Annotated in this window: 59 protein-coding genes (2 of these 59 running past the window's edge); 25 read left to right on the top strand and 34 right to left on the bottom strand. The window is 52.0% G+C overall.

Going from position 1 to position 56,599, the window contains the following annotated elements; all coding sequences use genetic code 11:
- From PSE_RS05100 to PSE_RS05055, 10 genes are all read right to left on the bottom strand, one after another.
- Positions 1-1,212: the 5' portion of a phosphopentomutase gene (locus tag PSE_RS05100; RefSeq protein WP_014283872.1), read on the bottom strand. The gene continues 9 nt to the left of window position 1, outside the view; only the first 1,212 of its 1,221 coding nucleotides appear in the window; its start codon is at positions 1,210-1,212; its stop codon lies beyond the left edge, outside the window.
- Between the two features lie 99 nt (positions 1,213-1,311).
- On the bottom strand, positions 1,312-2,628 hold the full coding sequence (deoA, locus tag PSE_RS05095) for a thymidine phosphorylase (protein ID WP_008552418.1): 1,317 nt from the start codon (positions 2,626-2,628) through the stop codon (positions 1,312-1,314).
- Position 2,629: 1 nt separating this feature from the next.
- Positions 2,630-3,409, bottom strand: coding sequence for a deoxyribose-phosphate aldolase (deoC, locus tag PSE_RS05090; RefSeq protein ID WP_008552310.1), 780 nt, complete (start codon positions 3,407-3,409; stop codon positions 2,630-2,632).
- A 14-nt stretch (positions 3,410-3,423) separates the two neighbouring features.
- Complete coding sequence (locus tag PSE_RS05085; RefSeq protein WP_014283870.1) at positions 3,424-4,230, bottom strand: purine-nucleoside phosphorylase; 807 nt, start codon at positions 4,228-4,230, stop codon at positions 3,424-3,426.
- 2 nt (positions 4,231-4,232) lie between these two features.
- A complete protein-coding gene (cdd, locus tag PSE_RS05080) occupies positions 4,233-4,637 on the bottom strand; it encodes a cytidine deaminase (protein ID WP_008552457.1) in 405 nt (134 codons plus the stop codon).
- Positions 4,638-4,648: 11 nt separating this feature from the next.
- A complete protein-coding gene (locus PSE_RS05075) occupies positions 4,649-5,617 on the bottom strand; it encodes an ABC transporter permease (protein ID WP_008552286.1) in 969 nt (322 codons plus the stop codon).
- A gap of 10 nt (positions 5,618-5,627) precedes the next feature.
- Complete coding sequence (locus tag PSE_RS05070) at positions 5,628-6,731, bottom strand: ABC transporter permease (RefSeq protein ID WP_008552481.1); 1,104 nt, start codon at positions 6,729-6,731, stop codon at positions 5,628-5,630.
- 61 nt (positions 6,732-6,792) lie between these two features.
- Positions 6,793-8,331, bottom strand: coding sequence for an ABC transporter ATP-binding protein (locus PSE_RS05065; RefSeq protein WP_008552295.1), 1,539 nt, complete (start codon positions 8,329-8,331; stop codon positions 6,793-6,795).
- 306 nt (positions 8,332-8,637) lie between these two features.
- Positions 8,638-9,636 (bottom strand): BMP family protein, encoded by a 999-nt coding sequence (locus tag PSE_RS05060; protein WP_008552342.1) that lies wholly within the window; start codon positions 9,634-9,636, stop codon positions 8,638-8,640.
- A gap of 69 nt (positions 9,637-9,705) precedes the next feature.
- Positions 9,706-10,638, bottom strand: a complete 933-nt coding sequence (locus tag PSE_RS05055; RefSeq protein ID WP_014283869.1) for a sugar-binding transcriptional regulator — start codon at positions 10,636-10,638, stop codon at positions 9,706-9,708.
- A 726-nt stretch (positions 10,639-11,364) separates the two neighbouring features.
- On the opposite strand from PSE_RS05055, the gene PSE_RS05050 reads away from it, so the two are divergent.
- The 4 genes from PSE_RS05050 (at position 11,365) to hrpB (ending at position 16,490) form a co-directional block, all read left to right on the top strand.
- On the top strand, positions 11,365-12,189 hold the full coding sequence (locus PSE_RS05050) for a DUF1194 domain-containing protein (RefSeq protein ID WP_208998090.1): 825 nt from the start codon (positions 11,365-11,367) through the stop codon (positions 12,187-12,189).
- A 261-nt stretch (positions 12,190-12,450) separates the two neighbouring features.
- Positions 12,451-12,876: a methylglyoxal synthase gene (locus PSE_RS05045; RefSeq protein ID WP_008552320.1), complete on the top strand. Its 426-nt coding sequence runs from the start codon at positions 12,451-12,453 to the stop codon at positions 12,874-12,876.
- A gap of 17 nt (positions 12,877-12,893) precedes the next feature.
- A complete protein-coding gene (glk, locus tag PSE_RS05040; RefSeq protein ID WP_014283867.1) occupies positions 12,894-13,937 on the top strand; it encodes a glucokinase in 1,044 nt (347 codons plus the stop codon).
- A gap of 99 nt (positions 13,938-14,036) precedes the next feature.
- Positions 14,037-16,490 carry an ATP-dependent helicase HrpB gene (hrpB, locus tag PSE_RS05035; RefSeq protein WP_014283866.1) on the top strand — a complete coding sequence of 818 codons (2,454 nt, stop codon included), beginning with the start codon at positions 14,037-14,039 and terminating at the stop codon, positions 16,488-16,490.
- Positions 16,491-16,603: 113 nt separating this feature from the next.
- Here hrpB and bfr read toward each other — a convergent pair whose 3' ends face one another.
- The gene (bfr, locus tag PSE_RS05030; protein ID WP_008552486.1) at positions 16,604-17,089 is read right to left on the bottom strand and encodes a bacterioferritin; all 486 of its coding nucleotides are present in this window, start codon (positions 17,087-17,089) and stop codon (positions 16,604-16,606) included.
- Between the two features lie 54 nt (positions 17,090-17,143).
- Positions 17,144-17,353, bottom strand: a complete 210-nt coding sequence (locus PSE_RS26905) for a bacterioferritin-associated ferredoxin (protein WP_063286750.1) — start codon at positions 17,351-17,353, stop codon at positions 17,144-17,146.
- A gap of 117 nt (positions 17,354-17,470) precedes the next feature.
- On the opposite strand from PSE_RS26905, the gene PSE_RS05025 reads away from it, so the two are divergent.
- Together PSE_RS05025 and PSE_RS05020 are read left to right on the top strand one after the other, a co-directional pair.
- Entirely contained in the window at positions 17,471-18,232 is a 762-nt protein-coding gene (locus PSE_RS05025) for an SDR family NAD(P)-dependent oxidoreductase (RefSeq protein WP_014283865.1), read from the top strand.
- 166 nt (positions 18,233-18,398) lie between these two features.
- Positions 18,399-19,124 (top strand): hypothetical protein, encoded by a 726-nt coding sequence (locus tag PSE_RS05020; protein ID WP_208998089.1) that lies wholly within the window; start codon positions 18,399-18,401, stop codon positions 19,122-19,124.
- Positions 19,125-19,157: 33 nt separating this feature from the next.
- On the opposite strand, the gene PSE_RS05015 is transcribed toward PSE_RS05020, so the two are convergent.
- The 5 genes from PSE_RS05015 to PSE_RS04995 all read right to left on the bottom strand — a co-directional run bounded on the left by PSE_RS05015 (position 19,158) and on the right by PSE_RS04995 (position 24,353).
- The gene (locus PSE_RS05015; protein WP_041768003.1) at positions 19,158-19,958 is read right to left on the bottom strand and encodes a xanthine dehydrogenase family protein subunit M; all 801 of its coding nucleotides are present in this window, start codon (positions 19,956-19,958) and stop codon (positions 19,158-19,160) included.
- Positions 19,959-19,999: 41 nt separating this feature from the next.
- Positions 20,000-20,497, bottom strand: coding sequence for a hypothetical protein (locus PSE_RS05010; protein WP_014283862.1), 498 nt, complete (start codon positions 20,495-20,497; stop codon positions 20,000-20,002).
- A gap of 4 nt (positions 20,498-20,501) precedes the next feature.
- Complete coding sequence (locus PSE_RS05005) at positions 20,502-22,865, bottom strand: xanthine dehydrogenase family protein molybdopterin-binding subunit (RefSeq protein ID WP_041768001.1); 2,364 nt, start codon at positions 22,863-22,865, stop codon at positions 20,502-20,504.
- Positions 22,866-22,970: 105 nt separating this feature from the next.
- On the bottom strand, positions 22,971-23,459 hold the full coding sequence (locus tag PSE_RS05000) for a (2Fe-2S)-binding protein (protein ID WP_008552435.1): 489 nt from the start codon (positions 23,457-23,459) through the stop codon (positions 22,971-22,973).
- A 186-nt stretch (positions 23,460-23,645) separates the two neighbouring features.
- Positions 23,646-24,353 carry a carbon monoxide dehydrogenase subunit G gene (locus PSE_RS04995; RefSeq protein ID WP_014283859.1) on the bottom strand — a complete coding sequence of 236 codons (708 nt, stop codon included), beginning with the start codon at positions 24,351-24,353 and terminating at the stop codon, positions 23,646-23,648.
- Positions 24,354-24,709: 356 nt separating this feature from the next.
- Here PSE_RS04995 and PSE_RS27155 point away from each other — a divergent pair, with 356 nt between their 5' ends.
- The 3 genes from PSE_RS27155 to PSE_RS04980 are packed head-to-tail and all read left to right on the top strand — an operon-like array spanning position 24,710 to position 27,631.
- Positions 24,710-25,906, top strand: coding sequence for a class I SAM-dependent methyltransferase (locus PSE_RS27155; RefSeq protein WP_371260845.1), 1,197 nt, complete (start codon positions 24,710-24,712; stop codon positions 25,904-25,906).
- Positions 25,907-25,909: 3 nt separating this feature from the next.
- Positions 25,910-26,746 carry an RNA methyltransferase gene (locus PSE_RS27150; protein WP_014283857.1) on the top strand — a complete coding sequence of 279 codons (837 nt, stop codon included), beginning with the start codon at positions 25,910-25,912 and terminating at the stop codon, positions 26,744-26,746.
- 21 nt (positions 26,747-26,767) lie between these two features.
- Complete coding sequence (locus PSE_RS04980) at positions 26,768-27,631, top strand: SDR family oxidoreductase (RefSeq protein ID WP_014283856.1); 864 nt, start codon at positions 26,768-26,770, stop codon at positions 27,629-27,631.
- Between the two features lie 51 nt (positions 27,632-27,682).
- On the opposite strand, the gene PSE_RS04975 is transcribed toward PSE_RS04980, so the two are convergent.
- The gene (locus PSE_RS04975; RefSeq protein WP_014283855.1) at positions 27,683-28,096 is read right to left on the bottom strand and encodes a GFA family protein; all 414 of its coding nucleotides are present in this window, start codon (positions 28,094-28,096) and stop codon (positions 27,683-27,685) included.
- A gap of 63 nt (positions 28,097-28,159) precedes the next feature.
- A complete protein-coding gene (locus PSE_RS04970) occupies positions 28,160-28,576 on the bottom strand; it encodes a GFA family protein (RefSeq protein ID WP_014283854.1) in 417 nt (138 codons plus the stop codon).
- 205 nt (positions 28,577-28,781) lie between these two features.
- Here PSE_RS04970 and PSE_RS04965 point away from each other — a divergent pair, with 205 nt between their 5' ends.
- The 3 genes from PSE_RS04965 (at position 28,782) to PSE_RS04955 (ending at position 31,124) form a co-directional block, all read left to right on the top strand.
- Positions 28,782-29,414 carry a DUF2799 domain-containing protein gene (locus tag PSE_RS04965; RefSeq protein WP_041768884.1) on the top strand — a complete coding sequence of 211 codons (633 nt, stop codon included), beginning with the start codon at positions 28,782-28,784 and terminating at the stop codon, positions 29,412-29,414.
- A gap of 41 nt (positions 29,415-29,455) precedes the next feature.
- Positions 29,456-29,908 (top strand): YtoQ family protein, encoded by a 453-nt coding sequence (locus PSE_RS04960; RefSeq protein ID WP_008553094.1) that lies wholly within the window; start codon positions 29,456-29,458, stop codon positions 29,906-29,908.
- Between the two features lie 70 nt (positions 29,909-29,978).
- The gene (locus tag PSE_RS04955; RefSeq protein ID WP_014283852.1) at positions 29,979-31,124 is read left to right on the top strand and encodes a glycosyltransferase family 2 protein; all 1,146 of its coding nucleotides are present in this window, start codon (positions 29,979-29,981) and stop codon (positions 31,122-31,124) included.
- A 212-nt stretch (positions 31,125-31,336) separates the two neighbouring features.
- Here the strand turns inward: PSE_RS04955 and PSE_RS04950 are convergent, their stop codons facing one another.
- On the bottom strand, positions 31,337-32,812 hold the full coding sequence (locus tag PSE_RS04950; RefSeq protein ID WP_041767998.1) for a methyl-accepting chemotaxis protein: 1,476 nt from the start codon (positions 32,810-32,812) through the stop codon (positions 31,337-31,339).
- Positions 32,813-32,975: 163 nt separating this feature from the next.
- On the opposite strand from PSE_RS04950, the gene PSE_RS04945 reads away from it, so the two are divergent.
- Positions 32,976-33,389, top strand: coding sequence for a GNAT family acetyltransferase (locus PSE_RS04945; protein ID WP_041767996.1), 414 nt, complete (start codon positions 32,976-32,978; stop codon positions 33,387-33,389).
- Positions 33,390-33,779: 390 nt separating this feature from the next.
- Entirely contained in the window at positions 33,780-35,681 is a 1,902-nt protein-coding gene (locus PSE_RS04940; protein WP_014283849.1) for a PhoX family phosphatase, read from the top strand.
- A gap of 92 nt (positions 35,682-35,773) precedes the next feature.
- On the opposite strand, the gene PSE_RS04935 is transcribed toward PSE_RS04940, so the two are convergent.
- The 9 genes from PSE_RS04935 to PSE_RS04895 all read right to left on the bottom strand — a co-directional run bounded on the left by PSE_RS04935 (position 35,774) and on the right by PSE_RS04895 (position 41,789).
- A complete protein-coding gene (locus tag PSE_RS04935; protein WP_014283848.1) occupies positions 35,774-36,322 on the bottom strand; it encodes a YbhB/YbcL family Raf kinase inhibitor-like protein in 549 nt (182 codons plus the stop codon).
- Positions 36,323-36,420: 98 nt separating this feature from the next.
- Positions 36,421-37,212, bottom strand: a complete 792-nt coding sequence (locus tag PSE_RS04930) for an AraC family transcriptional regulator (protein WP_041767994.1) — start codon at positions 37,210-37,212, stop codon at positions 36,421-36,423.
- A 109-nt stretch (positions 37,213-37,321) separates the two neighbouring features.
- Entirely contained in the window at positions 37,322-37,705 is a 384-nt protein-coding gene (locus tag PSE_RS04925) for a GFA family protein (protein WP_041767993.1), read from the bottom strand.
- A 122-nt stretch (positions 37,706-37,827) separates the two neighbouring features.
- Positions 37,828-38,184, bottom strand: a complete 357-nt coding sequence (gene rplT, locus PSE_RS04920) for a 50S ribosomal protein L20 (RefSeq protein ID WP_008553032.1) — start codon at positions 38,182-38,184, stop codon at positions 37,828-37,830.
- Between the two features lie 28 nt (positions 38,185-38,212).
- Complete coding sequence (gene rpmI / locus PSE_RS04915) at positions 38,213-38,410, bottom strand: 50S ribosomal protein L35 (protein ID WP_008553139.1); 198 nt, start codon at positions 38,408-38,410, stop codon at positions 38,213-38,215.
- Between the two features lie 282 nt (positions 38,411-38,692).
- Entirely contained in the window at positions 38,693-39,202 is a 510-nt protein-coding gene (locus PSE_RS26630) for a nucleoside deaminase (protein WP_051125879.1), read from the bottom strand.
- 40 nt (positions 39,203-39,242) lie between these two features.
- Positions 39,243-39,794 carry a nucleoside deaminase gene (locus PSE_RS04905; RefSeq protein ID WP_014283843.1) on the bottom strand — a complete coding sequence of 184 codons (552 nt, stop codon included), beginning with the start codon at positions 39,792-39,794 and terminating at the stop codon, positions 39,243-39,245.
- Positions 39,795-39,880: 86 nt separating this feature from the next.
- Complete coding sequence (gene infC / locus PSE_RS04900) at positions 39,881-40,423, bottom strand: translation initiation factor IF-3 (protein WP_083417159.1); 543 nt, start codon at positions 40,421-40,423, stop codon at positions 39,881-39,883.
- A gap of 190 nt (positions 40,424-40,613) precedes the next feature.
- Entirely contained in the window at positions 40,614-41,789 is a 1,176-nt protein-coding gene (locus tag PSE_RS04895; RefSeq protein WP_244421350.1) for a glycosyltransferase family 4 protein, read from the bottom strand.
- Between the two features lie 131 nt (positions 41,790-41,920).
- Here PSE_RS04895 and PSE_RS04890 point away from each other — a divergent pair, with 131 nt between their 5' ends.
- Positions 41,921-42,709, top strand: coding sequence for a carboxylesterase (locus PSE_RS04890; protein WP_014283841.1), 789 nt, complete (start codon positions 41,921-41,923; stop codon positions 42,707-42,709).
- 34 nt (positions 42,710-42,743) lie between these two features.
- On the opposite strand, the gene PSE_RS04885 is transcribed toward PSE_RS04890, so the two are convergent.
- Positions 42,744-43,640 (bottom strand): LysR family transcriptional regulator, encoded by an 897-nt coding sequence (locus PSE_RS04885; RefSeq protein WP_208998088.1) that lies wholly within the window; start codon positions 43,638-43,640, stop codon positions 42,744-42,746.
- A 130-nt stretch (positions 43,641-43,770) separates the two neighbouring features.
- Here PSE_RS04885 and PSE_RS04880 point away from each other — a divergent pair, with 130 nt between their 5' ends.
- From PSE_RS04880 to PSE_RS04870, 3 genes are all read left to right on the top strand, one after another.
- Positions 43,771-44,280: a lactoylglutathione lyase family protein gene (locus PSE_RS04880; protein WP_008553135.1), complete on the top strand. Its 510-nt coding sequence runs from the start codon at positions 43,771-43,773 to the stop codon at positions 44,278-44,280.
- Positions 44,281-44,410: 130 nt separating this feature from the next.
- The gene (locus PSE_RS04875; RefSeq protein ID WP_014283839.1) at positions 44,411-45,034 is read left to right on the top strand and encodes a flavodoxin family protein; all 624 of its coding nucleotides are present in this window, start codon (positions 44,411-44,413) and stop codon (positions 45,032-45,034) included.
- A 73-nt stretch (positions 45,035-45,107) separates the two neighbouring features.
- Complete coding sequence (locus PSE_RS04870; protein ID WP_014283838.1) at positions 45,108-45,428, top strand: multidrug efflux SMR transporter; 321 nt, start codon at positions 45,108-45,110, stop codon at positions 45,426-45,428.
- Positions 45,429-45,431: 3 nt separating this feature from the next.
- Here the strand turns inward: PSE_RS04870 and PSE_RS04865 are convergent, their stop codons facing one another.
- The 3 genes from PSE_RS04865 to PSE_RS04855 all read right to left on the bottom strand — a co-directional run bounded on the left by PSE_RS04865 (position 45,432) and on the right by PSE_RS04855 (position 48,121).
- Positions 45,432-46,307, bottom strand: a complete 876-nt coding sequence (locus tag PSE_RS04865; protein ID WP_014283837.1) for a nucleoside-diphosphate kinase — start codon at positions 46,305-46,307, stop codon at positions 45,432-45,434.
- Between the two features lie 8 nt (positions 46,308-46,315).
- A complete protein-coding gene (locus PSE_RS04860; RefSeq protein WP_014283836.1) occupies positions 46,316-47,038 on the bottom strand; it encodes an SDR family oxidoreductase in 723 nt (240 codons plus the stop codon).
- Positions 47,039-47,197: 159 nt separating this feature from the next.
- Positions 47,198-48,121 carry a LysR family transcriptional regulator gene (locus PSE_RS04855; protein ID WP_014283835.1) on the bottom strand — a complete coding sequence of 308 codons (924 nt, stop codon included), beginning with the start codon at positions 48,119-48,121 and terminating at the stop codon, positions 47,198-47,200.
- Positions 48,122-48,209: 88 nt separating this feature from the next.
- Between PSE_RS04855 and PSE_RS04850 the strand changes: the two genes are divergently transcribed.
- The 4 genes from PSE_RS04850 (at position 48,210) to PSE_RS04835 (ending at position 52,028) form a co-directional block, all read left to right on the top strand.
- Positions 48,210-48,791, top strand: a complete 582-nt coding sequence (locus tag PSE_RS04850) for a flavodoxin family protein (RefSeq protein WP_014283834.1) — start codon at positions 48,210-48,212, stop codon at positions 48,789-48,791.
- Between the two features lie 132 nt (positions 48,792-48,923).
- The gene (locus PSE_RS04845; protein ID WP_008553026.1) at positions 48,924-49,967 is read left to right on the top strand and encodes a patatin-like phospholipase family protein; all 1,044 of its coding nucleotides are present in this window, start codon (positions 48,924-48,926) and stop codon (positions 49,965-49,967) included.
- An 88-nt stretch (positions 49,968-50,055) separates the two neighbouring features.
- Positions 50,056-51,048, top strand: coding sequence for a penicillin-insensitive murein endopeptidase (mepA, locus tag PSE_RS04840; RefSeq protein WP_014283833.1), 993 nt, complete (start codon positions 50,056-50,058; stop codon positions 51,046-51,048).
- A gap of 257 nt (positions 51,049-51,305) precedes the next feature.
- Positions 51,306-52,028: a hypothetical protein gene (locus PSE_RS04835; RefSeq protein ID WP_014283832.1), complete on the top strand. Its 723-nt coding sequence runs from the start codon at positions 51,306-51,308 to the stop codon at positions 52,026-52,028.
- Positions 52,029-52,094: 66 nt separating this feature from the next.
- Here the strand turns inward: PSE_RS04835 and PSE_RS04830 are convergent, their stop codons facing one another.
- A complete protein-coding gene (locus PSE_RS04830; protein ID WP_014283831.1) occupies positions 52,095-52,622 on the bottom strand; it encodes a GNAT family N-acetyltransferase in 528 nt (175 codons plus the stop codon).
- Positions 52,623-53,070: 448 nt separating this feature from the next.
- Here PSE_RS04830 and PSE_RS26625 point away from each other — a divergent pair, with 448 nt between their 5' ends.
- From PSE_RS26625 to lepA, 3 genes are all read left to right on the top strand, one after another.
- A complete protein-coding gene (locus PSE_RS26625) occupies positions 53,071-53,766 on the top strand; it encodes an outer membrane protein (protein ID WP_014283830.1) in 696 nt (231 codons plus the stop codon).
- A 239-nt stretch (positions 53,767-54,005) separates the two neighbouring features.
- Positions 54,006-54,749 (top strand): hypothetical protein, encoded by a 744-nt coding sequence (locus tag PSE_RS04820; protein ID WP_014283829.1) that lies wholly within the window; start codon positions 54,006-54,008, stop codon positions 54,747-54,749.
- A 129-nt stretch (positions 54,750-54,878) separates the two neighbouring features.
- Positions 54,879-56,599 carry the 5' portion of a translation elongation factor 4 gene (lepA, locus tag PSE_RS04815; protein ID WP_014283828.1) on the top strand. It continues 85 nt past the right edge of the window, so only the first 1,721 of its 1,806 coding nucleotides appear in the window; the start codon lies at positions 54,879-54,881; its stop codon lies off the right edge, out of view.

Raw genomic sequence — 56,599 nt, 5'->3', positions numbered from 1 at the left:
ACTCCTTCCGTTTTCGCCAGCTGAAATGCCAAGATGCTTGGCAACAGACTCACCGATATCAGCAAAAGTCGGGCGTTTTCCGATGTCGGAACCCTGCTCGCCTTTCACCAGAGCCAGCACAGGCACGTGCTCGCGGGTGTGGTCTGTGCCTTTCCAGGTTGGGTCACAACCGTGGTCAGCAGTCAGGATCAACAGGTCGCCGTCGTTCATCTTTTCGATCATCTCTGGCAGACGCTTGTCGAAGTGTTCCAGAGCTGCGGCATAACCCGGTACGTCACGGCGGTGGCCGTACAGCATGTCGAAGTCGACGAAGTTAGAGAACACAAGGTCTCCGTCTTTCGCCAAGTCCATTGCTTCCAAAGTGCGGTCAAAGAGCTGATCGTTGCCAGCGCCTTTCAGCAGTTTGGTGATGCCTTGAGCCGCATAGATGTCGGAGATCTTGCCGACTGCAATCACCTGACGACCAGCGTCTTCCAGACGGTCCAGAACAGTTGGAGCCGGAGGAAGAACAGAGTAGTCACGACGGTTTGCAGTACGCTCGAAGCCAGCTTCCTTAGATCCAACAAACGGACGAGCAATCACACGACCGATGTTGTAATCGTCCACCAGCGTGCGGCACTTCACGCAGAGGTCCAGCAGGCGCTCAAGGCCAAAGCTCTCTTCGTGTGCTGCAATCTGCAGAACGCTGTCCGCAGAGGTGTAGATGATTGGCTTGCCGGTTTTGACGTGCTCTTCACCGAACTCTTCAATAACGACAGTACCGGAACCATGTGTCAGGCACAGAACGCCTGGCAGCTCGCCCACTTCGATGATCTTTTCGACCAACTCAGCAGGGAAAGATGGTTTTTCATCCGGGAAGTAGCCCCAGTCGAAAGTGACTGGTACGCCAGCGATTTCCCAGTGACCGGATGGTGTGTCTTTGCCGTTGGAAACTTCAGCAGCAAAACCCCAATGGGATTCTGGTGTGCCGGAGAAATCCAGGCCTTTAACGTCTTTGCCAGTGGATGCACGAGCGGCAGCGCCCAGTCCAAGACGATCCATGTTAGGCAGAGACAGAGGACCGCTGCGCAGACCTTCTTTATCGCCTTTACCTTCTGCACATGCATCGGCAATGTGACCGAGGGTGTCGGAGCCGACATCGCCAAACTTGTCAGCGTCGTCGGCTGCGCCGATACCGAAGCTGTCGAGTACACACATAATTGCGCGTGGCATTCGCGTTTCCTTAAGTCTTTGGAGGACAGCTCTCAGTCAGATAATGTCTGCTCTAATGAGGTGAGAGGCTGTCCTGCCAGTTAATTATAGCTGCGCTGATTAAGGCGCAATACGGTCACGGATAGTGTCGAACTCTTTGACGTCCGCTGCAGAACCGAAGGTGTAAGCGTCACGCAGAACTTTCTCTGCACGCTCTACCTGATCTTCGGTGTGTGCATGGATAATAGCGATTGGAGTTTCGCTATCTACAGATGTGCCAACACCAGCGATGTCTGTGAGGCCAACAGCAGGATCGATTTCGTCCGCTGCTGCACGACGACCACCGCCGAGTTCAACAACTGCAAGACCAACTGCACGTGCATCAACACCAGTAACCAGAGACGCTTCCGGCATGTAAACTGGACGCTGGATAGGAGCCTTCGCAAGGTATGCTTCTGGCTTCTCCATGAAGTCGTTAGGACCGCCGAGTTCACCGACCATCTTGCCGAAGAGTTCAGCTGCCTTACCAGAGGTGAAGGCTTCTTCCATCTTCTTCTTACCGTCATCAACGGAGTCAGCAAGACCTGAGTTGGCTAGACCTTCTGCACCAATTGCAACGGTCACATCCCACAGACGGTTGTCGACGTGAGTGCCTTTCAGGAAGTCTACAGCGTTCTGAACTTCGATCGCGTTACCAGCTGCAGATGCCAGAGACTCGTTCATATCTGTCAGCAATGCGGTGGTTTTAAGACCAGCGCCGTTTGCAACAAGAACAAGGCTTTCAGCCAAAGCTTTTGCGTCTTCGTAGTTCGCCATGAATGCGCCGGTGCCCCACTTAACGTCGAGAACCAGAGTTTCAAGGCCAGCTGCCAGCTTCTTGGAGAGGATGGATGCGGTGATGAGATCAATGCTCTCAACAGTCGCGGTCACATCACGGATACCGTAGAAGCGCTTGTCAGCAGGTGCTAGGTCACCAGTCTGGCCGATGATTGCACAACCAACTTCGCGAACAACCTTGCGGAACAGTTCGTTAGATGGTTTTGCGGAGTAGCCAGGAATGGTTTCCAGCTTGTCCAGAGTACCGCCGGTGTGGCCGAGGCCACGACCGGAGATCATTGGAACTGCAGCACCGTTTGCAGCCAGTGCAGGTGCCAGCATCAGAGACACGTTGTCGCCAACACCACCAGTGGAGTGCTTGTCAACGATTGGTGCTTCGATGTCGGACCAGTCGAGAACGTCACCGCTGTCACGCATGCCGAGGGTCAGAGCGACGCGCTCGTCAACGCTAAGACCTTTGAAGAACACAGCCATTGCCAGAGCAGCAACCTGTCCTTCAGTTACGCTGTTATCGGTGATGCCCTTTACGAAGAACTGGATTTCTTCTGCAGTCAGGACTTCGCCTTCACGTTTCTTACGAACGATTTCTTGAGGAAGCATATCAGTAGGTCTCTTTAGTGTCGTTATCACGGCCTTCGATGCCAGCAAGCACTGCGTCGAGCAGGCCACTTGCGCCGAAACGGAACGTTGCTGAAGATACCCAGTTGCTGCCCATCAGTTCGTCAGCCAGTTTCAGGTATTCAGCTGCTTCTTCTACAGTGCGCACACCACCAGCTGGTTTGAAGCCAACAACGCGGTGATCTTCCTTGGAAGTTTCACGCAGAACATTGAGCATGATTTCTGCAGCTTCGAGAGTTGCGTTGACTTTCACCTTGCCTGTGGAGGTTTTGATGAAGTCTGCACCCTGCGCAATAGAAATTTCAGAAGCCAGGTGGATCAGACGAGGATCCTTCAGCTCACCGGTTTCAAGGATAACCTTGAGCTGTGCTGGAGCAGGAATTGCGTCACGAACCTGTTTAATCTGATCTTCAGCGAAACCGCGACGGCCTTCTGCGAATGCGCGATATGGCATGACGAGGTCAATTTCGTCCGCGCCGTCAGCGAGAGCCTGTTTGGTTTCTTCGATCACTGCTGCTGTGTCTTCACCGCCAGCCGGGAAGTTTACAACGGTTGCGATGCGAACCGGAGAGTTCTTCAGCAGTTCAGCTGCCTGCTTAATAAAGCGAGGCCAGATGCAGATGGCTGCAGTGTGCCCGTAAGGTGTAGAGGAGCGCTCAATAAGTGCTGCTACATCTTCTGCGGTGCAGTCATCGTTCAGGTTGGTAAGATCGATAAGTCCTAGAGCACGCTTTGCTATTTCTTTTGTTGATGCTTCGGTCATTTTGCCAGTTTCCTTCAAGCCATGTTTTTGAGGAAGGCACGCAAAATCTTTTTGATCTTGGCCGCTCCAAGCGGGGCCATTTCCTTGGTTTCATCATGAGAGAGGCCGTGGGCTTGTAGGCCAGCTCCCATATTGGTGATGGTGGAGATTGCTGCGACGCGCATGCCGAGGAAGCGAGACATAATCACTTCCGGTACGGTGGACATGCCAACGGCATCAGCACCGAGCACCTGAGACATGCGAATTTCTGCCGGGGTCTCGAAAGACGGACCGGAGAACCACATGTAGACGCCCTCTTCGAGATCTTCACCAACTTCAGCAGCTGCTTTTTTGAGCTGCTCACGAAGCTCTGGGTCGTATGCGGCGGAAAGGTCGAGGAAACGACTCTCGTCTTCTTCGCCGATGAGCGGGTTCAGACCAGACCAGTTGATGTGGTCGTTGATCAGCATTGGAGAACCCGGTTTGATGTTTTCACGCAGGGAACCCGCAGCATTGGTTGCAACGATTGTTTCACAGCCAAGTGCTTTGAGGGTCTCAAGCGGAGTGCGCATTACGGATGGGTTGCCGCTCTCATAGTAGTGTGCACGACCGGACAGAATAACGACCGGAACACCTTCCAGAGTGCCTGCAACCAGCTCACTTGCGTGCGCGGTAACAGAAGAGACAGGGAAACCGGTGAGGCGGTTGTATGGAACGCGTACTGCGTCTTCCACTTCCTCAGCCAGGGAACCCAGACCAGAACCGAGGATCATCCCAACTTTGTAATCACCTGGGCGAGCAGCGCGTACAATTTCCGCTGATTCCTTACCAAATCCGCTCATAATCAATCCTCAATCTGTTCATTCAATTCAAAGCCAGCAGGCAGCAGTTCTTCCATGGTGAAGGTTTTACGCAGACCTTCTAGATTGGCTACATGGATCTTGATCTGCTTGTTGCTCGCAAATTCCGAAAGTTTTTGACGACAACCACCACATGGTGTGCACAGCGCGGCGTCTGCCAGAACTACAACTTCATCAATCTTGGAAGAGCCGCCGCGGATCATGGCCGCGATTGCTCCGCCTTCAGCACAGGTGCCTTCCGGGTAGGCGCCGTTTTCGACGTTACACCCGGAGACCACTTTGCCATCAGAGGTGAGCAATGCAGCGCCCACCTTGAAGTTGGAGTATGGCGCATAGGCGGTTTCTCGCGCCGCCTTTGCTTCTTCGAAAAGCTTGTCAAATGCGCTCATTATTATTGTCCTTATGTACGCTCTTTAACGTAAGGGATACCAGATGCCTTCGGTGGGATTGCGCGACCAATGAAGCCGGCAAGAAGAACCACAGTCAGCACGTACGGCAGAGCCTGGAAGACCTGAACAGGTACTTCACCAATTCCAGGAATTTCCTGGCCCTGAAGACGGATTGCCAATGCATCAAGGAAGCCGAAGAGGAGACAGGTGAACATGGCGTTCACTGGCTTCCACTTAGCGAAGATAAGAGCTGCCAGAGCAATAAAGCCCTTACCCGCACTCATGTCCTTAATAAAACCAGCGCCCTGCGCAACAGACAGATAAGCACCGGAGAACCCGCAGAGAATACCACAGATGATTGTCGCACGGTAACGTAGCAGTGTTACTGATAGACCCGCAGTATCAGCAGCGGAAGGGTTCTCGCCTACTGCGCGAAGACGCAGGCCAAAACGTGTTCTGAACACGATCCACCAGGTCAACGGTACGGCAGCAAAGGATGCATAAACCAGAATGTTGTGACCGGAGATCAGATCTGCATAGATCGGGCCGAGCACAGGGACGTTCGCCAGAGTATCAGCGAATGGCAATGTAATGCTTTCAAAGCGTGTTGCTGGAGACAGCGCCGGAGTCCGACCACCTTGAGAGAACCATGCCTGACCAAGCAATACGGTCAGACCAGCTGCAAGGAAGTTGATCGCCACGCCAGACACCACCTGGTTACCGCGCTGGCTGATGGATGCATAACCGTGCACCAGAGCTAGAAGAACGGAAACGATGATGCCCGCAAGCAGGCCGATCCATGGGCTCTGGAAAACGTAGGCCGCTGCAGCTGCTGCGAATGCAGCGCCGAGGATCTTACCTTCCAGACCAATGTCGACGATACCGGAACGCTCTGAGAACAGGCCAGCAAGGCACGCAAACAGAAGAGGAGTTGACAGGCGGAATGTACTGTCGAGAACAAGAATGATTGTGTCTAACATGTCCGTCTCCTTAAGCTTCTGCTGTGTTTGAAGAGAAGCGATCGAAGAACGCTACGACTGCTGGGCGGAACATATGCTCAAGTGCACCAGCAAAGAGAATAACCAGGGCCTGAATGACCACGATCATGTCGCGTGAGATTGTTGGGATTTCGAACGCCAGTTCTGCGCCACCCTGATAGAGCAGACCGAAGAGCATGGATGCGAGAATAATCCCGATCGGATGTCCTCGTCCCATCAGCGCAACTGCGATACCAACGAAGCCAGCACCACCAGCGAAGTCGAGAAGCAGGCGTGTCTGCTCACCCATCACAACGTTGATGCCCATCAGACCAGCAAGAGCACCGGAAATCAGCATGGTTACAACGGTGATGCGAACCGGAGAGATACCAGCGTAAGACGCTGCATCAGGGTTCTTACCAAAGCTGCGGATTTCGTAGCCGAGCTTGGTGTGCCAGATGAGAAGCCAGACAACCACACAAACTGCGAGAGCCAGGAAGAACGCCAGGTTCACAGGAGACTGACCGAAGTCGAAGCTTGTGAAGACGTTTCTGAGCAGCGGAAGCTGACCACCAGCCTCGAAGTTACGGGAGGAAGGAGACATGGTGCCCTGAGGGATCAGGACGTTAGACAGCAGGTACACCATCAGCGCGGATGCGATGAAGTTGAACATGATTGTCGTAATAACGATGTGGGATCCGCGCTTAGCCTGCAGATACGCTGGGATGAATGCCCATGCTGCACCGAAGAGCGCGCCGCCTGCGATCGCAAACGGGAATGTGATCCACCATGGAACGAAGCGGTCCATAGCAAGACAGACCAGAGCGATACCCAGACCACCTACGTAGGCCTGACCTTCACCACCAATGTTAAACAGACCAGCATGGAAAGCGACTGCCACAGCCAGGCCGGTAAAGATAAAGTTTGTTGCGTAGTACAGGGTGTAGCCGATGCCTTCACCGTAACCCAGAGCGCCCCATACGAGCCATTTAACAGCTTCGAACGGGTCTTCGCCAATTACTACAACCACCAAGCCAGAAACGATGAATGCCGCGATCAGATTGAGGGCCGGTAGCAGACCGTAATCAACCCAACGAGGAAGTTGCCCCTTACTCATTTCTGTGTTCCCCCAAATGTCAGGTCAGAGCAAATATTATTGTGAAACAGGTTGTTCATGATCATTCTGCTGCCTCTTGATTGACACCAGCCATGAGGAGACCAAGATCCTGCTCTGTTGCTTCGGCCCCACGCTCACCGACCACGTTGCCATCAAACATGACAATGATGCGGTCTGAGAGAGAGCGAATTTCGTCTAGTTCTACGGATACAAGAAGGACTGCTTTGCCTTGGGCACGCATGTCCATGATCCGGTTATGGATGTACTCAATCGCACCGATATCAACACCACGGGTTGGCTGACCAATCAGCAGAACGTCCGGGTCGCATTCGATTTCGCGTGCCAGAACAATTTTCTGCTGGTTACCGCCTGAAAATTTCGCAGCTGCCATTTCAGTGGTTGGAGGACGGATGTCGTACTTCTCGATGCGTTCGTTTGCTTCCTTGCGGATCGCGCCCTTATCGAGGAACAGACCTTTTGAGTACTTTGGTTCGCGGTGGTAGCCGAGAATGGAGTTCTCGTACTCTGCGAACGCGTTGATCAAGCCCATGCGATGGCGATCTTCTGGCACGTGGCTCATGCCGCGCTGGCGCATCTCTGCTGCATCATGCGCTTCAGAAAGATCCAGTTTCTCACCAACCAGTTCCATCTTACCGCTTTCAGCGCGGGTAATACCGGAAAGAGCAGCAAGAAGCTCTGACTGGCCATTACCGGAAACGCCTGCGATACCAAGAACTTCACCTGCACGCACTTCGAAGGATACGTCCTTCACGCGCAGAACACCGCGCTCGTCGCGTACGTTGAGGCCTTCCACTTTAAGGAGAGGCTTGCCAACTTCCACTTCAGGCTTATCAACTTCGAGGAGAACGCTGCGGCCAACCATAAGTTCGGCCAGTTCTTCCATGGAAGTTTCAGCAGTTTTGCGTGATGCAACCATTTCACCACGACGCATCACGGAAACCGTATCGGTCACGTCCATGATTTCGCGCAGTTTGTGGGTGATCAGCAAAACTGTTTTGCCCTGATCGCGCAGAACGCGAAGGATGCGGAAGAGGTGATCAGCTTCAGCAGGTGTGAGCACACCTGTAGGCTCATCAAGGATGAGAATGTCTGCACCACGGTAAAGAGCCTTCAGGATCTCTACGCGCTGCTGCAAACCAACTGGCAATTCACCCACGACTGCGTCTGGGTCAATTGTCATGTCATATTCGTCTGCCAAACGCTTAAGTTCGCGACGTGCGTTTGCGACACCGTCTTTCAACAGTGCGCCGCCCTCAGCGCCAAGAATAACGTTTTCTAGAACTGTGAATGGATCGACGAGCATGAAATGCTGGTGCACCATACCGATGCCCTGCGCAATCGCGCTCTTCGAATCAGGAATAGTGGTTGCCTTACCATCGACTTTAATTGTTCCGCTATCGGCGTGATAAAAGCCGTAGAGGATCGACATCAAGGTGGACTTACCCGCTCCGTTCTCACCAATGATCCCGTGAATGGAACCTTTTCCAACTACAAGGTCAATGTCCTTGTTCGCTTGAACAGGCCCAAAACTCTTACTTACGCCAATTAACTCGATGGCAGGTACATTGCTTTCAGCCACTGTTGCCCGGCCTTTCTGGTCTATCAAATCAATAACTTGCGCATCGATCTTATTCCCTGCTTTCGAAGTACACCGTTTCAAAAGCTTTGCCCCACCCCCAGGAGAAGCAGCGAACAGATCCCAATGCAGTTTCCTCGTTTCCCCCTCAACCTTCGCTCCCAAAGGCTGAAATCTCTACGTGGGCTACAGGGGCGCAAGTCCCTCATAATTTCCTTCAGAACATCAAAGCCCCGAAGAAGTGGTCGTCCCGAAGAACAACCGTAAGCGAAAATGCCCACACCAGGTAGTGCGGGCACTTCTATTAAATTAGAACGGGCAGGTAGAATCCACCATGTAATCGTGAACTTCTACTTTGCCAGAAATAATATCCATCTTTGCCTGCTCAACTGCAGACTTCATATCTTCACTGATAAGCGGCTTGTTGTACTCATCGTAAGACCAGGAAACACCATTCTCAGCAAGGCCGAGTACTTCAACACCAGAAGTCCACTTACCTTCCTGTGCGTCGGTGAGTGTCTTATCGACAGCTACATCTACGCCCTTGATCATGGATGTCAGAACGGAACCTGGGTGCAGGTGGTTCTGGTTGGAGTCTACGCCGATACCAAGTTTGCCTTCGTCAGCTGCTGCCTGAAGAACACCAGTGCCGGTGAGGCCAGCTGCGTGGAACACAACGTCTGCACCGCGTGCGAACTGAGAGCGTGCAAGCTCACCACCCTTGAGTGGGTCTGTCCATGCTGCGCCGGTGGTTCCGGTCATGTTTTCAATGACTTCAATGTCAGGCTTCGCGTATTTCGCACCCTGCTTGTAGCCACATGCAAACTTGCGGATCAGCGGAATGTCCATACCACCAACAAAACCAATGGTGTTGGATTCAGTTGCCATTGCTGCCAGCAGACCAACGAGGAACGAGCCTTCGCCTTCCTTGAAGACGATGGAACGTACGTTTGGCAGGTCTACAACTGCGTCAACGATAGCGAAGTGCGTGTCAGGAAACTCTTTCGCAACTTTCTCCAGCGCTGCTGCCTGAGCAAAACCAATCGTGATGATCGGGTCGAGGCCGCGACGAGCGAAGTTACGCAGAGCCTGTTCACGCTGAGATGGGTTCTGGATCTCAAAATCGCGGAACTTTACGCCTGTGCGTTCTTCAAACTGCAATGCGCCTTTGTAAGCAGCTTCATTGAAAGACCGGTCATTACGACCGCCGAAGTCGTAAACGACTGCGGGCTTGAAAGTTTCTGCCATTGCTCCTGTCGTCATGACGGCTGCCAGGGCAACTGCACCGAGGATTGTTGTGGTTTTCACGGTTTCTTCCTTATTATAGTCTTTCCTTAGAGCGGAAAGGGCTCTTCCTTAAAAGAACGGGCTTCCAACTTATGCTGTTGTTTCGAGCTCGTTCTCTTTCAGCAGGCCAGCGAGTTCTCTGGCCAATACCTCGTCGATGATCAGATCTTTGATGATACCGGTCGCAAGTGCCGCCAGTGTTGCTTTCGCTTTGCGGTAACCGCCAACGATTGCGACGACATGCGCCTTACGGACTTCATCAAAGTGCAATCCGACTGCTTTTTCGTTTAGAGAACAGGACACTTCATTGCCGTTAATATCGACAAAGCGGCCCATCACGTCAGAACACGCGCCGCTGTCCAGCAGTTCTTCGCGTTCTTCTGAGGTAATCAGCTTGCGCTGTACCAGGTGACCTTCCTTCTCTACAGACCCGATGCCGATGATGAACAGCTCAGCAGCCTTCGCTTTGGAGAGCAGTTCCTGCACTGCGCCCTGAGAAACGAAAGTGTCTCTTTCTGCTTTAGTTTCAGCGATATACGGAACAGGAAGGTAGAAACCTTCACCACCGGTTTTTGCGCAAAGCTGCTGCACAACATCATACGGGTTGGCAGAGAGGCGGCGGGTGAGCGAGCCGGATACAGACAGCAGCTCAAGCTCAGGAAGGTGGACACGAGGCATAGCCTCGATGGTGGACTGGAGCGTCCGGCCCATACCTACGCCGATGCGCTTAGGCGGGTTTGTTGTAAAAAGTGAATGAAGATATTGGCCAGCAAAAGATGAAACTGCCGTGAAAGAGTCGGCTTCGTCGCCGCTGCCAAGATCTGGAGCGATAAAGCAATTTTCCAGATTCATTCGCTTACAGAGAAATTGTTCTAATTCAACGCATTCAGAAGGCCGGGCTTCGATATGAAATTTTATCAAGCCTTCTTTTTGAGCATGTGCTATTAGGCGGTGAACCTTTGCAGGAGAAACCCCAAGGCGGCCAGCAATCTCCCCCTGAGTGCTTCGGCCAATGAAAGACATCCAAGCGGCTCTAATGGCCAAAGATGTGGTCCATTCGTCTGCCTTCATGGTCTAGCCTCTTATATTCCTATATGGTTTTCTGGAGATTCCTCCAGAATCCATTCCCAAATTTCCGTCTGAAATGCCCAGTTTCAGAGCTTCTGAGCACTCCCCCAAATCAGAAAAGAATATTTCTTCACGAGGTGAGAAATATTTCAAACACACATTTGCATTAGGTGAAACGGAAGGTCAAGGAAATAAAGGTCGCGATTTGCAGAATCTTACTGCTAGCTAACTAAACCACTGTTTTTGCCATACTAATAAAATCAAATAGTTTCGATTCAAGTACTTGCGGAAATTACTTAGGTGTCGACTCACTCTGAGAGACCAAATCGCAAAGCGATCATGAAGAAATTAATCAACTTTATGTAACATTTGATCAACTCTGAATATTAGTGAAATAAACAAAATATTTTCAACGCACTAACTCGGCAATCATTTGTCGCCGCAAAATCTTCAGATTGCGTTTACTGGCAAATCAAACAGTTATTTTCGACAGAGCCAGCTTAATACAACCCTATATATATCAATGCTAGTGAATGGTCTTCCACATTCATGGATGACCTAAGGAATACTATGGATGTAACCTGTTTTCGTTAGCTCAGTGCCGATTACAGCAAAATAAAAAATTGAGGTGGGGAGGTCGTGACCGGGACACCCTGAACCTTGTAAAAAAGGAGGCTGAAAATGCGGCCCATGTGCACAAAGACCCTCAAAGCGATTGCGGGCGCATTCGCACTTGGTGGTTTCTTGTTCTCAACCCCCATCCTGGCTAATTCTAACACTCATGCATCTTTGAACTTCGACATGTCCAAGGAAGTGGACCTTGAACTGGTTCTGGCCGTGGACATTTCGCAAAGTATGGACCCGGAGGAACAGCGCGTTCAGAGAGAAGGGTATGTTGCGGCACTGACATCTGACGAGGTGCTTGATGCGATCAAATACGGCCCCATCGGTCGCATTGCTGTTGCCTATATGGAGTGGGGCGGCAAGGACGAGCACTTTGTTGTCGCGGACTGGACCATCATTTCAGACAAGGCTTCGGCTGGCAAGTTTGCTGGCAAAATCGCGGAGGCACCTTTGCGCCGCGTACAACGTACCTCCATTTCCTCGGCTCTGACGCAAGCGGTCAATCTGGTTACGGCCAATGAGTATAACGGCATGCGTCGTGTCATCGACATTTCCGGCGATGGTCCGAACAATCAGGGTAGTGCAGTGACCGAAGCGCGCGATGCTGCGATCGCGCAGGGTGTTACGGTCAATGGCTTGCCGCTGATGCTGAAGGAAGAGAGCATCTCCTGGCAGTCCATGCTGCATCTGGACCATTATTATGAGGACTGTGTCATTGGCGGTCCGGGCGCATTTTCGATTCCTGTGCGCTCCAAGGAAGGCTTCAGTGATGCAATCCGCATGAAGCTTGTGTTGGAGATTGCTGGTCTTGTCGATGACCAACCCAAGTTCATCCGCGCCAAGTCCCGCAGAGATACGGTAATGTGTTCGTTGTTTGACTAATGTACTCAGGCTCCAAAAGGTTTCGGAAACCTGTGCATGACCTGCTGCCGTTTGTCGCCGCTCAAATAACAGGCACAAACGGCGCAAGTTGTCTCTTTCAAACCCTGTCAAGACGCGCTAAAGGATAAGTAATCCCAAGAGGCTTAGAGCATGCCACGTACATTTTCAGGCAAGCTCTGAGCTTTTGTTTGTGCGTGTCCCAGTCCGAATTAACGGATCCACCTACGGGATACGCTCCAGCGACGTGTTGACGGAGCCAAAATGACTGAGCGTAGAACTCTCGCCCTAATCGCCCACGATGCCAAAAAAGATGAAATGGTCGCGTTTGCCAAACAGCATGAAAGCAAACTGGCGGACTATAAGCTTTTTGCGACGGGTACAACGGGTGGCCGTATTCAGGATGCATGCCCTTCTCTGGATGTAGAACGCATGAAAAGTGGTCCGCTTGGTGGTGACCAGCAGATTGGTGCGATGATTGCCGAGCGTGCGCTGGATGGTCTGTTCTTCTTCGTCGACCCGCTCTCCCCTATGCCGCATGATGTGGACGTGAAGGCACTGATGCGTCTGGCGCTTGTCTATGATATTCCGATGGCTCTGAACCGCAGCACTGCAGACATTATTTTGCGTTCTGCACGTCTTGCGGGGCTCTCTACCTCTTCCCAGACACCAGAAATTTCCAGCCAATAATAAAGTCACACCAATAAATGCTGCACTCTGCTCCGCTTACAAGAAACCTACCCTATCCGGTCCTTGTCGCTGACATCGGCGGCACGAATGCCCGCTTTGCGCTGATCGAAGGCCCTAATGAGCCGACCAAACTTTGTGGTCAGGAAGGGACGAAAACGCATGCGACCATTCAGGATGCTATTCGTGCCGGTGTTCTGGACCAAGGTTATGCTGCTCCACGCTCTGCCGTTCTGGCTGTTGCGGCTCCTGTTTCCAGCGACCGGATTGCGTTGACCAACGCCAGCTGGGTGATTGAGCCACCTGCTCTTATTAAAGAGCTCGGGCTGGAGCAGGTTGTTATTCTCAATGACTTTGAAGCACAGGCGCTCGCTTTGCCTTCCCTCTCACCAATGGATGTTGATCAGGTGGGCGGCGGTGAAGCTGTCCAGAATGCGACCAAGTTTGTTGTTGGGCCGGGCACCGGGCTGGGCGCTGGTGCGATGATCCGGTCTTGCGGCAAGTGGATTCCGGTTCCGGGCGAAGGCGGCCATGTGGAACTTGGACCGCTGAGCGAAGAAGAGTATCGCATCTGGCCGTATATCGAGCGCATTGGTGGCCGTGTTGGCGCTGAGCAGGTTGTTTGTGGCGCTGGACTGGTTCGCCTTGCCAAAGCCGTTCTGCAGGCCGACGGTGTACACCGCGCCTACGAGAAGCCATCTGATGTGCCTATGGCAGCAGAGGACGGGGATGAGGTTGCGCAGAAGGTGTTGCGGCTGTTCTGTGCTGCACTTGGCCGTGTGGCTGGTGACTTTGCTATCACCAATCTGGCGCGCGGTGGTGTGTATCTGGCTGGCGGCATTCCGCCGAAGATCTCGCATTGGCTGCACGGTGGTGAATTCCGGGCTGCTTTTGAAGCCAAGGCACCGCATGAAGGCATCATGAAGTCCATTCCGACTTACATCATCACGCATAAGAGCCCAGCCCTTGAAGGCCTTGCGGCTTATACCCGTGCGCCTGATGAGTATCTGGTGGACCTGACGGGCCGCAGCTGGCACCGCAAGGACACCAAGATCGCGGAATAGGTCCGGGCCAAAATTCCAATTTGACTAGAAGCAGCTTTGCATAGATTAAGGTCTGGCGAGCTGCTTCAACTTTTTTGACGCCTACATTTTGCGGAGCCCATGACGTCTTCCTCTTTGCCAATCGAAGCGATCCTGCCAGATCTGCTCACAGCTCTTGAGCAAAACACCAATGCGGTGCTGGTTGCTGAGCCGGGTGCGGGTAAAACAACGCGCGTGCCTCTGGCTCTGCTGGATGCGCTCTGGCGGGAAGACGGCAAGATCATCGTGCTGGAACCACGCCGCCTTGCTGCCCGAGCCGCTGCTCGGCGCATGGCCCATACGCTTGGTGAGAGCGTTGGCGAGACCGTTGGTTATCGCGTGCGCATGGACAGCAAAGTTTCTGCAAAGACCCGCATTGAGGTGGTGACCGAGGGTGTCTTCACCCGCATGATCCTTGATGACCCAGAGCTTTCCGGCGTGGCTGCTGTGCTATTCGATGAGTACCATGAGCGCTCCATGGATGGTGATCTGGGCCTTGCGCTTGCTCTGGATGTTCAAGAAGCATTGCGCGATGACCTGCGCATCGTCCCGATGTCTGCAACGCTGGATGCCGCAGAGGTTTCCAAGCTGCTGGATGATGCGCCGATCCTGAAGAGTGAAGGCCGTCAGTATCCGGTTGAGACCCACTACATTGGCCGCGATCTACGTGGCCGGCTGGAAGATCAGATCGCGCGGGCCGTTCGGTCAGCTCTTGCAGAAGAGACAGGCTCCGTCCTTGTGTTCTTGCCGGGACAAGGTGAGATCAAGCGTACGCAGTCTTTGTTGGAAGGTCGCGTTGGCGCTGATGTGGACATAGCTCCGCTTTACGGCGCGCTGGATAGCAAAGCGCAGGATCTTGCCGTTCGCCCAGTTAAGGCAGGACGCCGGAAAGTGGTGTTGACCACGGCGATTGCCCAGACCTCTTTGACCATTGAAGGCGTGCGCATTGTTATCGACTCCGGCCTTTCCCGCGTCCCTCGCTATGACCCGCAAACTGGGCTGACCCGTCTTGAAACTGTGAAGGTTTCCCGCGCAACTGCTGAGCAACGCAAGGGCCGTGCGGGCCGCGTTGAGCCGGGCATTTGCTATCGCCTTTGGGAAGAAGCTCAGACCAAAGCGCTGCCTGCTGCTGAAAAGCCTGAGATACTGGAGAGTGACCTCTCCGGCTTGGTGCTGGATGTGGCGAACTGGGGTGTTGCTGATCCTGCGCAGTTGAGGTTCATGACACCGCCTCCTGCCGCAGCATGGTCTGAAGCCAAGGAATTATTGGAAGAACTGGATGCGCTGGATGCTGACGGTAGCCTGACGAAAGCAGGGCGTGATCTTGCTGGTTTGCCATTGCATCCCCGCCTCGGGCATATGCTGGTTCAAGCTGCACAGGAAGATCAGGCGGAGCTTGCATCTCTGATCGCTGTGATCATCGGTGAACATGGGCTGGGCGGTCGATCAACTGACCTGCGTGATCGTTTGCGCCGGTTGATGCAGGACCAGAGCCAACGAGGTAAGGAAGCCCGCACGCAGGCAAAGCGCTGGGTGAAGCTGGTTGGGGGGCAGTCTTCTCAGCGCGCCAATTTTGAGGATGCAGGCGATGTTCTCAGCCTTGCTTATCCGGATCGCATTGCACAGCAACGCGGTGCCCGCGGCAGCTTCCGTCTTGCCAATGGCCGGGGTGCGCAACTGGAAGAGAGTGAAGCGCTCTATGCCGAGAAGTTTCTCAGCATTGCGGAAGTTACCGGTACAGCTGCTCGCGCGCGTATTCTGCTGGCCGCTCCGCTTTCCTTCAAGGAGCTGGAAGCCCGCTTTGGCTCGCACATTCGCGAGAAAGAGCACGTTCAGTTTATGCCTGATGGCGTCATCAAGGCCGTTCGACAGCGTGTACTCGGCAAGTTGGTGCTGGACGAGAAGAAGATTTCTGATCCGGACCCGGAAGCCATCACCGACGCTCTTCTTGAACAGATTGCACGCAAGGGCGCGGCTCGTCTGCCATGGAGCAAGGATCAGCAACGCTATCGTGGGCGGGTGAACTATCTGCGTGAAACCGCAGGAAAAGAATGGCCGGACCTGAGTGATAAGGCGCTGGATGCTGATTTTGGCTGGTTGCGACCGTTTTTGGCAGGCAAGACTGCTCTCTCACAGGTGGATGCAAGCACGCTGGGTGATGCGCTGTCCACGCTTGTTCCGTGGGAGTTGAGCACTGAACTGGACAATCTGGCTCCTTCTCACTTCGTGGTGCCAACTGGATCACGCATTCCCATTGATTATGATGGCGAACAAGGGCCGATGCTTTCCGTTCGGGTACAGGAGCTATTTGGACTTGCTCAGCATCCGAGCATTTGCGGCGGAAAGATCCAGTTGGTGTTGCAACTGCTCTCCCCTGCCCAGCGGCCAATTCAGATCACCAAGGATTTGCCGGGGTTCTGGCAAGGATCATGGGCAGATGTGAAGGCTGATATGAAGGGGCAGTATCCGAAGCATCCGTGGCCAGATAATCCGCTGGATGCAGAAGCGACACGCCGAGCGAAGCCGCGCAAGTAGAGTAAGTCGCTTACTCTTATCCGAAAACCAGTTCCTACTTTTCGGGAATACGCCATAAAAAAAAGCCGGAGAGCACGTCTCTCTCCGGCCTTTCAAAATTATGCGCGTAAAGCTTATTCGCCTTCGTTTGCAGGGGTTGCCTGCAGCAGGCCGTAGCGCTCGACGCCGATCTTTTCCAGAAGTTCCAGCTGGGTTTCGAGGAAGTCGATGTGACCTTCTTCGTCTGCCATCAGGTCTTCAAAGAGTTTCATGGTGACGTAGTCGCCTTCTTCGCGACAAACTTCGCGTGCTTCCTTGTACAGAGCACGTGCGGAGTATTCGCCAGCCAGATCGCATTCAAGGCATTCCTTGAGGTCCTGACCGATGCGCAGCGGATCAAGTGTCTGCAGATTCGGATGACCTTCGAGGAAGATGATGCGCTCGATCAGCTTGTCAGCATGTTCCATCTCTTCGATGGACTCTTCGCGTTCTTTCTTTGCAAGCTTTGTGAAGCCCCAGTCTTCAAGGAGACGGTAGTGCAGCCAGTATTGATTAACTGCAGTTAGCTCGTGGCGGAGCGCCTTATTGAGATATTCCAGTACTTTAGGTTCACCCTTCATGTCACTCTCTCCTTGACAAATTGAGGTATTGACCTTTTTTAGAATAATTCCAAGTTACTGTCCAGAGTCATCTTTAACTTGTTCAGCCTCAGCATATACAACTTCGATGATGCTTTTAAAGCAACCACCACATTTTGGCCTGTACCCGAGGTGACGAAATACCGCTCCCGGAGTGGGGACTCCGCCCTCCGGATTCTCACAAAGCTCCCGTGCAGCTTGTTTTATTTGTTTGTCATTAATGACGTTGCAGTGACAAATGATCATTGTTGGTTGCTTTCGGGCTCCCAATTTCGCTTGCAAAGCATTATATAATCTGTAGATCTCTTAAAACTAGAGAATAATACTCCAGTTTCCTGCAGTCCTATCACGAGCAAAGCCCCTATGAACACCAACCAAACGACGAAGGATCTCCGCAAGACAATCGTTTTGACAGGTGCGAGCCGCGGAATCGGCCACGCAACGGTAAAAAAGTTTTCTTCGGCGGGTTATCGGGTCATTAGCTGTTCCAGACAACCCTTTTCTGACAAGTGTCCCTGGCCATCCGGACCGGAAGACCATATTGAGGTCGACCTGGGTGACGCGGAAAATCTGGAAAAAGCAGTTGCCCAGATTAAAGAACGCCTTCAGGACAACGGTTCCATGTTGCACGCCTTGGTCAACAACGCCGGCATCAGCCCGAAGGATGACGAAGGCCAGCGACTCGATTCTCTGACCACGCCAATGCAAACATGGCGAAATGTGTTTCAGGTAAACTTCTTTGCACCAATTATGCTGGCTCGTGGTTTGTTTGATGAATTGAAGGCGGCCAGAGGTTCTGTTGTGAACGTCACCTCCATTGCTGGTAGCCGGGTCCATCCGTTCGCTGGTACCGCTTATGCGACCTCCAAGGCAGCTCTTGCTTCCCTGACACGCGAAATGGCAGCTGACTTTGGTCCGCATGGCGTTCGCGTCAACGCGATTGCACCAGGCGAGATTGATACCTCCATTCTGTCACCGGGCACTGAGAAGATCGTCGAGACCATTCCGATGCGCCGTCTGGGCAGCACGGCTGAGGTGGCTGATACCATCTACTTCTTGTGTTCGGCTCCATCTTCCTACGTGACAGGCGCTGAAATACATATCAACGGCGGTCAGCACGTATAAACGCGTTCTTATGTGAAACGTGAAAGGGGCGCTTTGAGCGCCCTTTTTTGTGGCCGGTGGAGGGGATTTACTCGCCTCTTATGCTGGCAATTTTTCTTAGCTCTTTTTTATAGATCCTCTGATTTAGTTAGCTGGTTGCATCGGGAAGCGTTGGGGGATCAAGCACATGCCTGCGGTCAATTTGAAAAGAGTGCCTGTCGTTCTCTACGGCATGGTGTTCCTCATCATACTGCTTGGCATCGTGCAGCAGGTGTTTGTTGATACGATTGGCATTGAAACGCCGTTGAAAGACCTCCGCCACATCTCGCTGGACGAAGAACTCAACCTCGGCGCCTGGTTCTCTTCCATGGTGATGCTGTGCATTGCCGGACTGACGGCTCTTATTGGCGTGATTGAGCGACATTCTGCCAAGCCTCAGAACTGGCTTTACTGGATGGGATTGGCGCTTGGTTTTCTCTACATGTCCGTTGATGAGAACATCGCGATCCATGAAGTCACCATTGATCCGCTGCGCAATGCATTCGATTTAAGCGGTGCCCTCTACTTTGCGTGGGTGTTGCCTGCTGTGGCTCTGGTGGGCGCACTCGGGTTGATTTATCTACGTTTTCTCGCCCGATTGCCACGGCGATTTGCTCTGCTGTTTGTGATTTCAGGCAGTATCTATCTGTCTGGCGCGATTGGTTTTGAGATGCTGGGAGCCGTATTTGCCGGCAGCGAAGGCTATGACGCGCTTGGCTATAAGATCTTCTATATTCTGGAAGAAAGCTTTGAGCTGATCGGCCTAACGACCTTCCTCTCCGCATTGCTGGCCTATCTGGGCGAGGTGCACGGATACGCGGCCATCACATTCCAGCGCGCTCAAAACGCTGGCTATATGACAATGGAAAAGTGAGGAGAAGGGACAAGGCCCCTCCTCCCAAAACGCTTAACTGGATGCAGCAACAGCGCGTTTTGCCATAACTGTCACCAGATTGGCGCGATACGCAGCGGTGCCGTGGATGTCTGAAAGCATATCATCAGCAGATGGTGCCATACCCGCAACGGCATCTGCCGACCAGTTACCATCCAGTGCCTTTTCCATGTCCTGCATGCGGAACACACCATCCTGCCCAGCACCGGTCACGGCAACACGTGCACCGGCACTTGTCTTTGCCACGAACACGCCTGCCATCGCATAGCGGGACGCGGGGTTCGGGAACTTGGCGTACGCGGTGTTGGATGCTGTTGGGAAGACAACCGCAGTCACGATCTCATCTTCATCCAGCGCTGTTTCGAACATGCCGGTGAAGAAGTCTTCCGCAGAAAACTCGCGCTTATTGGTCTCGATGGTTGCACCGAGTGCCAGCAGAGCCGCTGGATAATCCGCAGCAGGATCATTGTTGGCAATGGAGCCGCCAATGGTGCCCATGTGACGTACATGAGGATCACCGATGGTGCATGCCAGATCAGCCAGTCCCGGAAGAGCGGCTTTGACATCTTCGTTGGCAGCCACATCTGCGTGGCACGTGGCAGCACCGATGCGGATAGAACCGTCAGCCTGTTTCACAATGCCAGCGATTTCATCGATATGACGTAGATCGATCAAATCACTTGGTGCAGCAAGGCGTTGCTTCATGGTTGGGATCAAGGTCTGACCACCAGAAAGCAGTTTGCCGTCATCTGCGTTTTTCAGCATTGCCGCTGCATCCGACACAGTCGAAGCGCGATGATATTTGGTCTCGTACATTTTTAGCCTCCCATCCCCTAATGGGGTCTTTGGCAGAGTTGCTATGAGTTTAAATCGGATAATTCGGCTTTCGGATACGGAATGGCTTCCAGATCTGAGAAGAAAATCTTGCGGTTCTGCTCACCATGGATCAGTTGGCCAAGACGTGCAGCTTTTCGGAAAAGTGCTGCTGCTTCACCTTCTTCACCTGAGAGCAGAGTGGCACGTGCCAGAAGCTCAGAGGCGTAGGCATGGTCGAAGTCCGCCATGTCGTCCTGATGAGCTGCAGTCATATCCATTGTCTGCCGGGCGTAACGCATTGCTGCTTCACGATTTCCGAGCAGTACATGGACACGACCCACGAGCCATAATCCGCGTTGGTGATTGACCTTCGTCCCAATCTGAAGCCAGTGCCAGAGGCTGGCGTGGGCGACATGGAGCATCTCGTCATTTTCCTCAGGCGAGCGGCCTTCTTTTTCAAGAAGAGCCCATGCTCGCTGGTTGAGTTCAATGGCGATGAACTTGTGATCCAATGTCGGTTTTGCGCCAGCCTGTGTCACCGTTTTACTCCGCTGCCTGCTTCATGCCGTTGTCCTGAATAAGTTGCCAGACGCGGTTTGGCGAGGCAGGCATATTCATGTCGCGGATGCCAAGAGCGTCCGTTACAGCATTGATGACAGCAGGTGGTGATCCGATCGCGCCAGCTTCACCGCAGCCTTTCATGCCGAGCGGATTGCCCGGGCATTCGGTGACTGTGGTTTCCAGCTTGAAGGATGGAACATCATCTGCACGTGGCATGGTGTAGTCCATGTAAGATGCCGTGAGCAGCTGGCCGTGGTCGTCATACTGAGTGTTCTCCAGCATGGCCTGACCGATGCCCTGCACCAGACCACCATGGACCTGACCTTCAACGATCATCGGGTTGATGATGGTGCCGAAGTCATCTGCTGCTACGAAGTTCTCGATGGAAACAACGCCGGTATCCGGATCCACTTCCACCTCACAGATGTAACACCCTGCCGGGAATGTGAAGTTGGTTGGATCGTAGAACGCGCCTTCCTTCAGGCCCGGCTCCATGCCTTCTGGCAGGTTGTGGGCTGTGTAAGCAGCGAGGGCCACTTCGGTGAAGGTGAGCTTCTTATCCGTTCCGGCGACTTTGAGTTCACCGCCCTCAATCTCGATATCGCCTTCAGAGGCTTCCATCAGGTGAGCTGCGATCTTCTTCGCTTTGGCTTCGACTTTGTCGAGGGCCTTGGCGATCGCGGACATGCCAACTGCTCCGGAGCGGGAGCCGTATGTGCCCATGCCCATCTGCACCTTGTCAGTGTCACCATGCACGATCGAGATGCTTTCCGTTGGCAGACCAAGGCGGTCTGAAACCAGCTGTGCGAAGGTGGTTTCGTGACCCTGACCGTGGCTGTGTGATCCGGTGAGAACCTCAATGGTTCCAACAGCGTTCACGCGAACCTCAGCGGATTCCCAAAGACCAACGCCAGCACCGAGTGAGCCAACGGCCTGAGACGGTGCGATGCCGCATGCCTCAATGTAGCAAGACATGCCCATGCCACGGAGCTTGCCAGCAGCTTCGGATTGAGCCCGACGTTGCGCAAAGCCATCATAATCGATAGCCTTCATGGCTGCATCGAGGGAAGCTTCGTAGTCACCAGCATCATAGGCCATGATCACAGGTGTCTGGTGCGGGAACTCGCGGACGAAGTTGATGCGGCGGAATTCTGCTGGCGCCATGCCAACTTCTTTCGCAGCGGTTTCCATCATGCGTTCCACCACATACGTGGCTTCTGGACGACCTGCACCGCGGTACGCATCCACCGGAGTGGTGTTGGTGTAGACCGCTTTCACATTCGCGTAGATGTTTGGAATGTTGTACTGGCCCGACAGCAGCGTTGCGTACAAGTAGGTTGGAACGGAAGATGAGAACAACGACATGTATGCGCCGAGGTTGGCGACTGTCTTCACACGGAAACCGGTGATCTTGTTGTTCGCATCCAGCGCCAGCTCTGCAGTGGTGTGGTGATCACGACCGTGAGCATCTGTGAGGAATGCTTCTGTGCGATCCGAGGTCCACTTCACCGGACGGCCAACACGCTTTGTTGCCCAGAGACAAGCGATCTCTTCCGGATAAATAAAGATCTTGGAGCCAAAACCACCGCCGACATCCGGCGCAATCACACGCAGTTTATTCTCAGGAGCTACGTTGTAGAATGCTGAGAGTACCAAGCGGGCCACATGCGGGTTCTGAGATGTAGTGTAGAGCGTGTAGTGCTCTTCTGATGGATCGAAATGAGCAAGCGCCGCGCGCGGTTCCATTGGGTTTGGAACGAGGCGGTTGTTGTCGATATCCATCTTGGTGATGTGAGCAGCGTTTGCGAATGCTTCGTTGGTTGCTGCTTCCTCACCGATTTCCCAATCGTAGATGAGGTTGCCTGCTGCTTCTGGATGGAGCTGAGGCGCTCCTTCTTTCAGTGCATCGAGGCTATCGACGACAACTGGCAGCTCTTCGTATTCCACGACAACAGCATCAGCTGCATCACGCGCCTGCTGCTGGGTGTCAGCGACTACTACCGCAATGGCCTGCCCCACATAGCGGACAATTTCGGATTCCAGAGCACGATAAGCGCCCATGTTCATTGGAGAGCCGTCTTTGGAATGGATCATCCATCCGCAGATGATGTTGCCAATGCCGTCTGCCACCAGCTGATGGCCGTTCAAGACGGCATCAACGCCCGGCATTTTCATCGCTTCATCCGTGTTGATGGACGTGATGCGAGCATGAGCATGAGTTGAACGAACGAAAGCCGCGTAGCCCATGCGTGGCATGGTCATGTCATCCGTGTAGCGGCCATTTCCTGTCAAAAATCTTTTGTCTTCCTTGCGCAGCACTCGTGCGCCAATTCCTTCTGCTGTCATTTCCATCCCCTCCCGGAAGGTTAACTTCAGCAACTGTCATAGAGCCCGGACGTCCAACGCACCTGAAACAGGGCGAAGCCGGACTACAGAGCAGTCAATTCTGGATTATTCTGCGGCTTCGAGGACTTCCGCCATTTCGTCAGCAGCGGCTTTGATTGCCTTGACGATGTTGTGGTAGCCGGTGCAACGACAGATGTTGCCCTCCAGCTCATGGCGGATTGTTTTTTCGTCCAGATCGGTACCGAGGCGATTGACCATATCAATTGCGGACATGATCATGCCAGGCGTGCAGAAACCGCACTGAAGGCCGTGATTTTCCTTAAAGGCTTTCTGCATGATGTGCAGCTGGCCATTCTGGGAAATGCCTTCAATGGTGGTAACAGCAGAACCGGATGCCTGCACAGCAAGCATGCTGCAGGATTTGACTGCCTTGCCGTCCATATGAACAAGGCAAGCTCCGCACTGTGAGGTGTCACAGCCAACGTGTGTTCCGGTTAATCCCTGATTTTCGCGCAGAAATGTAGACAAAAGGGTGCGGTCTTCGACCTCACCAGAAATCTGCTTTCCATTCACCGTCATAGAGACAGTCGTCATGGTTTTCCTCCCTCAATAAAGCCTGCATTTCGCGTCCGCAGACTATGAAGCCAACAGCCCTGATCAGGATCTCCCGTCCTATCAACGCAGTTGGTTGTAATTTAGGCCAGAGGCCTTGATATTCGGCGGGGCCATTTATCAATCAAGTGCCCTCTCCGCACCCGACTGATTACGACCGCCAAATTCTTAGGTTCCAAGCAACCAATAAAGTCCAAGTAAAACAATAAGGGCGATCAGGCCCCAACCCAGCGGACCACCTAAAAATCCTTTGCCCGCCGCAACTTCAACCTTCTCCTCAACATCCTTAACTGCATCTTCCAATGCGTGCTCTGCATCGGCGATTGCTTCGACTGATCCTTCAATGGCGTGCTCGTTGGCGATTGATTTTGCTTTTTCGATCAAGCCCTGATCCAGTTCAACGGACTCAAGCGCCTCGTCCTTGTCCACCGCAGGTGTCCCGCCAAGTTCTCTGTTCAGGTTAGAGAAGAACTCTTCCGCCATTTTCTTGGCTGTTGAGTCGATCAGTCGGTTTCCTAGCTGAGCAAGTTTGCCGCCAACCTTTGCATTAACCTCATAACTCAGAAGAGTGCCATCCCCACTCTCTGAGAGGGTTACATCTGCTGAGCCCTTCGCAAAACCTGCAACACCGCCTTTGCCTTCACCAGAGATCTTGTAGGAGTTTGGCGGGTTCAGATCGGAGAGCGTCACTTCTCCTTTGAACTTCGCTTTCACCGGGCCGACTTTAGCGGTGACCGTTGCGGTCATTTCGGTGTCAGAGGTTTTTTCCAGACTATCGCAACCGGGGATACACTTTTTCAGCAACTCAGGATCGTTGAGAGCTTCCCAAACCTTTTCCTGACTCGCAGGTATTTGCTGCTCTCCAGACATTTCCATGGATTGGCCCCCTCGTTCTTTTCAGTGCTTCCTTTAGGTAGGCTCCGCGCCTTAAGGTCACTTTTGCATTCCACGTCATGTAGATTGGACTTAAATCGAGTGAAAAGACAAGTACCTCTCGTGTTAAAATTGTCATGGATGCTCAAAACTTCTTTTCAGAAGACAATGACGTTTTATCAGTCCTGAGATATGCTGGAGTTTCCCCGCTGTGGATACTCACTTAACGGTAAAGAGCTTGTTTTGCGCTAAAGCGTTGACCAGAGGGCGTCATCGCCTTAATGCCTTTTCATTAAATAAACGAATTCAGCGTGAGGCCTTGCCTTGCGTTTGTGCGCAGAAAATCAAAGGCAACATCCTTGAGTAAATCACCAAAAGGCGGCGCTCCACGGGCCCGCAATGCGCAATCCAAAAAAGGCGGTGCACGGAAGGACAATGGTCCGAAGCGCAGCTTTGCCGCTAAACGCGATCATCGAGACGGACGCGACACACGCCCTGCCCGCGACGCTCGTGGTGGCCAGAAAGAGAACACGGCTGCAAACCGTTCAAATCGACGTGAGCAACCGCGTTCAGCTCCAGCACCTGTTGCCGTTGAGCCGATTGTGCGCGAACACAAGCCGACCTCTGCCCGCTTCGAGACACCTGCCAGCATCTTGCCGGTGATGGTGGAGATGAAGGGCTGGGAAGACTACGCACTGCTGGACATGGGGCATGGTCAGAAGCTGGAGCGTTATGGTCGCTACACGGTCATTCGCCCAGAAGCTCAGGCGATGGGCGCACCACGCCTGCCAGAGAGCGAATGGAAGCGCGCTGATGCGATCTTTACCGGCGATGTTGAAGAAGAAGGCCCTGGTCGCTGGAAATTTGCCAAGCAAGTCGATGAAATCTGGCAGATGAAGTACGGACCGGCCACCTTCAACGGCCAGTTCATGTCTTTCCGCCATGTTGGCGTGTTCCCTGAACAGGCAGCCCACTGGGATTGGGTTGGTCAGCAGATCAAGAAAGCTGACCGCCAACTGAAGATCCTCAACCTGTTTGGATACACTGGACTGGCATCGCTGCTGCCTGCTGCTCTTGGCGCGCATGTCACTCACGTGGACGCTTCCAAAAAGGCGATTGGCTGGGCTCGCGAAAACCAAGAGCTTTCCGGCCTTGAAGACAAGCCGATCCGCTGGATCTGCGATGACGCTATGAAGTTTGTGGAACGGGAAGTGCGCCGTGGGAACACCTATGACGGCATTATCCTCGACCCGCCAAAGTATGGCCGCGGACCGAATGGTGAAGTCTGGGACTTCTTTGAGAATGTGCCGCACATGCTGGCTTGTGTGCGCAAGCTGCTGTCACCGAATGCACAGTTCCTGCTGATGTCGAGCTACGCCATTCGCGCCAGCTTCCTGTCTTCTCATGAATTGATGCGCGAATGCCTTGATGGTCTGCCGGGAACGATTGAATCCGGTGAGCTGGCTATTCGCGAACTTAATGGACCACGATTGCTCTCAACCTCCCTCTTCAGCCGGTGGAGCGCACCTGACAATACTAAGGCTGAGGGAGCATAACTGATGGAATTCAAGCAAAACCAACGTCCCGGTGCTGTTAAGCAGATCACTTCACACTCCAATCCGATTGTGAAGGAAATCAAAGGTCTCGTTGCACAGCGGAAGCAGCGCCGGCAGAGCGGGCTGTTTGTTGCCGAAGGTCTGAAACTGGCGACAGACGCTCTGGAAGCTGGTTGGGGCGTACGTTATCTGGCGCTTGGGCCAGAAGCTCGCGAAAACAAGATTGCGCTTGAGGCAGCTGCAAAAGCAAAAGCCCGGGGTGCTTTGATCCTTGAGGTCAACACTGCAGTTCTTGGCGCTATCACCCGCCGCGACAACCCGCAGATGGTTGTTGGCGTTTATGAGCAGCAGACACTAAAGCTGAGTGATATCGACCCGAAAACAGCGACAACATGGATTGCATTGGACCGTGTGCGCGATCCGGGTAACCTGGGTACTATTATCCGCACTGGTGATGCAGTTGGCGCAACAGGCGTTATCCTGATTGACGATACAACTGATCCGTTTGCTGTTGAGACCGTACGTGCGACGATGGGCTCTCTGTTCCACATGCCAATTGTGCGGTGTACTGCTGATGAGTTCGTTGAGTTTCGCAAGAGCTGGCCGGGCCCTGTGGTTGGTACGCACTTGCGCGGCGAAAAGGACTATCGTGCTGTAGAATATAAAGAACCCGTCATTTTGATGATGGGCAATGAGCAAGCAGGCCTGAGTGATAAGCTGGCCGACACTTGCTCTGATCTGGTGAAAATTCCGCAGGCGGGGCAAGCCGATTCAATGAATTTGGCTGTAGCAACGGCTGTGATGCTTTATGAAGTGCGCAGGAACTATCTGAAGCTGTAGACGTATGCCGGGGGGCTTGGAATGCGCTTGTTGATTTTGGGAGCTGGATACTCAGCTCGCCATTTTGTGAAAATGTACGGAACGGAATTTTCCTGGATTGGTGGGACAACCCGCACCGAGGAAAAAATGGCGGACCTGCAATCCAAAGGGATTCATCCGATCCTTTTTGATGGCGAAACAGCAAGTGATGAGCTGTTAGAGGCGATTTCGTCTGCAACGCACATTTTGGTTTCAGCTGCCCCGACCGATGATGGCGATCCTTTGCTGAACGCAGCACGAAATGCTGTAGCAGAATCTAAGCCAACAGCGATCTGCTACCTTTCCACCATTGGCGTTTATGGCGACCATGAGGGCCGCTGGGTCACAGAAACAGCTGAGTGTAATCCGACATCCAAACGCTCCAAGCTGCGCCTTGAAGCGGAGAAGGAATGGCTTGCATTTTCTGAAGAAAGCGGCATCCCGGTCAGCATTCTACGCCTTGCGGGTATCTATGGCCGTGGGCAGAACGCTCTGTGCAATCTAGACAAAGGCAAAGCGCGCCGGATTATCAAGGAAGGTCAGGTCTTTAACCGCATTCACGTGAGTGATATCGCCGGTGCAGTTCAGCATGCGTTTGAGGACAATGCATCGGGCATCTTCAACGTTTCTGATGATGCGCCTTGCCCGCCTGAAGATGTGGTGGAGTATGCCGCCCGTCTGATGGGCGTTGAACCACCGCCAGCAATTGCTTTTGAAGATGCGGACCTTTCACCAATGGCAATCTCGTTTTATGGCGAGGTGAAGCGTGCAAGCAATGCAAAGCTCAAAGGGGCTCTGGGATACAAGTTCAAGTTCCCAACCTATCGTGAAGCACTGGACTATATGTGGGAGAACGGGTGGAGCTAAAGCCTGTTAGGGACATGCTCTGATCCAGCCGCTCACCTTGCACCGGTTTTACTAGACTGTTTCGTGTTGAGGCAGGTCTCCTTCTATTTCGTAGTAATCGCCTTTGCTGGCGCAGAAGATGTGACCTGCCATTTTCAGGCCTGTCGGTTCTTCCAGCAGCCCAGCGCTGAAGTAAACTTCATGAGCAATCTCGGGGATTTTGTCTCCGTGATAAAACAGGCTGCTGCCACAGTTGCTGCAAAAGGCGCGCCTTGCATAATCAGATGAGCGGTAATAGGAGATGTTCTCTTCGCCGCTCTCAACTTTCAAAGCATCAAATGGAATCGCCAGAGCATGGAACGGGCCACTGTTCCAGCGGCGACACATGGTGCAATGGCATAGACCAACCTCTTTTTTGGGCGCTTCTGCTTTGAATGAAACCTCACCACAGAGGCACTTCCCTTTATAGATCTTCAGATCAGACATACCTATTTCCCCCATACATTTCGCATATCTGCCAAGACAATCCGATATGGATACATCTGCCCCTTAATCCTCATGGGCATACTGCGGGCGACCATCCTCAATTTCATAGTAATCTGCCTTGGCAGCACAGAAAATGTGGTTGCCTGCACTCAAGCCAGTTGGCTGTTCCAAAGCACCAACTGCTATCGAGATGCGATCTTTCCATTGTGGATAGCGGTCTGCATGCCAGAAGAGGTTTGAGCCGCACTTTGAACAGAAGCCGCGGCGGGCAAAATCAGAGGATTCGTAGTACTTGACGGCATCTTCCCCAGCAGTGAACTGCAGGTTCTTCAGAGGCAGGCTGTAAGCATCAAACGGACCACTCCCCCACTGCCGACATTGCTTGCAATGACAGGTGCTGATTGGCTCGTCTGGTGCCTCGCCTTCAAAGACGACTGCGCCGCATAAACAACGTCCTTTAAACTCAATGGTCTTTGTCATCTGACTATCCAATACCTACTGAAAAGGGGTTGTCTCTCGAATCGAGAGCTGTATGATTCCATAAAGAGAACATATCGCGAACATTTGTATTCAGCAAGCGTTCAGGTTAAGTCTCCTATGTGGGTTTTCATAGATTCCAATTTTGTCCATTCAGATGTGCGGGGCACTGCCCAATCGGATGGACCGTTTAGAAGGCATGTTGGGGATGCGGGTAGTTTTAGCTGTTGTGGGACTTGGGTTGGCACTGAGCGGGTGTGCCTCTCTTTCTGAAGAAGATTGCAAGATCGGGGATTGGCAGGGCATCGGGGTCGTTGATGGACGCGCCGGCTACACCTCTGACAAACTGAACGAGCACACCAAGGCTTGCAGCAAGTATGGCGTCACGCCAGACGTAAGCGCTTACATGGCGGGTCGTACCATTGGGCTTCAAAGCTACTGCACGCCGATCTCCGGCTTTGAGCAGGGACGTGAAGGCAAGAGCTACCGCAGCGTCTGCCCAATTGCGACTGAAGAGAGCTTCAAAGTTGGCTATTCCCTGGGTAATCAGCTTTATGCAGCCAATGAAGCTGCCAGCGACGCTCAGGAATCCGTTTGGGAAATCCAGCGTCGCATCGACCGGCTGGAAGAAGAAGCACGCGGTGAAGACTGCAAGTCAGGCAAAGAAGGAAAGGCGTGTCGCAAAGCTGCAGACGCTGCACGAACAGACTCCTATCTGGCACGGGCTGACTTGCTGCTTGCACAAAACCGGTTGTTCTCTTTGGAACGTCAACGTGATCGTGTCCGAAAAGAAGTCACCAACAAGCTGCTTGACCTTGAACCAAGCTATAACCCCTCCTAAAATTTGCAGGCAAATGCAGATTCTTAGGGGAAGGCGAGCCGATGAAAACGTGGCGTGTTTATCTTTCAGGTGAGATCCACACCGATTGGAGAGAGCGAATTGAACATGGTGCGGCAGATGCAGGCCTGCCTGTTCATTTCGACAGTGCCGTGACTGATCACGAAGCCAGCGATGATTGCGGCGTCGAGATTTTGGGCGCTGAAGAAAGCAATTTCTGGCGGGACCACAAGGGTGCGAAGGTCAATGCCATCCGCACCCGGACACTGCTTTCTGAAGCAGATATCGTTGTGGTGCGCTTTGGCGACAAGTACCGCCAATGGAATGCTGCCTTTGACGCAGGCTTCGCTTCAGCTCTGGGCAAAAGCATCATCGTACTGCACGATCCGGCACTGACGCACCCACTGAAGGAAGTAGACGCCGCAGCCCTGGCGGTGGCCGAAGATCCAGATCAGGTGGTTGACCTGCTGCGCTACGTGATCCGCGGCGAACTGTAAGCCCCTCCCAATTCAAGGGAAGACGCTCCAATAACACAGCCCTACACTCACCTCTCAACAAGAGGAACGAGTGTGGGGCTTTTGTTTTTTAGCGACCCAATCACTCAACTGGTGGGCAGGTGCAGTGACGAGTGTTCGCGATCTTTTTGATTTTGATGAGTTTCCCAAAATCAGTTTGCCGGAAGATGGGATCATCGTTATCACGAGAGCCCGTAATGAGATGTTGAGATTGCCCTTTTTTCTGGAGCATTACCGGAGTATTGGGGCAAGTCATATCTTCGTTGTCGATAATGACTCCACTGACGATACAGCAGCTTTTCTGGAAACACAGCCAGACGTTACGCGGTTTCACACCAGCAAACTCTATAAGCAGTTCAAACGAAACTGGCTGCTCGCCATTTTAAATGAGTATTGCACCGATCGCTGGACTATTCTGGCGGATACTGACGAGCAGTTCGTTTATCCAAGATGGCCAGAAATCAAACTGACTGACCTGACAACTTATTGGGACAGTGTTGGTGCAGAGGGCGTAATAGCCCCGCTGATCGACATGTACTCCGACAAGCCACTGGTTGATGTTGACTACAGACAAGGTGATCCATTTCTGTCTGCATGTCCTTACTTCGACACGACATCAACTTGGGCGACACAGGCTTCACTAGAATTTAAAGGACCACGTTTTGAAATTCGCGGAGGCATTAGAGGACGCCTTTTTGGGATTCCCCCTAAAAGACGTGAAGTCTTGCCAATAAGTCTATTGCGAAATCTATATCTTGCACCCGCACGAGTTCACCAAAAGCTCCCTTTTCGAAACTACATTGAAAGACGGCTTAAGCGCTTTTTGAGAAAGCAATGCCCTCAGCTAATGAAAGTACCACTTATCAGATGGAACCCAACATATTCCGAGTTATGGGGTACGCATGAACTAGATATCAGAACCAGGCTTGCCGATGATTGGGGGGGCATGCTGCACTTCAAGTTTTTTCAGGATTTCAAGTTTCGTGTTGAAGAAGAGCTTAATAGGCAGGCATATCACGATAACGGTGCAGAGTATAAAACTTATCACGGTGGATTAGAGAAGATCCTTCACCACTCTCCTATGTACGAAGGCTCAATGAAGCTCACGAATGTAAGTGATATATATACATCCCAACAAGCTTATTGCTCCCCAGCTCTACAAAAGTATATGAAACACTTGCGTTTATCCGTAGGTTAATGGCTGAATTTCATCCTAAGCACAAGGCCTGAGCCTCGCGAGCCTATCAATGCATGGTGCTTCAGCGGACCACAGATACTGACCATGCAATGAGTTCACAACTCAGTCATGTACTTGAAGCACAAGGTGTGCTTTCGCAATAATCTTTTTAGCTTATTCGCGTTGATTCCATGGCTGCCATTTTCGACAGCCATGTGATTTTTAGAACAACATCACGCATTGAAAGCGATGAGGGTGTTACCCCAGTGGCGGCCTTTGATCCAGATGGGGGCTGAGACGAGTTTGATCATCATAATCTTTCCGCCGCCCATATCCCGGCGATAGGTTTGCAGGCTGTACTCTTTCGTGTTCTTGCTTGCATTCAGGCCAGCACGGTCGTCAAACATTCTGCGGTTGCGGCAATTGGCGGCGTTCCAGACCGGGTCGTTGCCCTGAGGCTTGGAATACTCTTTGCTGTGCGTTGGCAGATAAGCGTTTTTATCCAGAGCAGCGCAGAAGATGATATGTGGATCCAGATCTTTGACTGGCTCTTGAATGTCAGGCAACACCTTGTCAGTCATTTGCGTGAAGGATGCCATGAACTGGACGGGGTTTGAGCCTTCAATCGGGGTATAGTTGAAGTCGAAGAGATCGTTGATTGAAATGCGGCCCGCATCCACCTCACCTTCAAAGGCTTCCATGGTTTTGCCCGCAGCATCCTTGGCGTATTCGATCATCTGCTGATTGAGATTGTCGCCATGTTCAACGGCAACTTCAGCCAGAAGAGCATCGGCAGTTTGTGACGTTCCTAGCATCTGGCCGGAAACCTGTTCGATGCTTTCAGCATTGGCGGAGACCACACCGACCATTTCATCGCGATTGCGCAGCAGTTCGTCTGTATCTGCGTCATTGTTTGCACAGGCGATGCGGATGGATTCTGTGTTGGCAGAGATGTTATCGACCATCGCTTCCAGCTCGTGGAAGAGATCGTTGATGGACTGTGTGCCGTTTTCAGCAGTCGCTACTGTATCAAGTGCGCCCTTACCGAGATCCACCAGAGTATCTGCTTCTTTGCCGAGCTGAAGGATGGTTTGGTCAATTTGCTCAGTCGCGACTGTAGTTTGCGTGGCAAGCGCCTTCACTTCGCTGGCAACCACGGCAAAGCCTTTGCCGGCCTCGCCTGCACGAGCTGCCTCAATTGTTGCGTTGAGGGCCAGAAGATTGGTTTGACGGGCGATGGCATCAATGGAACTGGAGAACTGTCGTACATTCGCAAACGAGGCCTGGAGGCCTTCCAGTTGGCGATTGATGTTGCTGATGGTTGTCGACAGACTGTTGATGTTGGCGAGTGCGTCCGTCACCACTTCCTGAGACTTGGACATGGTATCGCGGGCATTGGTCGTCTGCTCTGCTGTCTGCTCAACGGCTGAGCTTACCTCCCGATTACTCTCAACAACGCGTCCAGAAGCTTCCTGAAGGCTTTCCATGGCTGTTTTCAGAGCGCCTGCAGTGTTGTTGACGGCATCCAGCTCTCCCGCAGCTGAGGCCATATCCAACGCCAGCGCATCCAGTTCGCCAAACAAGCGTGCACTATCTATGGAACTCTTAGGTTCTATGATTTCCACTTCAGCAGACTGACCGATTACTTCTCCTTGGTCGTTTGCAGCAGTTTCAGCAAGCAATTGTGTGTTACGCTTAAAAAAAGCCATGTCAAAAACCTCTCAATCGCGCAAAGGTTTTCATAGTTTTACTTATAGTTTATTAACCTTGTTATTAATCCTCTCCTCTATTGCAAGTTATTGGATTACAAAGGATAATCATAAAACATCCTGTGATTAAATTTCTATTTTCTAACTACTATGCGCGGTGCATATGATTTGTCGTGAAATGCATCTGTCCGATCAGGACACGGTTATTGCTCTTTGGAAGGCTGCTGGCGTCTTTCGTGAATGGAATGATCCGGTTCGGGATATTGCAAAAGCACTTGAGGGCGAACACTCAACTGTTCTTGTCGGAGAACTGGACGGCATGATTGTCGCCAGCATCATGTGCGGAGAGGATGGGCATCGCGGCTGGTTTTATTATGTCAGCACACATCCGGATCATCAGGGCAAAGGGTTAGGCAAAGCTATTACAGCTGCTGCAGAAGACTGGTTGCGCGAACGAGGCATCTGGAAAGTTAACCTGCTTGTACGTGGAGGTAACAGCCAGGTCGCGAGCTTTTATGAGGCACAAGGTTACAAGAACACCCAGAGCATCTGCCTGCAAAAGGTGATTGAGCCATAGGCCACTAAGTTTTTACTCAGAAAATTTATTGGCTGTGAAAACTGCGGTAATCGACGCTGCGGTTTATAGGGTTTGGAAATTTCCTGTTGAGCCGTATAGCGTTGGACGTCAACTCACTGAGTTTTCATAGAACCCCTTAATCAAGCCAAGTATCTTGGTCACATTTTGCAGTATTTTCTCATCTAAAATTAGAATAACGGAACAATATATAGCGATCACAGCAAGTTAGACAACTGACACTCATTAGATCTATATTGCACCCCTACAACCCCAATAACATGAAAACAATACTCATATTACATCTGCAGTATTTTATAGGATTGATTGTTTCGTAAAGTTGTCATGCAGGCGCCTTAGTGTGCGCTCACCTTCTTCTACGGGATATTTCTAATGGCTAATGATTTGACGAATGAACTCACGGCAGATGAGTGGGATGAGTTGAACTTCCCTCGTGCTGAAGAGAATGAATTTGACCGCGTTGTTGAGCGCGCAATTTCGCGCCGCGGTTTTCTGGGTGGTGTGCTGGCATTTGGCTCAGGCGCAGCGGTGATGGGCACAGGTGTGCTTGGTCTTTCGGCATCTGAGGCGAAGGCTTCGGTTTCGCGTTTTGCCTTCCAGCCAATTCCGACATTCACTGATGCAACTGTTCATGTGCCAGAAGGATACAACTGGAAGATCCTAGCTCGCTGGGGCGACGCTCTGGTGGATGGTGCTGAAGAGTTCAATCATGAAACCGGCGGCTCAGCGGCAGGTGCTGACAAAGTCTTTGGTGAGAACACCGACGGCATGGAGAGCTTCCAGTATCAGGGTAAGCAGTTGCTGGCGATCAACCATGAGTATGCCAACCGCCGGATCAACCTGCCTCAGAATGAAGACGGTGCGCCCAAGAACGCTAATGACGTTCTGAAACTGCAGCACCTTCAGGGTGTTGTGGTTATTGAAGTGGAAGAAGGCGATGGTGGTTGGTCTATCGTGAAGAACAGCTCGTTCAATCGCCGCATCACACACAACACGCCGATGACACTTGCCGGACCGGCTGCTGGTCATCCTTTACTGCAAACTACGGCTGATCCTTCAGGCACGCAGTCTCTTGGCACCTTCAACAACTGTGGTTCTGGCAAGACACCATGGGGCACTTATCTGACCTGCGAAGAGAACTTCAACGGTTATTTCGGTGCAACCGATACAGCTCCTATAGAGCGCATGGACGGGGTTGATGCGGGTTACAAGCGCTATGGCGTCACGGATATCGGCTATAACTACGACTACCACAAGTTCGATGAGCGCTTTGACATTGCGAAAAACCCGAATGAGCCTCATCGTGCAGGTTGGGTGGTTGAGATTGATCCGACAGATCCAAACTCAACACCTGTCAAACGCACTGCACTAGGCCGCTTCAAGCACGAGAATGCAGAGGCTGTTTTAGCACCAGATGGCCGCGTTGTTGTTTACATGGGCGATGATGAGCGCGGTGAGTTCATGTACCGCTTTGTCTCCAACGGTGTTTATGCGCCGGGTCAGCCAACTGATGGTTTGCTGGATGATGGTACGCTGTATGTTGCCAAGTTCAATGATGATCAGACAGGCGAATGGTTGGCTCTGACACCAGACACAACAGGCATGGATGCAGCCAACATCGCGATCTTCAGTCGTATTGCTGGTTCTGCTGTTGGCGCGACCACCATGGATCGTCCTGAGTGGATTTCAGCTAATCCGAATGCAGTTGAAGCATATTGCTGCCTGACCAACAATAAGAACCGCGGTGTGAAGCCTAATGCAGGTGGAGATGACACCTCTGTCAACGGCCCGAACCCACGTGAGACCAACAAGTACGGCCAGATCGTGCGTTGGCGTCCTCACAATGAGGATCATGCCTCAGACACGTTTGATTGGGATCTCTATGTGATGGCTGGTAACCCAACCGTTCATGAAGGACCTAAGGCTGGTTCTGAGAACGTGAATGCGGGCAACATGTTCAACTCTCCAGATGGCATGGGCTTTGACGAGAATGGGCTTGTGTGGATCCAGACGGATGGCAGCGACAGCAATGAAGGTGACTTTGCTGGCATGGGCAACAACCAGATGCTGGTTGGTGATCCTGTGACGGGTGAGATCGCCCGCTTCATGACAGGCCCGAAAGGGGCCGAAGTGACTGGTCTGACATGGTCTGCTGATCGCCGCAGCATGTTTGTGGGTATTCAGCATCCAGGTGGCAACTGGCCTGACGGCGGAAAGCTGCCTCGCTCCTCCGTTATCGTGATCAAGCGTGACGACAATGGTGTGATTGGCTAAGCTGTCTTTCCAGCTTGAACGATATTTCCCTTCGGGAGATGCCTCCCGAAGGGTCTCATTTTGTGATTGTCACACTAGCGAAAGCTGAGCTTTTAGTGGCTGAAGACGGCTGTGATCTTGGAAGTCTGAAGTGTGTTCGCACCAATCATATAGCCGACCAGTGCGTTGCTTGGGTTCTCAGGAAGATCCAGCGCCGGCACACCAAGTGCATGGATGGTGAAGACGTAGCGGTGTACCTCACCTGCCGGAGGGCAGGCACCGCCAAAGCCTTTCGCACCGTAGTCGTTGGTGATTTCCATTGAGCCAGCAGGCAAAGTTTTGTTGCCACTTGCCCCTTCTTCAAATGAGTTTGTTGAGGCTGGGATGTTCACCACATTCCAGTGCCACCATCCTGAACCTGTTGGTGCATCCGGATCATACGCAGTTAGAGCGAAGCTTTTGGTGCCTTCTGGCGCGTTGGACCAGCTGAGTTGCGGTGAGAGGTTGCCTCCGGTGCATCCGAACCCGTTGTAAACAAACTGGTTCGTGAGCTGCTGACCTTCAGCAATGGACGTGCTGGTGAGCTTAAAATCTTGCGCTTGAGCGGCAGATGCAAAAGAAGCTGCGATGGCCAGAGCGGTTATGAGTGGTTTCCGGAACATGTTTTCTCCAGTGGCTTGGGGCGTTGAACATGTTCCAGCTATAGGTTGCTTTGAAAAGTTACGCTTTCACGAGCCACTCATAAACTATCGGATTTCGATCAAACCTCTCTCGATCTGATCTCTTTCGGACGAATTCCAAAGCGTTTTTTGAAAGCCTCAGAGAAATGAGAGGGGGTATTAAACCCGCAATCCAGCGCAACGTTCGAGATTGGTTCATGCGTGGATTGCAACAAGGCCAGACCTTTTTCCAAACGAGTATGGAGCAGAACCTTTGCGAAGCCGTGCCCGGACTTGGCAAGCCACCGGCGGAAGGTCGCCTCACTCATCGCAAAATGACTGGCAACGTCGGTCGCACGCCATGCGTAGCTCAAGTCAGTTTCGATGAGGCTGCGCACCTTGCTCAGAGGGTTGTCTGTGTCGGGCTTTGACAAGTGTACGCCGATATGGCGTAGCCAGATGAGCGGCTCCAACAGTCGGTGCTGCCTTAAGGCTTCTGGTAGAGAGGTGTTTGCCAGTGTCTCTTTCATGAGGGCAAGCACGTCTTCCGGCTTATGCTCTTTTCCACGCACCACCTGGATCCCTGTAGCTGTTGGAGTTACCGGTTGGTCTGCATACACTGCATCTATCAGCGCATTGGCAATGCTGACGCCATCTGCCTGATAATCGGCATCTACAAGTGGCCTGTTCTCGAGGCTGATGATAGAACCGGGAGGAAAGATGAAGAGATCGCCCTCCGAACCGATCAACTCGCCATTATGCGGACAGATTACCTTCTTCGTTCCCTTATGAATGAACGACAGGAAGGTTTGATGGAAGTACATGTCCGTAAACGTGGCTCGAGTGGCCTGCGTGATCAAGTGAATGGACAGGCCCGAGTCGTTTGGCAACATTCTATCAGCTGTTTCATTTGCGATTTGGGGCACTTTCACTGGTACTTTCAAACACCGCAGGTATCACGGTTTTATCGAGCAGGATCGGAATGGCAAACATTGCCTGTAATCAGAACCGTTGGATCTGAGGCGCATCATCGGTGATCTCGTAATAGCTACCTTTGTCTTTGACGAAGATATGCTTGCCGATGTGCAGGTCGTTTGGTTCATCCAAACAACCGGCTGCGATAGCGATGTAGTCTTCCGCATGAATTTTATAGAACAGGCTCGATCCGCATCCCTTGCAGAAACCACGCTTTGCAAAATCTGAGGAAGCGTACCATTCAAGTCCATCATCAACTGTGAAGGTAACGGCACTTTCTGGAGCTACTGTGGAGGCCCAGACGTGGCCGCTTGTACGCCTACATTGGCTACAGTGACAGACCGTGACGCTGTCTCTCACTGCTTCCACCTGAAACTGAACTTTACCGCATTCGCATTTGCCAGTGACCATGTTCCCTCTCCCCTCATTTATCAAGGAACCAAGATAGGGAGGAGGCTCTGGCCGGACAACAAAAAAAGCAGGCTCCTCTCGGAACCTGCCTTTTAAAAAGCTTCTGCTTCCTGCTTTAGCAATTAAGCTACAGCAGCCTGTGCTTTTTCAACCAGAGCCTTGAATGCGTCAGGCTGGTTGATTGCCAGGTCAGAAAGAACCTTACGGTCAACTTCGATGCCAGCTTTGTTCAAGCCATCGATGAAGCGGCCGTAGGTCATGCCGTGTTCACGGGTCGCAGCGTTGATACGCTGGATCCAGAGTGCACGGAAGTTGCGCTTGCGAGCCTTGCGGTCGCGGTAAGCGTACTGTGCCGCTTTCTCGACTGCCTGCTTAGCAACGCGGATGGTGTTCTTACGACGGCCGTAGTAACCTTTGGCTGCCTTAATAACTTTTTTATGACGAGCGTGGGCGGTAACGCCTCTTTTTACACGTGACATGGTTGTCTCCTGGTCTCAGCTTTAAGGCTTAGCCGTAAGGCAGATATTTTTTCACGATACGAGCATCTGCATCACACAGAGTGGTGGTACCACGTGCGTTACGGATGAACTTGTTCGTGCGTTTGATCATGCCGTGGCGCTTGCCAGCCTGAGCACATTTAACTTTGCCAGTCGCGGTCAGTTTGAAGCGCTTTTTGGCTCCAGACTTCGTCTTCAACTTGGGCATTTTGCGTCCTTTCTTGTGATGATCAGCGAACCGATCAAAAATTTGCAATGGATGCATCAGAAGCCGCCACGGCATGCCCTGTATTTCCGTCTTAATTCCTATAAATTATAGGAGGCAGAATACCGCCGGGCGACTTTGAACGCGGCCTTATAAAACTGCCAGCGTGGGAATGCAAGAAGATTCCCGTTAAACTCGGCTCGAATAGCCAGAGTTCAACCAGTTTACACCCTTGCCCTTGCCAGAGTGTGCATGACTATGGTGTTGCCGGGTGTTTTCGGCTCTTCAGATCCTGATGCCAAGCCTTTTAAGTGCACGGCCATAATCCGTAAAGAGTTGCTGGCAGGCCTGACGCTCAACACCTTCAAAAATTACTATTTCAGGTCGCTGAACCATGCTTGCAGCCAGGTCTTTGGCCCGCAGGCTCATTTCCTGCGGCCAAAAGTTTGTGGCATCTTCATTGGTGTAGGCGCCGAACACCAGAGTATCAAAACCGGCCCAGATGGTGGCGGCCATACACATAGCGCAAGGCTCACACGTGCTGTAGAGGATGCCGCCCGGAAAGCTACGGGCTTTGCTGGCCTCACTGGCGAGCCGAATGGCGTTGATCTCGCCATGGCAGGTAGGATCGCAATCCTTGATCACGGAATCATAGGCCTGCGCCAGAAGCTCACCTTCTGCGGAGTAGACAGCACAGCCAAATGGCGATGGGTAGGGTGTCTCCAGCGAAGTCGCAGTATAAGCAATCAGCTCTCTCATGCGCTGATGGTGCAGCTCCAGTTCGCTTTCTGTCATCACGCCCCTCCCCGATCTTTAGTTTCGCGAGGTTTGCTCGTCAGATGCGAATACCGAGTTTGATCATGGTACTTGCACAGTCAGTAAAGAGCTGCCGACAGGCATCACGCTCAACCCCTTCGATGATCTCGATCTTTGGGCGCATGATCACGTGCTCAGCGATATCGCGCGCGCGCAAGTCCATCTCCTGTGGCCAGAAGTTGATTGCATCCTCATTTGTGAAAGCACCAAAGACCAGCGTTTCCACGCCGATGCTGATGGTTGCTGTCATGCACATTGGACAGGGTTCTGAAGTGGCATAGAGGATACTGCCAGGAAAGCTGCGGGTTTTGTATTTCTTACAGGCTTCGCGAATGGCGTTGAGTTCACCGTGGCTGCTGGGGTCGCATTCGCGGACCATTCTGTTGTAGGCCTGTGCAAGCAAGGTTCCGTCTGAGCCATACAGAGCGCCACCGAAGGGCGTGGGATATGGTGTTTCAAAGGAGGTTGCAGTGTAGTCCACCAGCGCCTGCATGCGCTTTTGGTGTGTAGCCAGCTCGTTGTCCATGTGCTCCAACCGTGTTTCGTTGCCCCAAATGAAAATACCCGACACGCTGTGCCGGGTAATCTCAAAATTCTCTGGGGCTTCGGTTGAGTAGCTACACAGAAACCAAGCTGGAGCGCTTCAACCTGAGCCTATTAACGAGAAATAGGTGCTAACACCATCATCATCTGGCGACCTTCCAGCTTAGGATGGGATTCGACCTTCGCGATATCTTGGGTCTCTTCCTTCACCTTAAGCAGAAGCTTCATGCCGAGATCTTGGTGAGCCATTTCACGGCCACGGAAGCGCAAGGTTACCTTCACCTTGTCTCCGCTCTCAAAGAAACGCATCATGTTTCTCATCTTCACTTCATAATCATGAGTGTCGATGTTTGGACGCATCTTGATTTCTTTGATCTCAACGATCTTCTGTTTTTTGCGTGCTTCAGCAGCTTTCTTCTGAGCTTGGTACTTGTAACGACCATAGTCCAGAATCTTACAAACAGGTGGTTGACTGTTCGGAGCAATTTCGACCAGATCCAAACCTTGTTCCACCGCCATTGCGAGGGCTTCTTCGGTTGGAGTTGGGCCGAGGTTCTCACCTTCGGCGTTGATCAGCTGCACTTCGCGAACGCGAATCTCTTTATTGGTGCGCGGCCCTTCCTTAGTGGGTGGCGGTGCGCGAAACGGACGGCGAATGTGAGTATCTCCTCTTTAGACTGCCGAACTTGCGAATATTTGATTGCAGTTCAATGACTCGTTCCAACTGTTTCGTCAAGTCGAGAAACACTTCCCAAGAACATCATTTTCGCTGCGTCGCTAGAATCAGGAAAAATGCCACGTAAGTCAACACTAGTTTTGTAGGTTCTGACGCGACATTTACAACCAGTTAGCTGTCTGTTGGTAACAGCTCCCGGTAAACGTTTAGTGTGGCTGAGCACATGGCCTGTTTTGTGAAGGATCGCTCGACATGATCATGAGCGCGCTTGGTCAGTTTTGCCCGCTCTTCTTCACTCATATCCAGCGCTTGCGCCATGAGATCACAAAGCTCTTCTGCATTGCCATTCTCAAAATGCCAACCGGTACGCTCTTCAGCTTTCACGATTGGCGGCACGAGCACGGTTTCCGGCACAGCACCGATGTTAGAAACGATAATCGGCACACCTGCGGCCTGTGCTTCAACAGCTGCACGACCAAAGGCTTCCGCCTCAATGGAGGCCACGACAGAAGCATCTGCAATCGCGAGTGCTGCCGGTACATCAGAACAATGGCCAACGATGCGCACGTGTTCGATCAACTCGGATTCTGCAATCTGCAACTCCAGAGACTGACGATAGGCTTCGCGGCCCTGATCATCACCAGCCAGAACCACCAGAACATCATCATAACCACCGCGCTCGATCAGCTGGCGAGTGGCTTCAATCAGGACCCGCTGGCCTTTCCATTCGGTCAGGCGCGCAAGGTTCATAACAACGCGGCGGTTGTCGGAAACACCCCAGCGGGCGCGTAGATCTGTCACGCGCTCATCGCTGATGTTGTCTCGATTAAAGGATTCAACGTCTGGCCCGCGATAGATAACCGAGGTCTTACCCTTAGTGCGTGGATCACGTTTTTCGACCAAATCTGCAGTAAAGCGTGAGTTGGCGATCACTTTGTCTGCTCGGGTCATGGAGGAATTGTAGAAGGCCTTGAACTTGTTCGTTTCCTTGTAGATGCCGTGATAGGTGGTGACATAAGGAATGTTTAGGCGGTGTGCTGCCCACAAAGCGGACCATGCAGGAGCACGGGATCTGGCGTGCACCAGATCAACCCGGTTCTGCTGACAGATGCGCTCAATCAGATAAGAGTTGCGCCACATCGTCCATGGGTTTTTGGACTTCACTGGCAGTTCAAAGTGCACGGCGCCGGTTGCTTCCAACTCAGGAACCATGCGTCCACCCTGCGAGATCACAAGGCTATTCCAGCCTTCGTTGACGATCGCCTCCGCCACATCCACTGTGGTGCGCTCGGCTCCGCCGGTTTGAAGGTCGGGGACAATTTGCAAAATGGTTGGCACTTTGGACATTTCTCTATGTTTTTTGAGCGGCATCCAACTATGCTCGCCCAAATGAAAGGCAGGCACGCGCGGAAGCACGATAATCAGGTTTCCAAACAGTTGCCGGCCACTATAAGCCGATAAGCGTTTGGAGGTTATGAATGAGTGCTGACTTACCGCAATTCATCAGCGTTGGCAAAGGAGACAGTGCGCGGCAAATTGCAGTGCGCCATGATGAACGCGGTGCGCCGGGTGTTCTTTGGCTTTCCGGCTTCAAATCCGACATGCTTGGCACAAAGGCAGAAGTGCTTGCAGAATGGGCTGAAAAGAAGGGCCTGACTTGCACCCGCATGGATTACTCCGGTCACGGCGAATCCGGCGGTGAGTTTGTTGATGGCACCATTTCCCTTTGGCTGGAAGAAGCTGTGGCTGTGTTTAAGCAGTTCTGCAAAGGCCCGACTGTTGTCATCGGTTCTTCCATGGGCGGCTGGATGGCTTTGCTGCTGGCCAAAGCACTCCATGAAGCTTCAGAAGAGATGGAAGGCTCCCTCTCTGGCATGGTGCTGATTGCACCTGCTCCTGATTTTACCGAGGAGCTGATGTGGAAGCATGAGTTCACTGATGAGATCAAGCAGGAGATCATGGAGAAAGGCCGCTTCGAGCGTCCTTCCGAGTATGAAGACAGCCCTTACATCATCACGCGTGACCTGATCGAAGACGGCAGAAAGAACCTGTTGCTCGGCGAACCAATCATCACCAACTGCAAGACCATCATTCTGCAAGGCCAGAAAGATGACGCTGTGCCGTGGCAGCATGCTTTGCGCATTGTTGAAGGCATGGCCCATAACGATGTGGTGCTGACTTTGGTGAAAGACGGCGATCATCGCCTGTCGCGTCCTGAAGATCTGGACCGCATGATCGCAGCGGTGGCCGAACTCGCCCAGCGTTGATTTAATCTAGTGGTTAGGCTTCTGATGCAGGAGCCTAGCTGCCACTCATTTGCCCGCATAATTCTGCGATCTCCTGGTGAAACCAATCATACCGAGCAGGTAGAGGGCGATGCTTCTTCACCGTCAGGTATAGCGGATCGCTGACGGGTTCTTTCAGTTCCAGAATTCTGATTTTCTGCTGCGCCTCAAAGCTTCGCACGGCAGTTTTGGGCAGGACTGTGTACCCCAGCCCTTGCGCGACAGGCACGAGGATCTGGCTGAGTTGGTTGATATAGCCAGTCACCCGTAGATCACCCGTAGCAGATGCCATCTCCTCAAAATTCGGCGTCAGCAAGCGCTCTGCATAATGCTGGCCGTCCGGATGATCAATGAAACCCAGTTTTTGCAGGTCTTCAAAGGAAACTGCTCTTCCTTTGAAATCTGCTGGCACAACAAGGCAGAGAGGCTCGTTGCCGATGTGCTTCTGTTCCAACATTGAATGTTGTGCTTGCTGGGTGACTACACAGAGATCCATCTCGTTGCTTTGCAACAGCTGAAGGCTACGATGGTTTGGAGCGACTTCGACCTTCAGCGTTAAACCGGGATGGCGGTTCTGGTGTGTGAGTAGCTTTGGGTAGAGATAGAGCGCCATGGAACCGGAGCACGCAATGCGGATTTCGCCGGTGTTTGGGTCATCCTGCTGAATAGCTTCCCGAAGTTCTGCCTCCTGCCTTTCGGCTGTGAGCGCGAAGCTCAACAGAAGTTCCCCTTCCCGTGTCAGCTCAAAGCCCTTGCCGATCTTCGTAATCAGCGGCGCTCCGATCTGCTGCTCCAGCTTTTTCAGATGCTGGCTGACGCCCGGCTGCGTCATGCCGAGTTGATTGGCTGTCTGTGTGAAGTGACCAGTTTCGGTTAATTTGACGAAGGTTCTGAGCCATTGGGAGTTTAGCATGGCCCCAACATACATAACATTAAATTATCATAAAACTAATAAATGATAATTTCTGATTTTCTCACAGACTTGCTACATCCAACGTGTTCAAGGCATTCCGCCTATTGAGATTAGCGTAGCGAGGTCTGTTATGTCCGCCCCTTATCCAAGACGTTTCTCCCACATTGGTCTTTCTGTTCCTGATGTGGAAGCTGCGGTGAAGTTCTATCGTGATGTGATGGGCTGGTACATCATCATGGAGCCAAGCGAAATTGTTGAAGACGACAGCGCAATTGGCGAGATGTGCACCGACGTGTTTGGTAAAGGCTGGAAGAGCTTCAAAATTGCTCACCTATCCACCAGCGATGGCATTGGCGTTGAGCTCTTTGAGTTTGCTCAGAATGAAAGCCCTGAGAACAACTTCGAATACTGGAAGACCGGCATCTTCCATTACTGTGTTCAAGACCCGGATGTGGAAGGTCTGGCAGCCAAGATTGAGGCCGCTGGCGGCAAGCGCCGCATGAAGGAGCCACGCTATTATTATCCGGGTGAGAAGCCTTATCGCATGATCTACATGGAAGATCCGTTCGGCAATATTCTGGAGATCTACAGCCATTCCTACGAGCTGCACTATTCCAGCGGTGCCTACCAGAAATCCTAGGTTCTCCAAGGTGTGCTCGAAGAATTTTAATCGAGCACATCTAAATCTGCCCCAGCTTTCTTAGAGTGGCTGAAAGGCGTTTGGCTGCAAATAGACCACTATTCTGACAGGTCTTGAAGAGTAGCAGCCCATGTCAAAAGACATTCTGGTGGCAATCGCCTTCTTTTCTGCCAACGGACACACCGAGGCGCTGGCACATGCGATCGCACGCGGTGCTCGTGAAAATGGTGTGACCGTTACCTTTGTGCCTGTCAGCGAGTATGAAGACACAGACTGGGGCACTCTGGAAGCCGCCGATGCCATCGTATTCGGCACCCCAACCTACATGGGCGGTGTTGCCGCTCCCTTCAAATTCTTCATGGATGCCTCTGCCACCGTTTGGTACAAACAGGGCTGGATCAACAAGATTGCCGGGGGCTTCAGCGTTTCCGGTTCCATGAGCGGTGACCGGCTCAACGTCTTCCTTCAAATGGCGACCTTTGCTGCCCAGCATGGTATGATCTGGGTGAGCCTTGGCATGCCTCCCGGCAACAATTACAGCTTCGGCAGCAATGACGACCTCAATCGCCTCGGCGTGTACTATGGCGCAGCAGCGCAGGCCAATATGGATGAAGGGCCGGAGGTTGCTCCACCGCAGTCCGACCGTGACACAGCTTTCGCTTATGGCGCCCGTATTGCCAAAGCAACGCGTCGCTGGGTGGAAGGAGGGCACAATCAACCTCAGCAAAGCAAAGGTAAATCTCCCTTGCATTGATGGCGTGCTGTAAGCTTGTGTTTTAAGTTTTTTTCTAATCTGGAACTATCATAGTTGTGTTGGAGGCAACTGAATGGCGTGGATCTGGCTCATCATTGCAGGCATGTTTGAAATGGCTTTTGCCATCTGCCTCAAGCTCTCTGAGGGCTTCACCAGACCGCTCTACACCATCGCTTTTGTCATCACAGCTTTCCTGTCGCTCTACTTCCTGACCAGAGCGATGGCCTCTATCCCCATCGGCACGGCCTACGCCGTCTGGACTGGCATCGGCGCGTCCGGCATCGCAATCCTTGGCATCTTTCTCTTCGGCGAGCCCGTCACCTTCCTTCGCCTCTTCTTCATCGCCCTCCTCATCGCCGCAATCGTGGGGCTGAAGTTTGTGTCGAATGGGTAGTGGTCAGCTGCCATCAAACGCTGCATCAAGCTGCGCGGCAATCTCCTGAGATGCTCTTATGAATCCAGGGGTTTTCTCCCCAAAGCTGCCTCCGACACAGAACAAACCATTCTCAAAGATCGCCGTGCGAAGCATCTCTGTTTCCAGTAGAGTGAAGTTTGGTTTGTAACAGACGACTCCTTGAAATTTGTGCTTCTCTTGCAGAGGCTTGATCAAGGTTGGATGATTGCTCAAGTCCTTCAGTAATAGGACTTTCACTTCTGATGCATTGTCTGAAAGGCAAGCATTCTTACGTCGAAACCGCAATATCTCGGCGTTTGGCTGCAGAGCGTCACGAACGGCAACATATCTGCAGTTGTTTAAGCTGGATATTACCCGAAATTGAGCCGAGCCTGCTTGTTCTTCATCAGCAGCAATCAGATTGAAGCTGCTTAGTTTTGAAAGCTCCTCCAGTTTCCTCTGATCCAGGCAATCAAATACGACACCCTGATCAGTAAACTGATGATGATCATCAATGTTCAAGGTTGGAAAAAAGAGCTCAAACTGAACGACAAACTCATTTCCCGGCTCAGTTGAGTGCAAGATGTTGCGGAGTTTACCGGTAGCGTACTGTTTCCGGACCTTGTACTTGTAATTACGCCCAAAGCTCACAGCAGAGTGGCCCTTGAAAAGCAGTGCGGTTGTCGGGCCACTGGTCATATATTCCAAATGCTCTGAGTTCTTGCAAATAAAGCACTTCTTGAACTCAGCTTCCGACAATTGCTTTGAGGCCACTGCAACAATCTCAAAGCTGTTCTGCACCAGATCATCCTGAATGCTCTCAGTAAACCACTCGTGCTTTTCCTGATCCGGTTTGATGAGGATGATGTTGTGTTCCATGATGGCTATCAGACGAGGTGAGCTTCTTTGATGTCATCCGTGAATGGTGCCATGTCATTGTCCAGACATTCAACAATCTCTACTCGTGCAGGATTTCGAAGAAGCTTTGCATACTTGTATTTGAAGCTACCGCTTGAACACGCGACGATCTGATCAGCAACCCATTTGGGATCCAACATCGTAGTGGTGTCTTCATTCGTGTTGTCCCAGAAAGATGTTCTAATGCCTGAAGGAGCTGCCACGAGAACCTTTCCCAAGCTTTGATCTCTCACTAACGATGCTCCCAACATGCCCAAGCCTGACTTGGTCGCGCAATAGGCAGGCTCCAACTCGCGAGGGGTGTATTGAGAGCTGGACGTGATCAGCATTATCTTGAGAGGAAAGTCGGATCTTTTCTTGAGCCGCTGGATCAGCAGCATCGGGGCCAGCAAACCAACATTCACCATTGCACTCAGATCGTCATCTTCAAGTTCATCAATATGGCCCCTTTGCAGAAAACCGGCTGCATAAACGAGTGTATGGACAGGTTCAAAGCTGTCCAAGACCCGATCAATGTCCTGCCCAAGCTGAACTGGATCATGGTTCATTGCGAGGTTCTGGAAAGTTACACCTTCAAGATTTGGCTGCTTGCGCCCAGTAACACAAACAGTATGTCCTTCAGTCGCATAGTGCTTTGCCAGTTCGAGACCGACGCCAGATGTTCCACCAATGATCAAAATGTTCTTTTTCATGAATAGGTCTTTCTAAAAAGTTTTGGCCGTCCTCGACAAGATGACTAGCAGCTCAAATGGAACTTCACGATAGATCGGTCTGTTTTTGCATGTCAATTTGAGTGGGAAGCAAAGCTTCTAAGCGAACTTGCCGAAGTCTTCTCAAAACACAATCTTCAACTACCGATACTGCCTCGTGGTTTCTTTCATGAGGGTGCGAGTCCATTGGATCATGGGGTCGTGGTGATAGCGTTCGTGCCAGTAGAGGAAGAATTCCTGGTGGTGGTCTTTCAGGAAGTCCGGCACTGGCGCGGCTATGGTGTTGTGGCCCTCGTAGATTTTCTTGTCGAAGATTGAAGGCACAAGGAAGAGCAGGTCGGTTTGGCCGCAGAAGTGCATGGCGGCGAAGAAGCTGCCGATTTTTACGGCGACGTTTCGTTTGCGGCCCATTGCGGCCAGCTTGTCATCAATGATGCTTTGGCCTGAGCCGGTGATCATGACCGAGATATGGTCTTGAGCGAGATAGTCATCCAGCGAGATTGGTTTGCCTGTGAGCGGATGGTCCTTACTCATCAGGCAGACGTAGCTAAAACGGCCCAGCGAGATGCGGTGAAGCTGACTTGTGGCTGCATTTGGCTCCTGACCCGAGAGGACAAAGTGAGCTTCTCCATTTTCCAGCGGCTCAAACTGATTGCGGATATTGCTCTTCAGCTCCAGCTTCATACCCGGAGCTGCCTGCTTCATCCGTTTCAGAAGAGGTGGGCCGTAGAGGTTCACCTCCAACTCAGGGCCAGAAAAGCGAATGGTCTCTTTCGCTGTTGCCGGGTCAAACTCCGGCTTTGCGATTACGTCCTGGATAGTTGCCAGAGCGGATGGGAGCAGCCTTTGGATTTCGGCGGCTCTTTCCGTCAGCTCATAATCTCCAGCAATGCGTACCAGCAAAGGATCATTTAGCAACTCACGCAGGCGCTGTAGAGCGCGGCTGACAGCTGGTTGGCTCATATGCAGTTGCGTTGCTGCCAACGAGACATGTTTCGTTTCCAGAAGCTTCTCCAGAATGACGAGAAGGTTCAGATCCACTCCACGCAAATTCACCTGACGCATACTTACTATACCCTACATGCATTAGACGAATACTTAGTAGCTGAATAAACCGGTTCTGTCGATCTTACAGTGCAGAAAAGGAAATGCGATGAGCAAGGTGATTGTTGTTTATCACAGTGGTTATGGCCACACGCAGGTTTTAGCGGAAGCCGTACAGCAAGGTGCGCTAGATGCTGGCGCAGACGCGGAGCTGATGTCCGTTGCTGAGCTGGATGAGGTGAACTGGGAAAAGCTGGCGGCGGCGGACGCCCTTATCTTTGGCTCTCCAACTTACATGGGCAGCGCGAGCGCACCGTTTAAGGCCTTTATGGATGCGTCCTCCAAGGTTTGGATGGAGCGTGGCTGGGTGGACAAAATTGCTGGTGCTTTCACGGTTTCAGCCTCTCGCAGTGGTGATAAGCTGGGCACACTGACGCAGCTGAGCGTGTTTGCTGCACAGCATGGCATGATCTGGGTCGGGCTGGATCTGATGCCGGGCAACAACAGCAGTAAGGGGTCTGAAGAAGATCTCAATCGCCTTGGCAGCACATTGGGTGTGATGGCACAAGCCAATGCTGATGAAGGGCCCGAGGTGGTTCCGCCACAGGCAGACAAAGATACCGCGAAGGCACTTGGTGGCAGAATTGCGAAGGTGGCTGCTGCGCTCACCCGCGAGAGCGAGGCGGCTTAACCCTTAATTCACTGCAATCGCAAGTGCTTGGGTTTCTGCCCTGAGAGGTGCCATCTCTTCACCTCATTTTTGGACAAACTCGATACGTATAAGAGCAAATTAAAACACAAGATCACTGTATCGGGTTTGTCTATGAAAAGAAGAAAACGCATTATTCTATCCATTGATGGTGGTGGAGCACGCGGCCTTATTCCAATCCGCTTGCTTCGCGGGCTTGAAACCAAATTGTATGAGCGCGGCAAGTCTGCGCCTCTTTGCAAATACTTCGACCTGATTTGTGGCACTTCCAGCGGAGGCCTGATTGCAGCTGGTCTGACAGCTCCAAATCCTGACCGCGACAAACCCGGCCAACCGGCAATGAGCCTGGGTGACTTGCAGGAGTTTTTTGAAGTTGAAGCTCGCGAGCTTTACGTCAACAATCGTCGCCATTGGCTGCCCCGTCGCCTTTACAGCGCGTTTGGGCAGTTCAACAAAGGCATTCAGGAACGCCCGATTGAGCAAGCAATCAAACAGCATATCGGTTGGAGTGCCCTTTCCTGTAGCCTGACGGCTATCTTGCTCACTGCCTATGATCTGAAGAACCGCCGTGTTGTTTCCATGAGCAACAACACCACTGGACGGGATGACTACTACTTCTGGCAGGCCGTGCGCGCGACAACCTCCTCCCCTTCCTGGTTTGAACCTGCCCGGGTTGAAAACCTGACAACGGGCGATGAGGAGATCATGATAGATGCGGCTGGCTTCCTGAACGATCCGGTGCTCGCGGCCTATGCTGAAGCACGGCGCCATGGCTGGAATCCAAAGGACATCATCATCCTCTCCCTTGGCACCGGCAATCCGGTGGAAGAGAAGCATAGCTTCACCCAAGCGGTGAACTGGGGCACCAGCGGTTGGCTTTCTCCGGAAGAAGGTACACCGCTGCTTTCCAGCTATATGCACGGCCAAACAGCATCCACCGGACAGTATGCGGACGTATTGTTCAAGGATATGCCGGGCGTGGAATACATTCGCCTGAACGCGGACCTGCCGCACTTTGGCAGTGACATTTACAGCGTGCGCCCGGGTGAAGTGCTTCAGCTGAACCGCATTGCGGATGATCTGCTTTCTTCCCACGATACCGAGTTGGACAAACTGGCAGACATTATGGAAGAAAGGCAGGACGGCCCCGGCTTTTAGGCTTCACAATCCTTCTGCCCCTGCTACAACTTCCGGAATGATAAGTTAAAGTGATTCACGTTATAGGCGTGATCACATCGGAGGGATCATGTTGGGGTTGAAAGGTTATCAGCGCACTGCAGCCGTAATCATAGGCAGCATCGTCGCAAGCCTGTTTGCTGTTGGCGCGCAGGCTGTGCCCCTGCCTGACACAAAGCCTCAGATTTCCGTTGAAGATTACAAAGAGGCATTGCGCGAGTTGCCGGAGTTTCCGGGCGCTGCCAAGTATCACTTCGGACACAAAAAGACGCCTGCAAAAACGCATCCGCTCTCCTTTGGCAGCTATGCAAGAGGCTGTGTGGCAGGCGCAATTGCCATTCCCTATGATGGCGAGAACTGGCAAGTCATGCGCCTTTCCCGCAATCGCAACTGGGGGCATCCGGTTCTCATCAATTTCCTAAAGCGACTGGCTGCAGATGCTCCTTCACTGGGATGGAACGGGTTGCTGGTGGGTGATCTTTCTCAGCCACGTGGCGGGCCGATGCTGACGGGGCATGCTTCTCACCAGATCGGGCTGGATGCAGACATCTGGCTGCGCCAGATGCCAGACTATCGTTTCAGCACCAAACAGCGTGAGACTGAGAGCGCGATTTCCATGCTGAATGGCAACCTCAGCAAGCCGGGAGCAGACCGAAAGGTGAATCCAAATCGCTGGACCGATGCGCACGCCAAGCTGATCCGTCGCGCTGCGCAGGATGATGGTGTCGCCCGTATCTTCGTGAACCCAACCATCAAAAAAGCACTGTGTGACTTTGAGACTGGTGACCGCGACTGGCTGCGTAAGGTTCGCCCCTGGTGGGGTCACCACTACCACTTCCACGTCCGCATGGCCTGCCCTGCCGACAGCAAGAGATGCAAGAACCAAGCAATCCCACCTGCTGGCGATGGCTGCGGCAAAGAGCTCACCTACTGGCTCTCCGACGAGCCGTGGGTGCCCAAAAAGCCGAAACCAGGCGAAAAACCAAAGCCACGCAAACCGAAACCACCACTTTCCGTAGCAGATCTGCCAAACAGCTGCATGACTGTGTTGCGGACGGAGTGAGGTTGGGGCAGTAATTTGCTCATTCTTACAGGCAGCCAAACAAACCTTACAGGCGACCAAACAAACACCGTAGAAAATACAGTTAAATTTCTAATAAAATAGATCAATAACAAGTATTTGACTCCATACAACAACAAAGTTATTAATCAACCAGCACATGTAAGAGCTTAAACTTGCTACCTACAGATATGATGTCTGCTGGACAGCATATTTGCTGTTCTCAATAGCAATTTTTATATTCTGTAGAGGTTTTTATTATGGAAGTCAGCGGCGTCCGTCTTTCTTTTTCATTCACCAATTTTGCTGGTAATTACGATCCTGCACCAATTATGACTCAAGATGAAGTCGCTGTAAGTCTGCTTGAAGATGTTGTGCGCTTCACGCCGGACAATGAACTACGTCAGGACAATGAATTACGCCAGCAAGGGCAAAATGCAAAGAGCGAAGCTGAGCAAAGTAATGATCCGACCAAAAAAGCGATCAGCAAAATATTTGAGGTACTAATCGGCCTCGATACCGATAAAATGCAAGGTGCAGTGCACTCTTATCTGGCACAACGCAGCCGACAAGCTGCAGCAATCCAAAAATTCTTCGATATCTCAAAAGAATGGACTAATCCAAACAGTTCGGCTGTTTACCAGGAGCTGATGAAGGGTATCTATGCCAGTGCTAAGACTGGAGACCCCATCGCTAAAGAGATGCTGCAAGCGATGAAGGATGGTACACTCAACATCGAAGATATGGCAGACTATGGCTTCGAAACAAAATCCAATTACATCGTTTATTTGAATCCTGATGGAGAATATGTGTTTGGGACATCCTCAATTACACATGTAGGCGAATACTCCAAAGCAAATGAATTGTTTGAAGATCTGACCTTCATGGATGAAGAAGGACGTTCCTTCGATAAGAAGACCGGTCACAATGCATACTATGTTCAAATAGCAAAGAACCTCGCTTTCTACTTTACCTGGCCTTGAGTCCCCAGATCAGCTTGAGGCCTTTAAGTTGCTTTGTGCAAAAGGGAGCGTTGTTGCTCCCTTTTCTTATTCATGCGCGAGTGCTGTTGGTGCTTCATCATCGTTTAAGATAAGCGTCATCAGGGTGAGATCCAGCCAGCGGCCGAATTTGAAGCCGACTTGTGGGAGTTCTCCGGTGATCCTGAAGCCATAGCGTTCATGGAGGCGGATTGAGCCTTTGTTTTCACTGTCGATTGCGCCAATAAGGACATGGCGATCATCCTGTTTTGCCAGTTCGATCAGCTTTTCCAGCAAAACGGAGCCAGCACCGTTACCGCGTGATTGCGGGGTTACGTAGACAGAATGCTCCACCGTCTTATCGTAACCAGATTTTTCACGAAAAGATCCGTAACTGCCGTAGCCAAGTACATCGCCGTTCTCATCTTCAGCTACAATGATCGGAAACCCGCCTGCGATCCGCTTTTCGAACCAACTCACTCGATCTTCCAGCGTCTCTAAAGTATCCGTCCAAATCGCAGCTAGTGTCTTAACGGCATCATTGTGAATTTCCAGAAGTGTCGGAAGATCAGATTTGGTTGCCTGACGCAGTTTCATGTAAGCCCCTCATGACACAGCTTCGCTGAGATATTTTTTGTTCGAATGAACTGCTTTGGATTTGCATTGTCATAAACCCGCATCCCTATGCAAATCTGCGCTTGAATGATGCGGTTGTTTCTTCTTCAGCACTGTCATACTTCATTGCTAATCACAAGGCGAAGAAACCATCAAATACTTGAGTTTATTGCAGGATGTGTTTCCAGTCAGATCAAAAACACACTCGACCCGGATAAATGAAAATTACTAACCATTAGATTATTTTACGTAAATTTAACCATAAATATCGATCATTACATCAGATTTCATTGGTTGATTTTAAGGTTACTAAGTGATTACCAACTGACCAAGGCCTATTTCTAAGCAAATAGTAAATAACTTCGTCTGCTGCATTTTCATCGACCTTAATTTTCTACCTGCTTGCACTTTCACATCTGGAGTATTTGAAGTGAAACAGGTTTTGCGTATTACCACCCTCCTTGCAAGTCTCAGCTTGACCATTGCTGGAGTTACTTCAGCGCAGGCCCAAGATGGCGGTATGTATATCAGCTTTAAAGGAGCGAAGGCGTTTTCACTTCGCAGCACCTTTGATCCGACGGGAGGTGTACCAACTGATAGCTATGATCTTGATTTTAAGAATGAATGGGCTGCGAGTTCTAGTATAGGCCAGCGTTTGAACGAGTATCTTCGTATTGAAGCAGAACTAGGCTATCTCGTGAACACCGTTGACAAGATGAGTAGTGACACTGTGACAATTTCCGGATCCGGTGGTGGCAACGTTCATAGCAGTTACATCATGGCTAGTGTTCTCGCAGATTTGCCATTAACAGATCAAATAACCGCATTCGTAGGTGGAGGGATAGGCGCAGCTAAACCAGGTATGGATAAGCAAATTCTCTCAGGAGTTAACCAAACCCGCGAGATGGAAATTGAAGACCAATATGTTTTCGCCTGGAAGCTTACAGGTGGCCTTTCCTACGAAATGTATGAAAACACTCACTTGTTTGCCGACTACACATATTTCCAGACGGCAGACTTCGATGTGAAGCAGAAATCCACTGTGAGTGGTATTCCTTTTCAAAACACACTGGAAACTAATCTCAGTACTCACATGATCGGCCTAGGCCTTCGCTACGATTTTTAGCGGGCTGTTTGAGTAAGAAGCTCACTAGTTTTCATGGTTGACAGAGGCGGCAGGTTGCCGCCTTCTTTTATATTGCAAGACTACTGATAATTACTCCAAACAACACAAACCTAAAACAAGTTATATCATTGTAATTCATACCTATATTTTACATGTTCTGTGAATTACATCATTAATTATTTGGTAAGACTTGTCTATTTGCGCGAATCTGCCGTCAGGACTTCAGGAGATAGTGCGCAATGGGAAAGCTTTCCTCTACTGTAATCATGTTAGTTTCTGCGTTATTGGCGACAGGAGCACTCTCTGCCCGTTCCTATGCTGCGGATTTAGCTGAGGCTGCGCAAGCAGCCGCAAAAGAAGCTGCCGAAAAAGCTGCGATGGGCATGTTTCCACTCAAGCCGTATGCGGGGGCAAAGGGATTTGTCTCATATGCACCGGCTGGTGACTTCTACTCGCCCGGCACTGGGCGAACCAACTTTATCGACTACAACATCGGTTGGAATGCGGCTGCTTTTGGCGGCGTCACTGCGGGTGACTTTGTAAAACTCCAACTCGATACAGGCTACATAAGTAACAACGTCTCGAGCTTGTCTGGTGTGACAGATGGGAGTGGGTCGGTAGCGGCGGCCTATGTATTGGCTGGTGTTGTGCTTTCTGCACCGCTTTCCCCGCTCACAAAGAAGGTAATTCCATTTGCCGGAATCAGTATTGGCCCGGCCTTTCCAGTTATTGGGGAGATCACGGGACAGATTGATGGGTCTCCCTTTACCATCAAAGGCAATCAGGGTGTTGTGGGTGCATTATTAGCTCGTGGCGGTGTGACAATTGCGATCAATGCAAAGCTTGGTGCTACTCTCGAGTACGGGTTCTTTCAGACCGCCGACTTTTCACTTAGCACGACAGATAATATTTCCAGCTCTGGCAGGGCCTCGACAGACATGACGGCGCATTTGTTTGGGCTGGGGTTTGAGTATCATTTCTAGCCAGATTACAGCAAAAATCTGAGATTTGGCGGATTGCTATTCACTTTATTGGCTGGAAAACAGCAAAAAAGCGCGTGGGCGCTTATTATGTGCTTTGCCATAGAGCAAAGCAGTGGTAATTGAGCGCCCATGACGACCAAAACTTTGTCCAATATTCGCAATTTCTCGATTGTCGCGCACATCGACCACGGTAAGTCCACCCTGGCCGATCGCCTCATCCAGTCTACCGGCACTCTCACAGAGCGCGAGATGACGGAGCAGGTTCTCGATTCCATGGATATCGAGAAGGAACGCGGCATTACCATCAAGGCTCAAACCGTTCGCCTGATCTATAAGGCGGAGGACGGTGAAGAGTACACGCTGAACCTGATCGACACCCCAGGTCACGTGGACTTTGCCTATGAAGTTTCTCGCTCCCTCGCTGCGGTGGAAGGCTCCCTGTTGGTGGTTGATGCCTCCCAAGGTGTGGAAGCGCAGACGCTTGCGAACGTCTATCAGGCGATTGACAACGACCACGACATCGTGACCGTGCTCAACAAGGTTGACCTGCCTGCTGCAGAGCCAGACCGCATCAAAGAGCAGATCGAAGATGTGATCGGCCTTGATACTTCTGACTCAGTGATGATTTCAGCGAAGACCGGGCTTGGTATTCCTGATGTTTTGGAAGCGATCGTCAAACAACTTCCTGCCCCTGTCGGTAACCCGGATGGCCCGCTGAAAGCCATGCTGGTGGACAGCTGGTATGACACCTACCTCGGTGTGATGGTTCTTATCCGCGTGATCGACGGTGAACTGAAAAAGGGCGACACCATCAAGATGATGGGTACTGGCGCTGTTTATCCGGTTGACCGTGTTGGTGTGATGACCCCTGCCTTTGTGGCAACAGACCGTCTTGGACCGGGCGAAATTGGCGTTCTGACGGCTTCCATTAAGGAAGTTGCTGATACTCGCGTGGGTGACACCATCACCCATGACAAGAAAGGCTGCACCGAAGCGCTGCCGGGCTTTAAGCCAGCACAGCCAGTTGTGTTCTGTGGCCTCTTCCCGGTTGATGCAAACGACTTTGAAGATCTGCGCTCTGCCATGGGCAAGCTGCGCCTGAATGATGCGTCTTTCTCTTATGAGATGGAAACATCGGCTGCGCTTGGTTTTGGTTTCCGCTGTGGCTTCCTTGGTCTGCTGCACCTTGAAATCATTCAGGAGCGTCTCTCCCGTGAGTTCAATCTGGAACTCATCGCGACAGCACCATCTGTTGTTTATGAGATGGAGATGACGGACGGCTCTCAGTTTGAGATGCACAACCCGGCGGACATGCCGGATGTTGTGAAAATCAAAGAGATCCGCGAGCCTTGGATCCGCGCGAACATTATGACCCCTGACGAGTATTTGGGCCCAATCCTGAAACTGTGTCAGGATCGCCGTGGTATTCAGGTTGATCTGTCCTACGTTGGTTCGCGTGCTATGGTCACCTATGACCTGCCGCTCAACGAAGTGGTCTTCGACTTTTATGACCGCCTGAAGTCCATCTCCAAGGGCTATGCCAGCTTCGACTACACCATCAGCGAATATCGCGAGGGTGATCTGGTGAAGATGTCTATTCTTGTGAACGAGGAGCCCGTGGACGCGCTGTCCGTGCTGGTGCACCGTTCGCAGGCGGAACGTCGTGGTCGCGCTATGTGTGAGGTTCTGAAAGAGCTGATCCCACGCCACATGTTCAAAATCCCAATTCAGGCTGCGATTGGTGGACGTGTGATTGCGCGTGAAACTCTCTCTGCTCTGCGTAAGGACGTGACCGCGAAATGTTATGGCGGTGATGCTTCGCGTAAACGCAAGCTGCTGGATAAGCAGAA

The organism is Pseudovibrio sp. FO-BEG1, assembly GCF_000236645.1.
GTDB lineage: Bacteria > Pseudomonadota > Alphaproteobacteria > Rhizobiales > Stappiaceae > Pseudovibrio.
This window is presented reverse-complemented; position numbering and strand designations above follow the sequence as displayed.

Coding starts and splice junctions, on each gene's coding strand:
- deoA (WP_008552418.1), bottom strand. CDS start 2,628: ATGCTTCCTCAAGAAATCGTTCGTAAGAAACGTGAAGGCGAAGTCCTG.
- deoC (WP_008552310.1), bottom strand. CDS start 3,409: ATGACCGAAGCATCAACAAAAGAAATAGCAAAGCGTGCTCTAGGACTT.
- PSE_RS05085 (WP_014283870.1), bottom strand. CDS start 4,230: ATGAGCGGATTTGGTAAGGAATCAGCGGAAATTGTACGCGCTGCTCGC.
- cdd (WP_008552457.1), bottom strand. CDS start 4,637: ATGAGCGCATTTGACAAGCTTTTCGAAGAAGCAAAGGCGGCGCGAGAA.
- PSE_RS05075 (WP_008552286.1), bottom strand. CDS start 5,617: ATGTTAGACACAATCATTCTTGTTCTCGACAGTACATTCCGCCTGTCA.
- PSE_RS05070 (WP_008552481.1), bottom strand. CDS start 6,731: ATGAGTAAGGGGCAACTTCCTCGTTGGGTTGATTACGGTCTGCTACCG.
- PSE_RS05055 (WP_014283869.1), bottom strand. CDS start 10,638: ATGTCTTTCATTGGCCGAAGCACTCAGGGGGAGATTGCTGGCCGCCTT.
- PSE_RS05050 (WP_208998090.1), top strand. CDS start 11,365: ATGCGGCCCATGTGCACAAAGACCCTCAAAGCGATTGCGGGCGCATTC.
- PSE_RS05045 (WP_008552320.1), top strand. CDS start 12,451: ATGACTGAGCGTAGAACTCTCGCCCTAATCGCCCACGATGCCAAAAAA.
- glk (WP_014283867.1), top strand. CDS start 12,894: ATGCTGCACTCTGCTCCGCTTACAAGAAACCTACCCTATCCGGTCCTT.
- hrpB (WP_014283866.1), top strand. CDS start 14,037: ATGACGTCTTCCTCTTTGCCAATCGAAGCGATCCTGCCAGATCTGCTC.
- bfr (WP_008552486.1), bottom strand. CDS start 17,089: ATGAAGGGTGAACCTAAAGTACTGGAATATCTCAATAAGGCGCTCCGC.
- PSE_RS26905 (WP_063286750.1), bottom strand. CDS start 17,353: ATGATCATTTGTCACTGCAACGTCATTAATGACAAACAAATAAAACAA.
- PSE_RS05025 (WP_014283865.1), top strand. CDS start 17,471: ATGAACACCAACCAAACGACGAAGGATCTCCGCAAGACAATCGTTTTG.
- PSE_RS05020 (WP_208998089.1), top strand. CDS start 18,399: ATGCCTGCGGTCAATTTGAAAAGAGTGCCTGTCGTTCTCTACGGCATG.
- PSE_RS05015 (WP_041768003.1), bottom strand. CDS start 19,958: ATGTACGAGACCAAATATCATCGCGCTTCGACTGTGTCGGATGCAGCG.
- PSE_RS05005 (WP_041768001.1), bottom strand. CDS start 22,865: ATGACAGCAGAAGGAATTGGCGCACGAGTGCTGCGCAAGGAAGACAAA.
- PSE_RS05000 (WP_008552435.1), bottom strand. CDS start 23,459: ATGACGACTGTCTCTATGACGGTGAATGGAAAGCAGATTTCTGGTGAG.
- PSE_RS04995 (WP_014283859.1), bottom strand. CDS start 24,353: ATGGAAATGTCTGGAGAGCAGCAAATACCTGCGAGTCAGGAAAAGGTT.
- PSE_RS27150 (WP_014283857.1), top strand. CDS start 25,910: ATGGAATTCAAGCAAAACCAACGTCCCGGTGCTGTTAAGCAGATCACT.
- PSE_RS04980 (WP_014283856.1), top strand. CDS start 26,768: ATGCGCTTGTTGATTTTGGGAGCTGGATACTCAGCTCGCCATTTTGTG.
- PSE_RS04975 (WP_014283855.1), bottom strand. CDS start 28,096: ATGTCTGATCTGAAGATCTATAAAGGGAAGTGCCTCTGTGGTGAGGTT.
- PSE_RS04970 (WP_014283854.1), bottom strand. CDS start 28,576: ATGACAAAGACCATTGAGTTTAAAGGACGTTGTTTATGCGGCGCAGTC.
- PSE_RS04965 (WP_041768884.1), top strand. CDS start 28,782: ATGCGGGTAGTTTTAGCTGTTGTGGGACTTGGGTTGGCACTGAGCGGG.
- PSE_RS04960 (WP_008553094.1), top strand. CDS start 29,456: ATGAAAACGTGGCGTGTTTATCTTTCAGGTGAGATCCACACCGATTGG.
- PSE_RS04950 (WP_041767998.1), bottom strand. CDS start 32,812: ATGGCTTTTTTTAAGCGTAACACACAATTGCTTGCTGAAACTGCTGCA.
- PSE_RS04945 (WP_041767996.1), top strand. CDS start 32,976: ATGATTTGTCGTGAAATGCATCTGTCCGATCAGGACACGGTTATTGCT.
- PSE_RS04940 (WP_014283849.1), top strand. CDS start 33,780: ATGGCTAATGATTTGACGAATGAACTCACGGCAGATGAGTGGGATGAG.
- PSE_RS04935 (WP_014283848.1), bottom strand. CDS start 36,322: ATGTTCCGGAAACCACTCATAACCGCTCTGGCCATCGCAGCTTCTTTT.
- PSE_RS04930 (WP_041767994.1), bottom strand. CDS start 37,212: ATGTTGCCAAACGACTCGGGCCTGTCCATTCACTTGATCACGCAGGCC.
- PSE_RS04925 (WP_041767993.1), bottom strand. CDS start 37,705: ATGGTCACTGGCAAATGCGAATGCGGTAAAGTTCAGTTTCAGGTGGAA.
- rplT (WP_008553032.1), bottom strand. CDS start 38,184: ATGTCACGTGTAAAAAGAGGCGTTACCGCCCACGCTCGTCATAAAAAA.
- rpmI (WP_008553139.1), bottom strand. CDS start 38,410: ATGCCCAAGTTGAAGACGAAGTCTGGAGCCAAAAAGCGCTTCAAACTG.
- PSE_RS26630 (WP_051125879.1), bottom strand. CDS start 39,202: ATGACAGAAAGCGAACTGGAGCTGCACCATCAGCGCATGAGAGAGCTG.
- PSE_RS04895 (WP_244421350.1), bottom strand. CDS start 41,789: ATGTCCAAAGTGCCAACCATTTTGCAAATTGTCCCCGACCTTCAAACC.
- PSE_RS04890 (WP_014283841.1), top strand. CDS start 41,921: ATGAGTGCTGACTTACCGCAATTCATCAGCGTTGGCAAAGGAGACAGT.
- PSE_RS04885 (WP_208998088.1), bottom strand. CDS start 43,640: ATGCTAAACTCCCAATGGCTCAGAACCTTCGTCAAATTAACCGAAACT.
- PSE_RS04880 (WP_008553135.1), top strand. CDS start 43,771: ATGTCCGCCCCTTATCCAAGACGTTTCTCCCACATTGGTCTTTCTGTT.
- PSE_RS04875 (WP_014283839.1), top strand. CDS start 44,411: ATGTCAAAAGACATTCTGGTGGCAATCGCCTTCTTTTCTGCCAACGGA.
- PSE_RS04870 (WP_014283838.1), top strand. CDS start 45,108: ATGGCGTGGATCTGGCTCATCATTGCAGGCATGTTTGAAATGGCTTTT.
- PSE_RS04865 (WP_014283837.1), bottom strand. CDS start 46,307: ATGGAACACAACATCATCCTCATCAAACCGGATCAGGAAAAGCACGAG.
- PSE_RS04860 (WP_014283836.1), bottom strand. CDS start 47,038: ATGAAAAAGAACATTTTGATCATTGGTGGAACATCTGGCGTCGGTCTC.
- PSE_RS04855 (WP_014283835.1), bottom strand. CDS start 48,121: ATGCGTCAGGTGAATTTGCGTGGAGTGGATCTGAACCTTCTCGTCATT.
- PSE_RS04850 (WP_014283834.1), top strand. CDS start 48,210: ATGAGCAAGGTGATTGTTGTTTATCACAGTGGTTATGGCCACACGCAG.
- PSE_RS04845 (WP_008553026.1), top strand. CDS start 48,924: ATGAAAAGAAGAAAACGCATTATTCTATCCATTGATGGTGGTGGAGCA.
- mepA (WP_014283833.1), top strand. CDS start 50,056: ATGTTGGGGTTGAAAGGTTATCAGCGCACTGCAGCCGTAATCATAGGC.
- PSE_RS04835 (WP_014283832.1), top strand. CDS start 51,306: ATGGAAGTCAGCGGCGTCCGTCTTTCTTTTTCATTCACCAATTTTGCT.
- PSE_RS04830 (WP_014283831.1), bottom strand. CDS start 52,622: ATGAAACTGCGTCAGGCAACCAAATCTGATCTTCCGACACTTCTGGAA.
- PSE_RS04820 (WP_014283829.1), top strand. CDS start 54,006: ATGGGAAAGCTTTCCTCTACTGTAATCATGTTAGTTTCTGCGTTATTG.